Here is a 57671-nt window from a genome sequence, read left to right as displayed (position 1 = left end):
AAGTTTGCTTCGCCCTAACTTCATTATGAATGTGCGGGAAACCGATAAGCGTAAACAATCTGCACTTGCCAGTGTTGAATCTGTGCGCCTTTCCGTCAAAAAGGGGCAAGTACTGGTGCGGACCGGGGACGTAGTCACCGTAGAACAGCTTCAGGCGATGGAGGAGCTCGGCCTGTATGCAGGGCAGGTAAATCAGCTGCGTATATTTGGCTTAGCTATCTTTGTTATAACCGTTATGGCCTTGGCATTGGGATACCTATACAAATTTGTTCATCATGTTTATGAAAACGATTTGTACTTGGTGCTGCTTGGTTTTATTGTACTTATCACCCTTTTCCTGGGTAAAGCAGCGCATTACTATTCTGATTTTGCTGCTCCAATTGCTGCTGGTGCTTTATTAGTAGCTATTCTGATTGATCCAAGGGTAGGATTGTTGACAGGGGTAATCCTGGGACTGTTGTTTGGCGTTATTGTTGACCATGATTTAAGAGCGGTTGCTGTACCAGTGATTGGCAGCATGGTCGGAGTATACAGTGTTTCCAAATCCTCCCATGGTTATAGTCTTACTAGGGCTGGGGTATGGGTGGCAGCAGTTAATTTTCTGGTAATCGGGGCAACCGGGTTTATCCAGCAAATTAATAATACGCAGATACTGGTACAAGGTATGCTGGGGGTTTTCAGCGGCATTGCATCTGCAGTTATTACTACAGGATTTTTGCCGTACCTGGAGCATGCGTTCAATATCACGACACCGATTAAATTGCTAGACCTGGCACGCCCGAATCATCCTTTGCTGCAGCGTCTTCTTTTGGATGCTCCCGGTACTTATCATCATAGCGTACTGGTGGGGAATCTCGCTGAAACAGCTGCTGACGCTGTCGGAGCCGATCCTGTTGTTGTGCGGGTCGGTGCGTATTATCATGATATCGGTAAGATTAAACGCCCTTACTTTTTTGTGGAAAATCAGGCTGATGCCGAAAATCCGCATGATAAGATAGCACCTTCGCTTAGTACTTTGATCGTGACTTCTCATATCCGGGATGGGGCGGATCTTTGCCGGGATTATAAGCTGCCGCAGGTAATTGTTGATATCATTGAACAGCATCATGGAACAACGCTGGTGTCTTATTTCTATAAGCGGGCTACGGAAAATGAGCATAGTGATTGTATTATTGAAGCAGATTTCCGCTACGAAGGTCCACGTCCGCAATCAAAAGAAGCAGCCTTAATTATGTTGGCTGATGCCTGTGAGGCGGCTGTACGTTCTTTATCCAAGCGCAATGTAAACCGGATTGAAGCTACCGTCAGAAAAATTATCCGCGAACGACTGCACGATGGACAATTAGATGAATGCAATCTGACTCTGAAAGATTTAAATATCATTGGCGATGTATTTATCCGGGTATTGTCCAGTATGTTTCACACCCGCATTGAATATCCCGAAGCGTTGAAAGAGTTGGAGAGGAAGAAGGCTAAGAATGGAAATAATAATAAGCAATGTCCAGCAAAAGATGACAGCACCGGAACAATTGGAACAAACTGTGAGGGCAGTGTTAAGAAAAGCTGCTGATGTTTACGGTCTAACAGAGAATAATGAAGTCAGTCTTGTCTTTTGTGATGATGCTTATATCCAAGACTTAAACAAGCAGTACCGGGGCAAAGATCAATCTACGGATGTACTTTCCTTTGCACTCAATGAAGGCGAAGAACCGAAAATTGTTGATGGGCCGTCGCAGGTGCTATTGGGGGATATTATTATTTCGCTGGAAACAGCGGCACGGCAGGCTGAAGAATATAATCACAGCCTGGAGCGGGAAGTTGCTTATCTTACTGTTCATGGCATGCTGCATCTTTTGGGGTATGACCATATGACAGAGGAAGACAAGACAGAGATGAGAATAGAGGAAGAACATGTCTTATCTTTGCTGGGCATTACCCGTGATGCCGATAGCTGAAGTTTATGATTACTAAGTCATTGAGCAAATCTTTTTACTTTGCTTTTGCAGGCTTGGCATATGCAATGAGAACGCAGCGGAATATGAAAATACATCTGGCTGCAGCAGCCTGTACCATACTTTTTGGTCTGAAATACTCAGTGTCCCCTGTAGAATGGCTTATTCTGGTACTGGTCATAATGGCAGTGCTTGTGTCAGAGCTAATGAATACTGCACTGGAAGCTGTAGTAGATCTGGCATCTCCCGGCTTTCACCCTTTGGCCAAGATTGCTAAAGATGTGGCAGCTGGGGCTGTTTTGATAACGGCCCTATCAGCCGTTATTGTCGGCAGTATTATTTTTTACCCGAAAATTTTCATGTAGTTGGAGACAATTCATATGAAAGAATTGATTGATATGGCGACAAATGCCCGTGAAGAGGCTTATGCGCCTTACTCACGGTTTGCAGTTGGAGCCGCAGTTTTAACGTCAAATGGGAAGATTTATACAGGTTGCAATATTGAAAACTCTTCTTATGGCTTAACTAATTGTGCTGAACGCACAGCAATTTTTAAAGCTGTATCCGAAGGAGATCTCAGCTTAGAGACGATGGCAGTTGTAGCTGATACTCCAGGGCCAACGGCACCCTGCGGAGCCTGTCGACAGGTTATGGCTGAGTTTGGAATAAAAACTGTTATTATGTGCAATACCAGGGGCGATAAAAAAGTAATAACATTGGCTGAGTTATTGCCTTTTGCTTTTGGTGATCAAGATTTATCAGGAGATGGAAAATAATGAATGTTACTAATAAAGAATTTAAATCCGGGTTTGTTTCTGTAATTGGCAGGCCTAATGTTGGAAAATCAACACTAGTAAACAGTATGATCGGGCAGAAGGTGGCTATTATGTCGGACAAGCCACAGACCACAAGAAATAAAATCTTGTGTGTTCTGTCCCTGGATGATGCCCAAATCTTATTTATTGATACTCCCGGCATCCATAAACCCAAACATAAACTTGGGGAATATATGGTCCGGACGGCGGAAGCTACTCTGCGGGAAGTGGATGTTGTATTGTTTGTTGTAGATGCTACGATGAAGAAAGGTCCCGGAGAAGAGTATATTATGGAACGGCTGGCCCAAATCACGACACCGGTAATCTTGGTGGTAAATAAGATTGACTGTGTTCCTAAAGCAGCGGTGCTGCCGATTATTGAACAATATACGAAGATACGTGAATTTGCTGCGGTTGTGCCTATCTCTGCTCTGGAAAAAACCAATTTATCGGGATTACTGGACGAGCTTAAAAAGTACCTTGAGCCAGGACCGCAATATTATCCTTCTGATATGATTACGGATCAACCTGAGCGTCTGGTCATTGCAGAGATGATCCGTGAAAAAGTGCTTCATAATACCCGCGAGGAAATTCCGCATGCTATTGCTGTCGAAGTAGAGGAAATTACTAAGCGCAGCAATGAAGATCTATATGTGCGGGCAGTGATTTATGTTGAACGGGATTCGCAGAAGGGAATTGTTATCGGGGCCGGTGGGCAATTGCTCAAAGATGTAGGGCGCTTGGCACGGGAAGATATTCAGAACTTGCTCGGCTCTAAGATTTATCTGGATTTGTGGGTTAAGGTTAAAAAGGATTGGCGTAATCGCGAAGGGATCTTAAAATCCTTTGGCTATGAATGATTTAAAAACTGCCTGTTACAGGCAGTTTTTATTTTATATGCTTAATTTTCCAGCACTTTTGTGTGTATTCATTGACCTTATCGGTTTATCGATGGTATCATTTGTAGGAGGGGTGAATTATGAAGTGGATTTCTAAGTATTTTATCAATGGCTTAATTGTCATTGTTCCATTTGCTATTACTGTTTTTGTTGTTTTGCAAATATTCTCTTTTGCCGAGAGCATGCTTGGCAGGCATTTACCTATTCATTTCCCGGGAATTGGCCTCATTGCCGTTGTTTTATTGATTCTTTTAGTGGGGTGGTTGTCTTCCCACTGGGCTTTGAGACAGCTGCTTGTGTTAGGAGAACGTCTGTTAGGTACTATTCCAATTGTTAAGTTTATCTATAACAGTGTTAAACAGTTATCTACCGCTGTATTTGAATCACAGCAATTATTTAAACAGGCGGTTCTAGTGCCTTACCCGCATCCGGGTGTAAAAACACTGGGATTCATCATGCCCGAACTTTCGGAACCATTTACGACGAAGCTGGACGAAGAACACGTTTGTGTCTTTATTCCGATGAGTCTCAATATGACAGCCGGGTTTAATATTATGGTACCGAAGCGGGATATAATAATTTTGGATATAGCTGGTGAAAATGCCTTGCAATATGTGTTGACTGCAGGTGCTGTTATGCCTCGCAGTAATGATGTGCTCAAAGGTTAGGAGAGATGCGCTATCGACTCGCCCATATATAATGTGTTTATGTTAGTAACAGCTGTTTTTTTAGTCTTTGTTAATGGCTTTTTTGTAATTGCCGAATTCGCTCTGGTAAAAGTCCGCAAAACACGTCTGGAAGAATTGGTACAACAAGGAAATTCTCGTGCAAGACTGGCTTTAAAAGTAGTTACTTCATTTGACACCTACCTGGGTGCAACACAACTGGGAATTACACTGGCCTCATTGGCATTAGGCTGGATTGGTGAGCCTGCAGTAGCTGATTTGATTGAACCGGTAATTTTAGCGTATTTCCCAGGATCAGCCTGGCTTGTAACTACGCTTAGCATTGCTATTGGCTTCACTGTAATTACCTTTTTCCATATTGTGTTAGGAGAGCTTGTACCAAAATCCATGGCAATTCAACAAGCTGAAAAACTGGCATTATTTGCTGTAGTGCCGCTGTACATTTTTCATCGACTTGGGTATCCTATAATTGTACTGTTTAATAAGGCAGCAAAAGCAATTTTAAATGTTATGGGAATGAAGTCGGCGAATGAGACTGAACTGGCACATTCTGAAGATGAACTGCGGATGATCGTCAGCGCCAGCCATCGTGGTGGTGTTTTAGATCAGATGGAGAGTGAACTCATCGATAATGTTTTTGATTTTGCTGACAGACTTGCCCGGGAAGTTATGGTACCCAGGCAGGATATGTGCTGTTTGTTCACTGAAGACACCTTTGAAGAGAATATGCGTGTTGTTCGTGAAACCGGACACACACGTTATCCTTTGTGTACGGAAGATAAGGACCATGTTATTGGCATGGTGCATATACGGGATTTAATGGATTTAGATATGAATGATACGGAAAGTAAGAATCTAAATGCAGTCATGAGAGAAATTCTTGTAGTACCGGAGGGCATGTCAGTAGCTAAGCTGCTGCAGTTCATGCGCCGAAAGCGCACTCATTTGGCTGTTGTTGCGGATGAATACGGTGGTACTGCCGGATTAGTTGCCCTAGAGGATGTTCTAGAAGAAATTGTTGGCGATATACAAGATGAACATGATAATGATGAAGAGGCGGAAGTAAGAAGGTTCCCTGATGGCTGCTATGAATTTGATGGGAGAGTACTGCTTGATGATGTAGCAGAGCTTTTGAATATCAGGTTAGAAGAGCCGGAAGAAGACACAATTGGCGGCTATATTTTTGGCTCGCTAGGACGCCGCCCTGAAATCGGTGATAAAGTTAATATTGGTGACTATACCTTCGAAGTGCTGCAGGTAAATGGCTTCCGGGTTGTTCGGGTTAAAGCCATTCCCATAGATTCATCAGTGGTTATAGCAGAAGAATAACTGGTAGATGTTCTTAATTCTCTACGAAGGGATGATGACGAGTGTTGTTGAAGGACTTATTATGGGAACTTTTCCAGACTACCGGGCAAATTAGCGCCTATTTAGCGTATCGCGAATGTACCGAGTATGGCCCCAGTGATCCTGAAGCATCACCGGACTAATGATGAATATGGCTCGTCAATATGTTACTGAGGCCATCCTCTTGGCAGTGCGTGACTCAGCGCATGCCGATAGGATGGTCACCTTATTTTCCCGTGAGCATGGTAAATTCCAGGCTATAGCTCATGGGGCAAGACAACCTAAAAGCCGACTAGGCGGGTGTCTGCAGCCTTTTGCGTCAATACGGGCGGCAATTGCCGGCACAACCGGAGTAGAAACGATTACTCAATGCGAGATAATCAATTCTTTTCGTGAACTGCGAGACGATATTACTTTATTGTCATATGCGGCTTTTTTAAGTGAACTGGTAAGCGAGCTATGGCCAGAGCGGCAGCCTGATGAATTTGTGTATGATATGCTGTTAACAGCATATCATACACTTCCTCATCGTAATCCACGCATTACTGCGTTAGCTTCGGGTTGGCAATTGGTGGCGTTAGCTGGATTCCATCCGGAGTATTCAGTTTGTGTCAATTGCGGCAGAGCGCTTGATCAGTCTGCTGGTTTTAGCTGCGATCAGGGAGGCTGTATTTGCCACTATTGCCAGCAAGAACCGCTACCGGAATTTGGGCTTCCAGCCGGTGAATTAATGGATAAGTTATTGAAATTGGATTGGCAGCAGCCCGATTCATTTAGTGTTAATAGTAGAACCTTGCTGCAGCTGGAGAATATACTGTATAGTTACTTAGAATATCATCTGGGAAAGCCTTTAAAATCCCTTTCTTTTATCAAACAACTTGCCCGCAGCTCTGTAATGGATAAAGCTAGCCAGTCAGGGGATAATAAAGGATAAAATGCAGGGGGTTAATCGAATGGATGATATTACACTAGAGAAAATTGACATTATTCGTGACAGAACAGGAATCTCCTATCGCGAGGCAAAAGAGGCACTGGAACGCAATCAGGGCAATATTATCAGCACGTTAATTGATTTGGAAAACACCAAAGAGACATCCTGGACGGAAGAATTTACAGTTCGTTCCGGAGAAGTTATCGATAAGGTTAAAGAACTGATTCACGAAGGTAATGTAACAAAGGTGCGAGTGAAGCATGACGGCCGGAACTTAGTGGATATTCCCGTTACATTAGGAACAATTGGCGCAGTCGTACTCCCCCAACTGGCAGCTCTTGGCGTGTTGGTTGCAGTTTTCAAGCGGTGTACAATAGAAGTTGTGCGCAGTGAGGAACAGAATGAGCCGGAAGCAGAACAAAGCGAAATCAATGAAGATGAACCGATCAAAGACCGGAGAAACGATATCATATAGGAAAAAGCATACCTGCCTGGAGATAAAGGCAGGTATGCTTTTTTGCAAGTTGGCTGCAGCGGGCTCCTCCGCCGCCTTGCATTGCAAAAAAATCTACACTGTCTAATTCACAACTTTTCCAAGACACTAGCAAAGTTTCGGTAAGCTATTGCTTTCGGTTATCTCCTATGGTATCCTATATTTACCTCAGGCGTGTATGCCGGAGGCGATAATTGTACATATTGAATATGTACGGATTTAGGGCAATGCAGGAGAAGAGTAACTTGTATCGTCAGCGAGTCGGGAATAGTGTGAGCCTGACAAAATTACAAGTGAAGGCACTCCGAAGGCTGCGAGAGGAAATTTCTTTCGGGAAATAGTAAAGCTCGTAATAGAACCAAGGTGGGTCATTCGTGACCAATCAGGGTGGAACCGCGGGAAGTAAACCTCCCGTCCCTGTAACAAACAAGTTTGTTACGTGGGGCGGCAGGTTTTTTTGTATTTTCATTTCCTACAATAATGAGGAGGTTTTTGTATGACGTTTCAGGATATTATTTTGACCCTGCAAAATTTCTGGGCAAAACAGAACTGTATTATTCAACAGCCCTATGATGTGGAAAAGGGAGCAGGAACGATGAATCCGGCTACCTTTTTGCGGGCGCTGGGGCCTGAGCCATGGAATGTGGCTTATGTGGAGCCATCACGGCGGCCTGCTGACGGCCGTTATGGTGACAATCCAAACCGGTTGTTTCAGCATCATCAATATCAGGTGATTATGAAGCCGTCACCGGCCAATATTCAGGAGCTTTATCTGGAGAGTCTGAGCTTGCTCGGGATTGATCCGGCTAAGCATGATATCCGTTTTGTTGAAGATAACTGGGAATCACCGACTTTAGGTGCCTGGGGTTTGGGCTGGGAAGTTTGGCTTGATGGTATGGAAATTACCCAGTTTACTTATTTTCAGCAAGTAGGAAGCATTGATGTTAAACCTGTGTCGGTTGAGATTACCTATGGGCTAGAACGCCTGGCTATGTATATTCAGGGAAAAGAGAACGTATTTGACCTCGAATGGGTAAATGGTATTACTTATGGTGATGTCTTCCACAGCAACGAAGTGGAACAATCACACTATAATTTTGAGATAGCTGATACGGCGTTACTATTCCAACTGTTTGATATGTATGAAAAAGAAGCCATTCGGGTTATTGAGGCCGGTTATGTGCTTCCAGCTTATGATTACGTGTTGAAATGCTCTCATGCTTTTAACTTGTTAGGTGCTCGGGGCGCAATCAGCGTTAGTGAACGAACCTCATTTATCGGACGAGTTCGCAATATGGCCCGCCTATGTGCACAAGGCTACTTGGAGCAGCGGGAAAAACTTGGTTATCCACTCTTGAAAGGGGGTAAATAAGCATGGCAAAAGATATTCTGCTCGAGATTGGAACAGAAGAAATACCAGCTAAATTTATGCCGGGTGCTTTAAAACAATTGGCTGAAGCAGCAAAAGCCATGCTTGTGGCTGAACGGATCGGCTTCAGTGAAATTCGCACAGTAGGTACGCCGCGGCGGTTAGCGCTCATTGTTCGGCAGGCGGATGAGCAGCAGGCTGATAAGCGCAGTGAGAATAAAGGACCGGCTGTGAAGATTGCCTACAGTGATGATGGAACTCCTTCTAAAGCCGCGCAAGGCTTTGCCCGGGGACAGGGTGTAGACGTCTCTCAATTGGTAGTAAAAGATGGTTATGTGTATGCCATTGTGGAAGAAACAGGACGTTCGGTCCGTGAACTGCTGCCCCAACTGCTGCACTCACTTATTGATAATTTGAATTTTCCAAAGAACATGCGCTGGGGCAATATTGATATGCGCTTCGTTCGTCCTATCCGGTGGCTGGTTGCCTTGTTTGGCAGCGATATTATTCCTTTTACTGTTGCAGAAGTTGCATCAGGCAACATTACCAGAGGTCACCGGTTTATGAGTAAAGGGGAAATTGCTCTTTCTTCAGCTGATGACTATTTTAGTAAATTAGCTGAAAATCATGTAATGGTTGATCAAGATGTTAGAAGAACCGTCATTCGCGAACAAATTGAAAAGATGGCTGTCAGCCAGGGCGGGACGGCCAGTATTGACGAAGATCTGCTGGAAGAAGTCATATTCCTTGTTGAGTATCCCACTTCTCTATGTGGACGTTTTGAAGATAAATATCTCAGCCTGCCGCCGGAGGCAATTATTACTCCGATGCGGGAGCATCAACGGTATTTTCCCGTGTTTGGTAAAGATGGGAAGCTGCTGCCGGTTTTTATAACCATACGTAATGGCGGAGCCGATTATATTGATATTGTGCGTCACGGCAATGAGCGGGTACTTAGGGCAAGACTGGATGATGCCAGATTTTTCTTCGAAGAAGATCAGAAAATAAAACTTGTTGACCGGGTTGAAAAGTTAAAGACGATTGTTTTTCAGGACGGGCTTGGCACTATGTATGATAAAACCAAGCGTCTGGAAGAACTGGCTGCTTTTATCCTCAATCATTCCGGCAAAGGCGAGACTGGAGTAGTCAGCGCCAGACGGGCAGCGTATTTAGCTAAAGCAGACCTGGTAACAGGGATGGTTAATGAATTTACTGAACTTCAGGGCGTAATGGGCCGCGAATATGCTCTTCTCAGTGGTGAAGACCCTGCGGTTGCCACTGCAATCTATGAGCATTATCTGCCGCGGTTTGCCGGTGATGAGCTGCCCCAGTCAGCTATTGGCCAGGCGGTAAGCATTGCGGATAAATTAGATAACATTGTTGCTACCTTTAGCCGGGGGCTTATTCCTACCGGTTCGCAGGACCCCTTTGCGCTGCGCCGGCAGGCCTTGGGAATCGTAAATATTCTTCTTCAGGGGCAATACCAGGTGTCACTAGACCAACTATTTGCCCGGACAATGGATTTACTCAATATTACAACTGTCGAAAAAAGGACGAAAATAACCGCCGACTTACAGGAATTCTTCCGGCTGCGGCTTAAGAATATCCTGACTGATGAAAAAATCCGCTACGATATCATCGATGCAGTTATGGCCGTTGGAACTGATGACGTATATGATACCTGGCTGCGGGCTAAAGCTGTCAGTGTTGACGGAGGGTCAGCTGCGATGCAAAAAGCCGTTCAAGCTTTGACACGGGTAGCAAACTTAGCTAAGAATGCCGACAGCGAAAACGTAGAAGCAGACTTGCTGACGGACAAAGCAGAAGCGGCCTTATATGAAGCATACGAGCAGGCGCATAAGAAGATAAGTCAGCTGATTCAGACGCAGGATTACAAACATGTCCTAGAAGCATTAGCTAACCTAGCTGAGCCAATAGATGCATTTTTCAGCGCAGTTATGGTTATGGTGGAAGATCAGAAAGTGCGTAATAACCGTCTCGCTTTATTAAAATCGATTACGACGCTTGCGCAGCGCGTTGCCGATTTAAGCAAAATAGCAGCAAACTAAGTTATAAGAGGAGTTGCCCCGGACTTTCCGGAGCAACTCCTTTTTGTATAGATCTATATGATTCGGGAATGTTAATTTTATATTTTTATAAGAATCGGTATTGCAGGAAACCTCTTTTTGATATAGTATATACTATATAAGTCAAAAACGTTAAATAGTATAACATAAATACAGAAAGGGATGATTAGTGTTGAATAAAACAAATAGCTTGGTTTTATGGTTTGATGACATTAATAAAGAAGACGTGCCATTAGTGGGAGGCAAGTCTGCTTCGCTGGGTGAAATGACATCCCGTACCCAAGTTCCTGTTCCTTATGGTTTTGCTACAACTGCTCAAGCATATCGAAATTTTATAGAGAAAACGGGTCTTGGCGAGAAAATCGCAGCATTAATTGGTGAATTGGATGATGTAGAGGACAGCCGTAAGCTGAGAGATATTACAGCAGCCATCCGGCAAGAAATTATGGCTGCTCAGATGCCTGACGACTTGGCTGCAGAAATTGCTGCCGCCTATCGTGAATTAGCAAAACGGGCAGGAGAAGCTAACCCATACGTTGCTGTTCGCTCCAGTGCAACGGCTGAAGATTTGCCTGATGCAAGTTTCGCCGGTCAGCAGGATACGTATTTAAATGTTCAGGGAGAAGAAGAAGTAATCGCGCGGGTTAAAGAGTGCTATGCCTCTACTTTTACCGATCGCGCCGTGTATTACCGCGTGAAGAAAGAGTTTGACCATCTGGAAGTAGCACTTAGCGCTGTTGTACAAATGATGGTTTTTTCTCAGGCTGCCGGTGTAATGTTCACTGTTGACGTAGCGACGGGTAATGATACCAGTATCTTTATTGAAGGTTCCTGGGGGTTAGGCGAATATGTTGTTCAAGGCACTGTAACGCCTGACAGCTATCTGGTACGTAAAAGTGACCGTGCAATTGAACAGCGCAGCATTCATGAAAAGCCTGTCATGCTTGTACGTAAAGCTGGCGGCGGCTGTGAAGAACAAAAGGTTCCGGCCGATTTGGCCAAAGCATCTGTTTTAACCGATCAGCAGATTCAGGAGCTTGCCGGTTATGCTATTGATATTGAAAAGCATTACGGTTCGTATATGGATATTGAGTGGGGTATTGACGAGCGCAATGGTAAGCTGTGGATTTTGCAGGCTCGGCCTGAAACGGTATGGTCCCGGCGTAATAAAGGCAAAGGGGCAGCTGGTGACACCGCCGTAAAGGCACCTATTGCTGCAGATCGTAAAGTAATAGCCAAAGGATTGCCTGCCAGCCCGGGACGTGTCAGTGGCAAAGCCCATGTTATACTTGATCCGTCGATGATTGACACTTTCAAAGAGGGCGAAATTCTGGTTACGGAGATGACGGCTCCAGACTGGGTACCAGCTATGAAAAAAGCGAAAGCGATCATTACGGATGCAGGTGGAATGACCTGCCATGCATCTATCGTTAGTCGTGAACTGGGCATTCCCTGCATTGTGGGGACTAAAAGCCGTGGCACAGAGGGGACAGTTGCTATTGCTGACGGAGCAGAAATTACGGTAGATGCTACTAATGGTATTGTTTATGATGGTTTAATCAGTGATTTAGTAGCGAAACCGGCTGTTCAGGGAAGTAATGCCATTCCTGAATTTATAGAAACTTTCCCGGTAACCGGGACACGCGTATACATGAACCTTGGCGATCCGGAACTAGCTGAGAAATATGCCGGTCTTCCTTGCGATGGAATTGGACTTATGCGGGAAGAGTTTATCTGGACCACCTATATTCACGAGCATCCCTTATATCTGATTGAAACCGGACGTGCCGACAAGGTGGTAGAAGGTTTGGCTGAAGGTATCCGTCAGGTATGTCAGGCAATGGCTCCCAGACCGGTCGTACTGCGTTTCAGTGATTTTAAATCAAGTGAATACCGCGATTTAAAAGGCGGCGACAAATATGAGCCTTATGAACCAAGTGCGCTTCTTGGCTGGCGGGGGGCCTCACGGTATTATGATCCGAAATATATTGAGGCTTTTAAATTGGAACTTCAGGCTGTAAAAAAAGTGCGTGAAGAATACGGTTTTAAAAACTTGAATGTTATGATTCCCTTTTGCCGGACGGTGGAGGAAGCGGCTAAGGTGACGGCCTTGATGGCTGAGCAGGGACTCAGGCGTAATGCTGATTTCAAAGTATGGCTGATGGCCGAAATTCCCGCTAATATTATCCTGGCAGATCAGTTCAATCAATTTGTTGACGGTTATTCAATCGGCTCCAATGATCTTACCATGCTGGTGCTTGGTTGTGACCGTGATAATGAAACAGTATCTCACATCTTCAGTGAAAGGGATTTAGCTGTTAAGCGTGCGATCCGTCACTTAATTGAAGTCGCTCACCGCGATGGTAAAACAGTGTCTATTTGCGGTCAGGCTCCAAGCGTATATCCTGATTTTACAGAGTTCTTGATTAAGAGCGGCATCGATTCTATTTCAGTTAATCCTGATGCGGTGAAAGCAGCTAGACGGCAGGTGGCCCAGGTTGAACAGCGAATCATGCTGGATAAGCTTACCGGCCGCGGAATTGCCGATACGACCGACTATACCTGGTAGAAAAAAAACATCCGGCTTTTGCCGGATGTTTTATACTCATATAGAGGAATTACTCTAATTTTAGCGTATTGTTACAGATATCTGTCGAGGAAAGGAGTGTTAACTATCGCTTTAACGCCACGGCAGGAGAAAATGGCTGAGATTGTAAGAACAAATGGACCAATAACCGGCGAGCAGATTGCGGAGCGGTTAAATGTCACTAGAGCTGCCCTCCGGCCTGATTTAGCTATTCTCGTTATGGCTGGTGTAATTGATGCCCGTCCTAAAGTAGGGTATTTCTATGTTGGCAAAAACAGCTTATCTGTGCTGGCAGAAGAAATTGAACGTTTAACTGTACGGGATGTTCAATCCTTACCGGTAGTCGTAGCACCGGGTTCAAGTGCATATGATACGGTCGTTACCATGTTTCTGGAAGATGTGGGAACGGTATTTGTGGCTGAGCAAGGAATATTAGTAGGAGTCGTTTCCCGTAAGGATCTGCTCAAAGTTGCTATCGGCAATAGTGATTTGCAAAAAATGCCGGTAAAAGTTCTCATGACGCCAATGCCCAAATTAGTGGTGACCACCCCTGAAGAATCGGTGCTGGCGGCAGCAAAAAAATTGATTGATCATGAAGTAGACAGCCTGCCTGTTGTTCGTCCGCTTAATCTGCCTGATGCCAAAGAATATGAGGTAATCGGACGTCTGACAAAAACGAATATTACGCGGCTGTTTGTTGAGTTTGGAGAAGGAAAAAGGAGGTAAAAACCATTACTGCCTTGCCAATTATTTACGCTTTATCTGATTCGATCGGCGAAACAGCCGAAATGGTAGCACGTGCAACTGCCAGCCAGTTTGATGCGAGCCGGTTTGATATTATTCGCATTCCCTATATTAATTCGGTGCAGCAAATCGAAGAAACCATTCGCGAAGCTGCAAAACATCAAAGCCTTATCTGCCATACTATTGTTTCTCCCCATTTACGGGAGGCTTTACTTGATTATGCACAGCAGAACTCAATTCCCACCGTTGATATTATGGGACCAATGATGAATGCAGTGGAAAAACTGTCGAATTTGGAACCCAAAATGAAACCTGGTCTGATTCATAAACTGGATCAAGAGTATTTCAAACGAGTTGAGGCGGTGGAATTTGCAGTTAAATATGATGACGGTAAAAATCCGTGGGGTTTTTTGAAAGCGGATATTGTCATCGTTGGCGTATCAAGAACCTCAAAAACACCGTTAAGCATGTATCTGGCTCATAAAAAATTGAAAGTCGCCAATCTTCCGCTTGTACCGGAAGTACCCCCGCCGGAAGAACTGTTTCAAGTTCCTTCCCAGCGCATCGTAGGATTAGTCATTGACCCGTTCAAATTAAACTCGATCCGTTCGGAACGCCTGAAGGTTATGGGGTTAGGCGTTGATGCCAGCTATGCCAATCTGGAACGCATTTCAGAAGAGTTGGAATATGCCCGGGCAATTATGCGTAAAATACGTTGCCCGATTATTGATGTATCCAATAAGGCGATTGAAGAGACTGCTAATCGGATATTGGAAATTGCCCAAAAGAATGCGCAACAGCAAAAGTAAAAATTAAAGAGGCTGTAGGAACTTATGAATAAGTTGCCCACAGCCTCTTTGGCTTAAAAAAAGACATTGGTTTGCACATTGTAGTTTACACGATCAGCACTCCAGCAGTTATCGCCTTGCGTTACATTAACGTTGCCACTAAAGACAGCTACCTTTTGCTGCCAATTGTAATCAACGCTATCAGCGGTAATGGCAACTCCTGTCCGGGAAAAGTTGACTCCGCCGCTGATCTGCGCAAGCTTTTGACTTCCATACACATATACGCTGTCACCAGTAAAGTAAATGTCTCCCTGGGTGACAGATACACCGCCATTGGCCCAGACTTCCAGTGAAGCTAAATCAACCTTGGCCTGATTTGCTTTAATTATCCGGTTTCCGACTTCGATATAGACATTACCGTTTAATACGTAAAGACCTGTTGATACATCGAAATATGTACGGTCTGACTTAATTATCGGTTTAGCTGCTAAAGTAGTTCCTGTTAGTAAAATAATAATAAGTAATGTAGTAATCACTACCTTGTATCTCATTGAAGCACCTTCCTTTGTCATTATTATAGCAAAGATTGGTGATAATCGCCTATGTAAATAACTGGTTTTTGATATAATAAGGATAGGGGGTGCATAGAAAATGAATGTCCGCGAGCGTAGTGAAGAGCAGGAATACAAAATATTATCACCATTTTCTGCTAAAAGTCGAGAAGCTGTCAGGGATGAACCGGAAACTCCCTGTAATTTCCGTACCAATTATCAGCGTGATCGAGACCGGATTATTCATAGTAAAGCCTTCCGGCGCCTAAAACATAAGACGCAGGTTTATATAGCGCCAGGAGATCATTACCGCATGCGAATGACTCACAGCTTAGAAGTTGCACAGATTTCGAGAACGATTGCCCGCGGCCTCATGCTTAATGAAGATTTGACAGAAGCTATTGCGCTAGGGCATGATGTGGGGCATACCCCTTTTGGACATTGTGGCGAGTATGCTTTGCAGGAAATCATTGGCCATTACAACCACAATGAACAAAGTCTGCGGATTGTTGAGTATTTGGAGCGGAATGGGCAGGGATTAAATCTTACTATAGAGGTAAAGGATGGAATCGTTAATCACACTGGTCCTAACAAACCGTCAACTTTAGAAGGCAACATTGTTAGAATTGGGGATAGAATTGCCTACCTTTGCCATGATTATGATGATGGTATCCGGGCGAATATGCTGCTGCCAGATCAGCTGCCCCAGGGGGTTAGCAGTATTTTAGGCACGAAACCATCAGAAATGATCACAGTTATGGTTGCGGATATGATTCATTCTTCGGAAGGAAAAAACGAAATTCAAATGTCGTTACCCGTACAAAAGGCAATGGATGAATTTCGTCAATTTATGTTTGCGAACCTGTATCGTTCACCTGCACTGGAACCTGACCGCAAGAAAGCAAAATATGTAATCCAAAAACTATATGACTATTATATGTCTTTTCCCGGCGGTTTGCCTCAAGAGTTTATTGACCGTCAAAAGAGATGGGGACTACAGGCAACTGTGATTGATTATATAGCAGGCTTAACAGACCTGTATGCCATTAAACTCTTTCAAGATTTTTTTATCCCTTCTTTGTGGCGGGAACAAGTATAAACGAGCAGCTCTACTGATGTAGAGCTGCTTTTATTAGCAAAAATATTCCTGGTTGTCAAGAGGAAAAAAGGATATTTGCTATTTGTATTGAATATTATTAGTTAGAATAGAGAAAGACGATTTACATGTAAGTTTATTGGAAAGATTATGGAAGGATTATGGAAAAAGATGTAGAATTAAGTCTCAAACATTCATTTTATTTCATAGTCATATTATGGTAAGCCTGTTAGGATGGTTTAATTGAAGAACACTCTTTATGATGAGTTTGTCGACAGGGTGCGGACGGAGAGCGATATTATCAGCGTTATTTCCGAATATATTCCCCTTAAAAAAAAGGGGAAAAATTTTTGGGGTTGCTGTCCATTTCATAATGAGAAAACACCCTCTTTTTCCGTTGCTCCTGACAAAGGTTTTTTTTACTGCTTTGGCTGCCAGGCAGGGGGAAATGTTTTCAATTTTCTCATGAAAGTTGAAAACATTAGCTTTTTAGAAGCAGTAAAGAAGATGGCGCAAAAACTGAATATCCCTTTGCCCGAGCAAGAGAAAAGTGAGTTTGAAATTAACCGGGAAAGGGAAATGGCTCAGTTATACCGGGTAAATGAAATGGCGCGTGACTTTTTTTATAATTGTCTTACTAAGACCAGTTATGGAAAAGAGGCGCTTGTTTATCTGACATCCAGGGGGTTAACGAAAGCCGGAATTGAACAATTTAAAATTGGTTTTGCTCCTCCCGGTTGGGATAAACTATCATTAGCTTTTCAAGAACGTGGTTTTGATCAGGAACTTCTGCTGCGAGCGGGGCTAGTGAGCAGCCGTCCAACAGGGGAAGGAAGTTATGACCGTTTTCGCAATCGTATCATATTTCCAATCTGTGATGCACGGGGAAGAGTGATTGGCTTTGGCGGCAGAGTAATGGATGATAGCCAGCCTAAATATTTAAACTCACCTGAAACGGTATTGTTTAATAAAAGGCAAACTTTGTTCGCTTTTGATCAAGCCTGCAAATCCATACGTGATTTGGGGCAGGCTATTGTGGTAGAAGGATATATGGATGCCATAACAGCTCATGAAGCAGGGGCAAAAAATGTGGTGGCTTCATTAGGTACAGCATTTACGCCGGAACAAGGCCGGTTGCTTTTGCGGCAGGCAGCAGAGGTTGTCTTTGCATATGACAGTGATGCGGCTGGTCAAAATGCGACATTGCGGGCCTTGGAAGTCGTCAGGACTTTGGGCATCACGATCAGGATCGCCTCCGTTCCGGATAGCAAGGATCCTGATGAATTTATTCGTAAGAATGGTATTGAGCAATTTCAGAGTTTTATTCAGCGGGCTCCGGGACTACTGGATTATCAGATTCAACAGGCATTAAAAGATACGGACTATTCCCGCCTTGAAGGCAAAGTCGCTGTTGTGGCGAAAGTATTGCCGGCGTTAATTCAATCTAACAATGCCGTTGAAATTGACGGACACATTACACGGTTATCCCAGCTCCTCAGTATTGATGAAAGCGCTATTCGCAGCGAATTTAATAAATATGCAACAAATAATAAAAAGGATAAAATTGTAAAAACGGGGAAGAATGGATATAATACAACAAGTGTCTCGGTGTCAAGGCGTGCCGTACAAAAAAATTCTGCCGCCGAGCAGCACCTAATCCGCTTAATGTGTGAAGATCCTGCCCTTATCTCCTACGTACAAGTCCAGCTTTCAACCGATGATTTTCAGGATGAAAGCCGGCGGGAAATACTCACCTCCTTATTTCATGCGTACAGTTCAGGAAATCAACTAGCGCCGGCTGCTTTAGCCAATTCGCTAAGTGAGAAAGCCAATATCGAACTGTCACATATTATGCTTATAGATGAACAAACCAGTGATGTTACCCGAATGGTTGATGATTACATTAAAGCGATTCGGCTGACAAGTCTTAAAACCTTATTTGAACAACACCGGCTGCGAGCCGATGAATTAGAACGTTTGGGGGATAGTCGCTTTCAGGAGGAATTAGCTGAAAGCAAACGAATTAATGATGAAATTAAACTATTGCTTCAGTCATAAGACTATTAGTGCAGATAGCATGAGCTCAACTCATCAGACGTGCCAAAGGAGGGGGGAGTAACAATGACCGAAAAGAAAAGTGTTTCGAGTGAACATGTAAATGAGTTATTGCATAAAGGTAAAAAACGCGGCGGTATGCTGACATACGCAGAAATCATGGATACTCTCCAAGGTGAAGATTTGTCACCTGATGAAATTGATGACATGTATGAAGTTTTTACGACTAAAGGCATTGAAATTGTTGATGAAATTCCTGATGTAGAAGTATTTGAAGGTCCTGATCAGGCTGAGATTGAAACTGCTCCGGAAGAAGTAGATATTGATCTAAGCATTCCTGAGGGCATCAGCATTGACGATCCTGTTCGGATGTATCTGAAGGAAATTGGCCGCGTTCCACTGCTTACTGCTGATGAGGAAATTAATCTCGCCAAACGTATGGAACAAGGCGATGAAGAGGCAAAGCGCCGTCTGGCAGAAGCAAACTTACGGCTTGTTGTTAGTATTGCTAAACGCTATGTAGGAAGAGGCATGCTCTTTTTGGATCTTATTCAAGAAGGTAACCTTGGACTCATTAAGGCCGTTGAGAAGTTCGATTACAATAAAGGCTATAAATTCAGTACGTATGCTACCTGGTGGATTCGGCAGGCAATTACCAGAGCAATCGCCGATCAGGCGCGTACCATTCGTATACCGGTGCACATGGTGGAAACAATTAATAAATTGATTCGTGTTTCCCGTCAACTCTTGCAGGATAAAGGCAGAGAGCCTTTGCCGGAAGAAATCGCTAAAGAAATGGATATTAGCGTTGAACGGGTTCGTGAAATTATGAAGATAGCCCAGGAGCCTGTTTCACTTGAGACACCGATCGGTGAAGAAGAAGACTCTCATCTTGGTGATTTTATTGAAGATCAGGATGCACCGGCACCTGCGGAAGCGGCTTCTTTCATGCTATTAAAAGAGCAGCTCGAAGAAGTGCTGGAGACATTAACTCCAAGGGAAGAGAAAGTTCTTCGCTTACGGTTTGGTTTGGATGACGGCAGAGCACGTACTTTGGAAGAAGTCGGTCAGCATTTTGGTGTAACTCGTGAGCGAATTCGTCAGATTGAGGCAAAGGCACTTCGGAAGCTCCGCCATCCCAGTCGTAGTAAAAAGCTAAAAGATTTTCTTGAATAAATATTAAAAAAACCTTGACGGCTAGTTAACATTGTTGTACAATATGTTATGTCGATGCCGTTCCTCGATAGCTCAGTTGGTAGAGCAATCGGCTGTTAACCGATCGGTCGTAGGTTCGAGTCCTACTCGAGGAGCCATTTTTGTTTTGTATAAACAGGCTTTCGCTCGAAAACCTGTTTTTCAATGTCTTTTGGGCCTATAGCTCAGCGGTAGAGCAGCCGGCTCATAACCGGCTGGTCCCTGGTTCGATCCCAGGTGGGCCCACCATTACATATTCGGCCCGTTGGTCAAGCGGTTAAGACACCGCCCTTTCACGGCGGTATCAAGGGTTCGAATCCCCTACGGGTCACCAAAAGGTCACTAAGCCATCCATTATGGATGGCTTTATTTATTTGCAGGATTTATAGAAATATTGCAGAAGTTTTGTTTCATACTATAGGGAGCCTGTTAGCAATAGGCACTCTAACATTCTGGGAGGCAGTATATTGAATTTAGGAGAACGACTAACAGCGATTGCCGAAAGAGTTCCAAAGGGAGCTGTTGTGGCTGATATTGGTACTGACCATGCCTATTTACCAGTCTATTTGCTTCAGCAGGGGCTTATATCACATGCGATAGCCGGTGAAGTGAATGAAGGCCCTTATCGGGCAGCCTGTCAAATCATTGACCGTCTGAATTTGAGCAAACAAATTGATCTTCGCTTTGGAAGTGGTTTTGCCGTGTTGAAGGCGGGTGAAGCAGACACGGTTACAATTGCGGGTATGGGAGGAACAACCATTATTGATATACTGACTGCCCATCCGTCAGTCACAAGTGAATTAAGAAGGATGATTCTTCAGCCAATGATCGGAGCTTCTCTCGTGCGCCAGTGGCTGGTACAAAACGGCTGGTATATAACAGATGAAACCCTGGTAGAAGAAGAAGGCAAGCTCTATGAAATTATTGCTGCCGAGCAGGGGGATTCGCCTTTTCTTGAGTCGGTTCTGTATGAAATAGGTCCTGTGTTATGGGCACAGAAGCCGATACTCCTAGCGAAGCACATCTTTCAGTTGATTAAGCAAAAGCAGTATGTCTTAGCAGAAATGAATGTCAGCCCAAAGGCGAGGCAATCGGTTAAATTCCGGGAATACCAGGAGAGCTTGGCAAAGCTGGAGGAAAAAGCATGTCAGTTAGCTGCAAAACTTTAATTGAAATGATGGAGCGATTAGCTCCTGTCGGTTTGGCTGAACACTGGGATAATGTGGGACTGCTTGTCGGTTCTCCTGATCAAATGGTCAGCAAGGTGCTTGTGACGCTGGATGTTACGCTGCCTGTGGCCCGTTATGCAGCACAACATGGTTATGAGCTTATTATTAGCCATCATCCTGTTATATTTAAAGCGTTAACCAGTATTCGCACGGACACTCCGCAAGGAGAGATTATGGCTGCATTATTAAAACACTCAATTGCCGTTTATTCTGCTCATACGAATTTGGATATAGCTGCAGGCGGAGTGAATGATGCGTTGGCTGGCCGCCTGCAATTGCAGCAAATAGAGCCGCTCCAGATAACAAATGAGGATAAGCTTGTTAAGATTGTTGTATATACTCCTTCTTCACATGTAGAGCAAGTGCGGGAAGCACTTTGTGAGGCCGGAGCGGGGCATATTGGCAACTACAGCCACTGTACGTTTCAGACTGCTGGTACCGGCACGTTTTTACCGCTGGCAGGCACTAAGCCGTTTCTTGGAGAAATAGGTCAATTAGAATATGCTGCAGAAAGCAGGTTGGAAACTATTGTGCCTCAATCGCTTAGCAAACAGGTACTATCGGCGATGTTATTAGCACATCCATATGAAGAAGCCGCTTACGATGTATATCCCCTTGCCAACAGCGGGGTTAGGCAGGGCTTAGGCCGGGTAGGCAGGCTTAACCGGCCGCGGGAGTTTCAGGATTTTATTAATGACGTTAAATCAGCATTAGGCATAGCTCATGTGACTGTTGCAGGGAATGTGAATAAGGTTATTGAGAAAGTCGCTCTTTGCGGCGGCAGCGGCGGCAGTTTGATTGGCTATGCAGTGGCAGCAGGGGCAGATGTTTTGATAACCGGCGATATTAAGTATCATGAAGCTCAGGAAGCTGTGGCTAAGGGCTTAATTGTCGTTGATGCCGGGCACTTTGCTACTGAGCAGCCTGTAATCGCGGTACTAGTTGAGTACCTACAAAATTGTTCGCGTGAAGCAGGCTGGGAAATTGCTATTCACAGTGATGTTATCAATCAGGATGTTTTTGCTAGGTATTAGAATTGGGAGGGGGCTTTTATATGCAAATTAAAGCTGCGATGAACAATTTTTTGACAACCGATCTATATGGTATTACTTCTGAGGAACATTCATTAGGGCGAAGTAATATAGATGTTGTGAGAGAATTGGTGGAAGCTGGTATTAAAGTGGTACAATACCGGGAAAAAGACAAAAAATCCCGGCAGATGTATGAGGAGTGCCTTGCTATTCGCGAAATTACCCGTCAAGCCAATGTTACTTTTATTGTTAATGATCATATTGATTTGGCATTATTAGTTGAGGCTGATGGAATTCATATCGGTCAGGATGATTTGCCGGTGCAGGCAGTTCGTCAGTTAATCGGCAATGAGAGGATACTCGGTTTGTCCACACATAAACCGGCTGAGGCAGAGGCTGCCGTACAAAGTGGAATTGTCGATTATATCGGCGTCGGACCGATTTTTAATACTGCTACCAAAAAAGATGTTTGCGCTCCTGTAGGTTTCAATTACTTACAATATGTAGTCGAAAATATTTCATTGCCCTTTGTGGCTATAGGTGGTATTAAGGAGCACAATATTGCGGAACTCAAACGTATGGGTGTGGCCCAATTTGCCTTAGTAACCGAGCTAGTCGGTGCTGCTGATATTAAAAAAGCAGTGCAAATATTGCGGCAGAGGCTGAATCAGTTATAATCTCTTAGAAATGGTCCTGATTCCTTAACTATTCATGGAGAAAGGCAACCGGAATTCGGTTGCCTTTTTTTGTATATATTTATTTTATATTTCAGTCCAATTGTAGCATGAAACGCATAGAATATAGTGAGATACCAACGCATTTTTTAATATGTGTGGTTATGACAATACAACGGGATTGAAAAAACATGGAATATTGAGGTGGACGACTATGGCAAGCAGCAAAGGAGAGAGCAAAAAAGAAAAAAATATCTTTGATTTGTCCCCTAGTCTGGAAGATTATCTGGAAGAAATATATCGATTTTCACTGACTCAGCCTATTGTCAGAGTATCTGAAATCAGTCAGAAATTAAATGTTGCACAACCATCTGTTACCAAAGCCCTTAGACGGCTAAAATTAAAAGAATGTATTACTTATCAGCGTTATGGGTTGATTGGCCTTACGGACAGAGGGAAGAAAATAGGCAGTTTTTTAGTGAAGCGCAATCAAATTCTGCAGGAATTTCTATTAATATTGAGTGCCCAGTGTAATATCAGTGCAGAGGCTGAAGCAATGGAGCACTATTTGTCAGTATCCACCATTAATGTTATTCAGTCCTTTGTGTCGTTTATGCGGCAAAATCCGCTGATCCACAATGAGCTTACCGCTTTTATCATAAGCCAGCAGGAAGTGGCAAATGAGTAAAGCTGAGGCTGCGTATCGCAACCTCAGCGAAATAGTTACACTAATCCCAGCATACGGGCTGATTGGGCAACGATAAAGCAGACCAGGAAGCCAATAACCGTTGGCAGAAGAAAGGCTAAAAATGTCCATTTCTTGCTGCCCGACTCTTTGTATGTAGATAGCAGCACAGTCGCACAAGGCCAGTGAAGCAGGCAAAATAGTAGAGTATTTACAGCAGTAAGCCAGGTCCAGCCGTGAGCAATAAAAATCTGTGACAGCTCAGATAGTTCTTCTACTTCAATCATATAGCCTGTGGACAAGTAGCTCATAAGCAGAATGGGAATAACAATTTCATTAGCCGGCAGGCCCAGGATAAAGGCCAGCAGGATATAACCATCAAGTCCAATCGCATAGGCAAAGGGCTGCAGGAAAGAAGCCATGTGATTGAGAATGCTGGTGTCGCCAACCGTAATATTTGCTAGAATCCAAGTTATCGCACCAGCTGGAGCAGCCATGATGACAGCCCGCCTTAGGACGAAATAAGTTCGGTCAATCATGGAGCGATAAATGACTGCGCCAATTTGTGGTTTACGGTAAGGGGGGAGCTCCAATACCATTGCAGAAGCTTCGCCTTTTAATACGGTGTGGGATAAGAGCCAGGAAACACCAAACGTGATCAAGATACCCAGAAAAACCAATGCAGTTATGGTGAGAGCGGCAATTGGCGTTTCCAATTCGGGTGAGAAGTAGCCGGCTACAAAGATGGTTGCTATTGCAATCAGGGTGGGAAAACGGCCATTGCAGGGAACGAAGTTGTTGGTGATAATGGCGATGATCCGCTCCCGTGGAGAGTCAATAATCCTGGCAGAAACAACACCTGCCGCATTACAGCCAAATCCCATGCACATTGTTAATATTTGTTTGCCGCTGGCTTTGCACTTTTTAAAAGCATGATCGAGATTAAAGGCAACTCGCGGGAGATATCCGAGATCTTCAAGCAAGGTAAACAAGGGGAAGAAAATGGCCATTGGCGGCAGCATAACTGATACGACCCAGGCTAAACCACGATACATGCCAAGGACTAGTACCCCATGGAGCCAGTCAGGTGCTCCGGCAAGCTGAAACCATTCGGTAAGCTGGTCCTGAAAGCTAAATAACGCATCTGCAAGGATTCCTGAGGGGACATTGGCACCAACAATTGTGATCCAAAATATAAGCCCTAAAAGCGCTAGCATAATTGGATAGCCGAACATGCGGGAAGTCAGAATGTCATCAAGCTTAGTTTCCCAGCTTGCCCGTGTATTATCTGGAGTAATAACGACTTTGCGGGCAATTTCTTCGGCATTTGCATATATATCAGTGATTATGGTATCACCTAGCTCTGTTCCGGACTGGAGGCGGATTTTTTCTGCCTGCGTGCATACCTGAGCCAGTGTACTGATTGGTTTGACGATGGCAGTCATTGAAATGCCACCTCCGAAACTTCCTGGCCTGTTTCAATATTGATATGACGGCTTATGCTTTCAATGAAGGTACGATCACCATCGAGCAGCCGCAGTGCTACCCAGCGTGGATTCAACTGGTGGTCAATAATGCGGCTTATTTGCGGTACAAGCTTGGCGATAGCCTCTTCTACCTGGGGCGAATACATAATTTGCCTTGGGCGTGAGATATGTGCTCCACTTGCGACCTTATAAAGGGTTTCTTTTAAGTTATTCAGTCCCTCACCAGTTCTGGCGGCAGTCACAACAACAGGGACACCCAGTTCTTTTTCAAGTAAGCTGCTGTTAACGTAGATATTCTTTTTGCGGGCTTCGTCTATCAGATTTACACAGACGATGACATTCGGTGTTATTTCCATTACCTGCAGAGCCAAATTTAAATTGCGCTCCAGACAGGTTGCATCGACTACCACTAATGCTGCATCAGGCCGGCCAAAGCAAATGAAATCACGTGCAATCTGTTCTTCTACGGTGTGGGCTAAAAGAGAGTAGGTACCCGGCAGGTCAACCATAAGGAAAGACTGATTATCATGAGAAAAAGTCCCTTGAGCGTTATCAACTGTTTTGCCCGGCCAGTTGCCTGTATGCTGATGCAGGCCGGTAAGCGCATTGAATACGGTACTTTTTCCTACGTTGGGGTTACCTGCCAGCGCGACAATGTATTGCTTGAAGCCGGCAGATATTCCAAAGTGTTCCCGCAAAATGCGGGAGTGGTATTCGAGCTCGTTTTTCATTTCCAAACTAACCTCCAAAATGGTTTTTTATTCGGGCTGCCAAGGATTAACTTTAATCAGCCTCGCGTCTTCGTTACGAAGTGCAATCATACTGCCTCTCACATAAAAAGCAATTGGGTCACCTGCAGGACTTTTTCGTACACATTGAACCGGTGTGCCAGGAATCATGCCAAGGTCAAAAATTCTCCTGCGAATCAGGCCCTCTAATTCAACTGCCGCTACCTGGCAGTATGATCCAACAGCAAGATCCGATAAAGTGTGCATTTGATTTTGTGCTAACATGTGTTAGCCTCCTTTAAGTTTTATAACTTCAGCTAAGTTTTTGTGTTGAAAAAATGTTAGCTGACTGTATCACAAGATGCGCTTGTGCTTAGCCTTAGCTAACTAAAGTGTCTATCTTCTTCATGCTATGAAGATCACTAGCATTTGGTTACTTGATGTAGTGCTGTAAATAGAATTTTTTTTTGAAAAATGCACATGCTATATGACTTAGAGGAATAAGCTGTAAGGATGTGCAGATTCAGGTGAACGCAGAAGAAGTAGCGATTGCGTCGCTTATACTAACTAATGAAGAAATAGTTGTAGTTGGTCATACCGTCGATATACAGCGGTTATATGAGACCGGAGCTGCGCAGCGGGTCTGGGAAATAGTGCTTGATAACGGGCATCGGCCTTACGCTAATCAAAAAAAAAGACTTACTTATGATATCGATCAAGAAGAGCGGGGTGAAAACAAGAATGTCCTGACAACACAAGTGGCAAGACATTTTGGTTTGGGGTTTACACATAATTTGCATGCTCTTGAGCATACCTACCTTCTTCGGGCAAATCCCGCTTTTTGGAGCGCATTGCAGGTGGTTTTTGCTAATGAAGACGGGCAATTGCTGGAAGCCGGCAGATATGACTGTTATGCTGCATTTCGTGGTGCCGCATCAGCCAGTGGGGCTATTCGCTTTATTAGAATGGAGCTGGATACGCTTCTATAAAGAAGTCTGCCGGAGCTGGATTAGAACGGACAAGGTACGAGTAGTTTTTCTTGACTAATTAGTTAAAATTTTCTAAAATGAAGGTAACCTAACAATAGGATTTACTAAAAAGGGGCTGAGCCGATGGGTGTAGTGACGATTGGAACGCAGCAAGATTTTGAAGAAAAGGTATTAAAATCCGAGCAGCCAGTTCTAGTTGATTTTTGGGCTCCTTGGTGTGGACCTTGTAAAATGGTCGGTCCGGAGCTGGACGCTGTTGCCGAAACCTATGTCGGTAAGGCTATGGTTGCTAAAATTAATGTGGATGATCATCAGCAGCTAGCAGGTAAATACAATGTGATGGGTGTACCGACCCTGCTGATTATAAAAAATGGACATGAAGTAGAACGTATTGTGGGCTATCGCCCCCGTAAAGATATTAGTGCTGCATTAGACGCAATTCTGTAGAGCATGAAACTCCTGGAGTTATCCGGGAGTTCTCTTTATATAAGGCTGTAATACCTCAAAGAATGTAAAGGAGGTAAAATGTGAAAATAATTCTACGGTTTTTTGTCATACTGGGCTTATTGGTAATACTACCTGCTTGTCATTCTATTTCTTCTGCACGCACTGAAAGTGGTGAATTTGTTACGTTTACTATTTTAACAGTGAATGACTTTCATGGTGCTCTCGTGCAAGAAAGTAAAAATCCGGGGGCAATCAGGCTGGCACATTATTTAAAAGATGAGTATGTTCTAAACCCGGAAGGGACACTGATTGTAGGTGCAGGAGATATGTTTCAAGGCACAATTGACTCAGATTTGCTGAAAGGTGAACCGGTTGTATCGATAATGAATAATGTTGGCTTTGCTGCGATGGCCGTAGGCAACCATGAATTTGACTGGGGAAGAGAAATACTGCGTGAGCGGGCTCAGCAGGCGGACTTTCCTTTTTTGGCTGCTAATATGATTGAAAAGGGCACTAATAAAGTACCGTCATATATTAAGCCTTATCTCATCGTTGAGAAGAAGGGCGTTAAAATAGCGATTATTGGCATTGCTACACCGGAGACTGCTTATAAAGCACATCCTCAATTCGTTTCTGCCTATCGCTTTATCGATCCGGCTAAAACGGTGCATTCCCTGTTGCCTGAATTAAAACGACAAGGGGCTGAAGTTGTTGTCGTGCTTTCTCACCTAGGGTGTGAGCTTGATAAACAGACCAATACGATTCGGGGGGAAGCCGCCCTATTGGCTAATCGGATCAGCGGGGCTGCTGTAATCATCGCCGGACATAGCCACACCAAATTAGCCGGGACGGTAAATGGGATACCCATCATTCAGGCGGGCTATAATGGCCGTGCAGTTGGGAAAGTAAATTTAGTATACTCGAGGGCAAACAGAAAAGTAATATCTGTGGTGACTAATGTAGCGGAAATTCCTCTTGAGGGGCTGGCGGGAGATTTGGCAGTCAGCAGGATTATTCAAGAGGCTCAGTCGCAAACTGCAGCGCTTAAACAGCAGGTGATAGGCGAGGCAAAATCGCGGCTTTCACATGGTCGGTATGAATTATCACCGCTCGGTCAATGGACAACAGACAGTATGCGAGAAGCCAGTAAAGCCGATATTGCGTTTCAAAACGGTGGTGGCATACGTACAGGTGAGTTCTTTGGTTTCATTACGAAAGCCAGTCTTTATCAATTATTCCCCTTTGATAATCAAGTAGCTGTAGTTGAAATGACGGGGGCAGAGATCATAAAGACGTTGGAATATGGAATTGCTAATAAGCAGATTGGCATGTTGCAGTTTTCCGGTCTTAAAGTCACCTATGATTATTCGCGGCCTTTGAACAAGCGTGTTACTCAGGTGTTGTTAAACAATGGTAAGAAATTGGAGAAAAATCAATATTATAAAGTTGCTGTAAACGATTTTATGGCTGCCGGGGGTGATGGTTTTAGCATGTTCTCAGCGGCACGCAAGACTACGAATACGCATTTGTCTATACGACAAATTGTTGAGCAGGCAATCAACAAAAATCATCACCTATCAGTAGAGACAGACAACCGTTTGGAAATGCGAAATATGCAGCAGTCGGTCCCGGCAGCATAGCGGCTAGGAGGAGCATAGATGGCTGAAACCATAACTATTGACCAAGCGTTATGCTTAAACGGGCGCTACAAAGAGATGCATTGTCAAAGATGCCGTGACCACTGCCCTGCTAACTGTATTGATGAAAATTGGCAAATTCAATCCAAGCTCTGTAATCACTGTGGAGTATGCGTTGCTGTATGTCCTGCGGAAGCAATAGCGGCTCTATCCTATTCTAACCGGGAATTGGAACACAGAGCGGCCGAAAACCCCTCGCTTTTTGCCTGTAAGAAACAAAGCAGGGAAAGCTCTTGGCCCTGTCTGGGATTTTTGGAAAGCAGACTCTTATTTGCTCTTGTATATAAAGGCAGTACGCTGATCGTTGATGACCGGGCATGCGGGCAGTGCAACCCGGCAGTTCACATGCAGCTTACAAATGCAATTGCAAATGCTAACCGGATGCTGACCTTTTGTAATAAAAATGTAATTCAGTCAGGAGATAAGGCTGCTTATATAAAGGTTAGGGGTAAAGCAATTTCCCGGAGAGGCTTTTTTAGTGAAATGTTTGGTGCAGCACTTGAAACGATCAGAGAAGTGACTTTTCCTACCGGTGCTACAATAGAACGATTAGAGCGTCAGAAATGGATTGCCACATATTTGTCAGCAATGCCTGCTATTAGGTTGCCGGAAAATAGTAAGGTGTTTTTTAACATGAGCATTAGCGATGCCTGCCAAGCGTGTGGATTATGTGCAAAGCTTTGCAGTAGTAAAGCAATTACGGTTATTGACCTGACCAGCGAATTGGAAATTTATCACCAGCCTGTGCAATGCACAGGTTGTCATGTTTGTGTTACTCACTGTCCGGTTCAGGCAATCGCAATAGGAGCTGCCAATCAACTAGGCAAGCACAGGGTCATACAAGCAAAATTGCCACGATGCTCATCTTGTGATCAGTTGTTTCAGCCAGTTGATAATCAACGGATTTGTTTGGAATGTATGTTGAAAAACAGGCTCCAGACAGGATGCTGTTGAGATGACATTACGCGTACGACGCGGTATAATTTAGATGTCTCTTTTTGTGGGGGACATAACTATGCAGGCCCGGTGTGGCAAAACCGGGTCTTTTTTATTGGTTTAATTGCAGGAATTTTCTGGTTATAACCGGAATGTAATTAGTAAATCTGCAATTGTTGCATTCGTGGAGTTTTCTTATGAAGCTTAGAAATAGTTTGAGCCTGCGCTTTATGTTGAGCATGGCGATTATTATTGTTGTGATGATGACGATTAATTTATTGTGGAACGTGAATATGAGCCAGCGTCAGGCGGAGTCGGAAATGCGTGAAAAGGCTACCGTTATTGCACAGCAGCTTATTGCAGCCCGTTCGTTCATTGCAGTCCAGCAAGATACGATTAACTCTGACTCGAATGGACATTATGAGTTCAAGCATTTAAATCCTGCTGCGGTGGGAAAAGGAATAGGCGATATTTTTAACAAAGCTTCTGGCTATAAATTCAAGCAGACAAGACCACAGGTTCGAGATGAGGAGAATAAGCCGGACAATTTCGAAGTTCAGTTTATGAAAGAGTTAGCTGCTAACAGGCAAATGACTGAGATTTACGGCTATGATGTGATTGATGGGATTAAGGTATTCCGTTATTTAGTTCCGATCTATTTTGACGAATCTTGTATGCCTTGTCACGGATCCCCGGCCGGTGCCCGGGATGTGGCAGGCCATTTAAAGGAAGGTTATCTGCCAGGTGATTTTTCAGGGGCTATCAGCATTGTGTTTCCTATGACGGTTTTTGAAAAAAATATGCACGATACTGTTGTAACGCAATTGCTCTTTATTATCTTTATTGTTCTGGTTACCATTGGTGTTATCTACATGTTGATGGAACATATCGTTATTCAGCCAATACAGGCACTGACCGCGAAAGTAGTTAAAATTGGTCATGGTGAATTGTCGGCGCAGATGAATGAAATTCATACCTATGATGAAATGCAAAGCTTAGCTACTGAATTTAATACTATGGCCGATAAACTGCAGCAGTTATATACCGGCTTGGAGGAAAAGGTAGCCGAGCGTACGCGGATGCTGATTAGAGCAAATTTGCAATTGGCGACACAAGGAAGAGAGTTAATGGCTATGAATGAGAAGCTCAGTGAAGCTGATCGGCTTAAGTCTGAGTTTTTGGCTGTCATGAGCCATGAATTGCGAACTCCCCTTACTGCCATTATCGCTTTTACTGAAATCTTATTAGCTGAAGGTGAGACGTTAAGTTCGCTGCAGCGTGAGTTCCTGGCCGATATCTTAGACAGCGGGCATCAATTATTAAACCAGATTAATGATATTTTGGATATGTCGAAGATTGAAGCTGGGTTAGTGCGTATGAATGATCAGGTAGTAGATTTTCATAATATTGTAGGTGAAGTTTCCCGTACGATTTTACCCTTACTGACCCGAAAGCAAATTCAGTATTCCGTACATATTGACGAGAATGTCCCCTATGTTATGGCTGATGCAGATAAAATAAAGCATATACTTAGCAACCTTCTTAGCAATGCAATAAAATTTACTCCTGAGGGCAAAAAAATTTGCGTAACTGTTTCTGTCAATAAGCCGGTAGAAGCGCTGCCAGCCGTACAAGTCGCTGTCGCTGATGACGGCATTGGCATCAGTCAGGAAGATCAACAATACATATTTGATAAATTCCGGCAAGTTGATCATGCAAAAGACCGGGAATACTCGGGAAGCGGCTTAGGGCTGGCTCTTGCGCGCAACCTTGTTGAACTTCATGGAGGTACGATCAGTGTTGCGAGTGCTGTCGGACAAGGCAGTATATTTACCTTTACTATTCCAATTCGTACAGGGAGGGCGTACTAGTGGCGGGAGAAAAGATTCTGGTAGTAGATGATGATGCCAAAATTCTTAAGATTGTTTGTCACTGTCTGGAGAAGGAAGGCTTTCATACTATGGTAGCCATAGATGGTGAACAGGCTTTACAAAGCGCAAAACTCAACCAGCCGGACCTGGTAATACTTGACTTGATGCTGCCTAAACTGAATGGTCTGGATGTAGGAAAAATTCTAATCAATGAGTATCAAATTCCTGTATTGATACTATCGGCAAAGGGAGATGAGCTGGATCGTATTATCGGACTCAGAATGGGAGTTGACGACTACCTTACCAAGCCCTTCAGCCCTACCGAGATGGTATTGCGGGTACAAGCTGTGCTTAGGCGTGTTCAAGGGCGTCGCCAAATGCAAAACAGCTCTACAATCACTTGCGGGTGTATATCGATAGATTTGAATACCCGGACAGTGACAGTTGCTGCAAAGTTAGTCAGCCTAACTGGCAAAGAGTTCGAACTGCTATGGCTGCTCGTCAGTAATCCGCAGCAGGTTTTTACCAGGATGCAATTACTTAATAAAGTCTGGCACAGTGATTATCAGGGCGATGAGAATACGGTAACTGTTCATGTCAGGCGGCTGCGGGAGAAGATTGAAGCTGATCCGTCACAACCACAATTTATCAAAACTGTTTGGGGTGTAGGTTACAAATTTGTTTGTGAAATAATTGCTTGAAAAAGTAAGGGCGTCCGAAAGGGCGCTCTTTTGTTGGTAAAAGTAGAGAAATATGCAAGTCCTGTAAAAATAGTTAATAGAATTTTTAAATAATTAATGATTTTGTAATCAATTTGTAAGTGCCGTGTAAGTAGTTTTCTGTATGATAAATTTATACAAAGTACCGGCAGACAGGAGGCGGTCATGAAAAGGAGGGCGACAATTACTTTGCTGTTCGGCACATTAGCTTCTCTACTGTTCGGTGGATTCGGCGATAAGCGAAAGGCAGCTGCAGGCCTGCTCCGACCGCCAGGAGCACTGGAAGCAGAAGAATTTTTAGCAACTTGCCTGCGATGCGGAAAATGTGCGCAAAAATGCCCTCAGGAAGCAATTATTCTGGGGCAGGGAGAGCAAGGACTGTCTATTGGCACACCCTATATTAAACCTCGCCAGGCAGCCTGCAATTTGTGCATGGATTGCATTAGCGTTTGCCCCAGCGGCGCTCTGCGAGCTATTGAAAAAGAAAAAATTAGGATGGGAACCGCTCAAATTAATACCGATACCTGTTTGGCCTGGCAGGGAGATGAGTGTAAGATCTGCTATACGAGCTGTCCATTTTACAATCGTGCTATTCAACTGGAGGATTACAAAAGACCGGTAGTCAATGATGCAGTATGTGTGGGCTGTGGTTTATGCGAGCAGGTGTGTATTACGGAAGTACCGTCGATAACGGTGAAAGCTGGGCGTAGATGAAAAAATGGTTTTTTTTGAGGAAAGTTACTCAATTTATAGCCATAGGAGCGCTATGTATACAAATCTGGTATAGTAACCCTATTTGGTTTGGCACTTATCTTTCGGCTCAATTTTTTATGGTCTCATTAACTGATCCTCTGGCTGCATTGGAAGTCATCTTAGCCAGTAAAGAGCTGTGGCTTCCCCTGTTATGGTCGGCTTTACCTTTGGTTGCCATTGCACTGGCAATGGGGCGGATATTTTGCAGCTGGGTTTGTCCTCTCCATACACTGCTGGAAGCGGCTGCGTTGATTAAAACACCAAAGGTAAATCGATCAGCCAACACGTATCTTCCTTATTTTATTATGGCGGGATGTTTACTGTTGGCATTTGTGTTCAGTTTACCATTTTATACGATGTTATCGCCTATAGGTATGATTAGCAGGCTGATTGTTTTTGGGGCCGGATTTGAAGTGGTATTGCTTATCTTTATCGTGCTTGCCGAATGGCTTAGCGGACAAAAAACATGGTGCCGGAATTTTTGTCCTCTTGGTGCGTTATATGGATTATTAGGGAGATGGAAGGTGATTGGCATAACTATTGATCACGCCGATTGTGTGCAGTGTGGTCGCTGCCGGGCCGCTTGTACAATGAATATACAAATTGGCAGTAATGAATTACTGGATGTACTGAATTGTACCAGCTGTGGCGCTTGTATGGATGTATGCCATAAAAAGTCAGTCTATTTTTCATGGAGAAACCAAAAAGGAGGCAGAAAACATTGTGAGTTTGTGGAAAGCTCTGCGAGGTGAAGAAAAACTTACAGGAAGGCATTTACTAATGCTCGCAAGTATCGTCATTTTCTTTTTTGTTGGTACGGCCTGGACTGTAGGACACACCTCAAAATCGGAATTTTGTGCTGCTTGTCATGAGATGGGGACAATGCATCAAACTTGGCTTACTTCATCGCATAAAAATGTTGCGTGTATTGACTGTCATTCTGAACCAGGTGTAAAAGGAATGGTAAAAGCGAAAATCAAAGGAGTCAAAGAGTTGTATGTACATGTAAGCGGTGCCTCGATAGCTCCTCAGGCACAAGCCAGGGATATTAACTGTTTGAGCTGCCATCAGGAGAAAGTCACTACAAATGTAGAAAAAGCGGCAGCAGCAAAAAATCCTCATACAATTAAGCACTTTAGCAACGGGATGACCTGTATTAGCTGTCATGGAGGCTTGGTTCACAATGACAAAATGAATACGAGCTCGCCCAGCCGCGAAGCTTGTATAAGCTGTCATCTAAACCAAATGGATAAAGATCCTACCGCTTACTCGCAGGAGGGAATATCATGGAATGTTCACGCCGGGAGTTTCTAAAAGCATTTGCCGTTGCTTCGGCATTAGCCAGTTCTGGATGTGCGTTTACAAGTGGCAGCAACTCAATGCAGGGGCCCACTTCTCAGCAGGATGCTGAGAAGTGGGTAAAAGGCGTTTGTCGTTACTGCGGAACTGGCTGTGGAGTTTTGTCTGGAGTAAATAATGGGAAAATAGTAGCTGTTAAGGGCGATCCTGACTGCGCTGTAAATAAAGGAAGATTGTGTGTTAAAGGCATTTTATTACCTAAAATTATGAATACCCAGGACCGGTTGCTTCATCCGCTGATTAAGAAGAATGGAGAATTTGTCAAAGCCTCTTGGGAGGAGGCGCTTGGTCTGATTGCTGATAAGTTCAAAGAATCAATTGCACAATACGGCAAAGACTCTGTTGCTTTTTACGGTTCGGGACAAAATATTGCAGAAGAATCTTATTTGGCTAATAAGCTGTTTAAAGGCGCAATCGGTACTAATAATATTGATGGTAATCCACGAACCTGTATGGCCAGCGCGGTTGCCGGCTATGTCAGTACCTTCGGAAAGGATGAGCCCATGGGGACTTATGCCGACATTGAGGAAGCGGACGTTTTTTTCATTATCGGATCCAACATGGCGGAGGCCCACCCCATTATTTATTCCCGCATAATTGACAGGAAGAAGAGTAAGTCTGATGTTAAAGTGATCGTGGCTGATCCCCGTAAAACAAGAACTGCCGATATTGCCGATCAGTTGCTGCTTTTTGTGCCGGGGAGTGATCTGGCATTATTGAATAGTCTGGCCTACGTAATTCTTGAAGAAGGACTAACGGATGAGACTTTTATTGCAAAACACACCAACTTCATGCAAGGTGATACTAAATTATCACTTGAGCAATTTAAAGAATTTATTGCTGCGTACAGCCCGGAGCAGGTGGCTGTCACTACAGGACTTACGGCTGAGCAAATTAGAGAAACGGCACGACTTTTTGCTGCCAAAGGGAAAAATACCATGTCACTTTGGTGCATGGGGCTTAATCAGCGGATACATGGTACGTGGGTAAACAACTTAATACATAATCTACATTTGCTTACCGGAAAGATCTGCAAGCCCGGCAATACACCGTTTTCGCTTACCGGCCAGCCTAGTGCTTGCGGCAGCGTCAGAGAAGTGGGAGCTTTATCACATTTGCTGCCGGCTCATCGCGTTGTGGCAAATGCCAAGCATCGTGAAGAAATCGCCGCGATTTGGGGAATTGATCCTTCGCGAATGAGCGCTAAACCGGGGTACCATACGGTAGAAATGTTCAGGGCTGCTGTCAAAGGCGATTTAAAACTGCTGTGGGTCATGTGCACTAATCCAGGCCAATCGATTCCCAATCTTAATTTGTACCGGGCTGGTATGGAAAAGACGTTCCTTGTTGTCTCCGAAGCATATCATCCCACTCGCACCAGCGAGCTAGCAGATGTTGTGCTTCCGGCAGCCTTGTGGATGGAAAAGGAAGGGATCTACGGCAATGGTGAGCGGCGTACGCAACACATTGCCAAAGCTGTTGAACCACCGGGAGAAGCTAAACCTGATGTTTGGGCGCTGATTGAGATAGCCAAGCGACTTGGTTATAGTGAACTGTTTTCCTATAAGAGCAATGAAGAGATTTGGGAAGAATATCGCAAATGTACGGTTGGGACCAAAATGGATTTACCTAGTTATGCCCGCTTACGCCGGGAACATGGGCTGACTTGGCCGGTTCCTAAAGAAAATGGACCGGAAACATCTATCCGTTATGCCGCCCCCTGGGATCCTTTTGTTGCAGAGGGCATTAAATTCTACGGAAAACCGGATGGTCGGGCGGCTATTTTTGCTCGCCCCCAGGCAGCTCCTGCCGAATTACCGGACAATGAATATCCATATTTCTTATCGACGGGGCGTATTTTGGAGCACTGGCATACAAGTACGATGACGGGGAATGTTCCTGAACTCAAACGGGCGGTATCTCAGATGTACCTTGAAATTCATCCTGAAGATGCTGATAGGCTGGGAGTGAAGGAGGGTGAACTGGTGAAAATCATTTCCCGCCGGGGCGAATGCTGTCTGAAGACCAAATTAAATGGCCGCGGACAACCGCGGCCAGGACTGGTATGGGCACCTTTTCATGATACGGAAATGACTAGAATGATTAACTTTGTGACCATTGATGCATTTGACGATACATCCAAACAGCCGGAATATAAACTATGTGCAGTACGCCTGGAAAAGGCATAACTTGCAGTTAAGAGAGCGGCTCATCGGCAGTGCTGATATATGCAGGAAAAACGCCCAATACATGTGACAGTTGTTCCACTTGGCTGGCAATCTGAGTAACTTCAGCTAGTGAGTCTGTTTCAACAACGATAATGATTTCTTCTTTTGCGGTGACCGAGTGTACGGTAATACCGCAAATGTCTTCCAGGGCAGCTATAACCGTATGTGTATGCTCACCAGCCGGTTGTACGATCATGCTTGCAATCGCCATAGCCGAAATCTCCTTCACTATTTATATCTGTATATTTAGTATAAGTCTGTTTCAGTGGCAGAGCAATGAAGGTAATTATTACGAATAGCTTAAATCTGGAAATACTAACAGGTATAAATACAAAAGTAACGAAATATAGGACGTATTAAGGTATGAAAGGGATCTGGTGAATGACAAGGATGACTGTAGAACTGGCTGGCATCGGCAAGTGCTATAGCGGCCGGTATTTGTTCAGACAATTAAATGCTGCCGTACAGCCGGGAGAATGTTTGGCAATTACCGGCTGTAACGGCTCTGGAAAGTCTACGCTTCTCAAAATAATCGCAGGACTGATAAGGCCAACAAATGGGAGGATAAGTCTGTTTGCCAATGGCAGTCTCATAAAGAAAGACCAGCAAGCAGCTGTCCTTGGCATGATATCACCGGAAGTGTTTTTTTATCAGGCCATGACAGCAATGGAAAATATTCGCTTCCTGCTTAATATTCGCAACAGAGAAGCAACTGAGCAGGAAATACTCGGCTGGCTATACCAGGCAGGTCTGAAAGAGCAAGGCAATAAGCGGGTACATTCTTATTCAACCGGTATGTGTCAACGATTAAAAATTGCTGCAGTTTTGGCTATAGATCCACCGCTGATTTTGCTGGATGAGCCGGCAAGCAACTTAGATACGGAGGGCAAGGCAATAGCCGCCCAATTAATAACTAAGGCGCTTGCTTCTCATAAAACGCTGGTAATTGCGTCAAATGAATCATGGGAGACAGAATATGCCACTCATAAAATCAACCTTTCCTAGAGCCTTGTGGGCGATTCTCTATAAGGAGGGTCTCTGTGAATTCCGCATTCGCTATGCGGTAAGTGCATTATCCATGTTTGCCTTGGTAACATTGTCCAGTGTCAGTATGACGATTGCCGGTACAACACTAGCGCCGGAGCTTGCGGCAGTTCTTTTATGGATAATTTTGTTTTTTTGTGCTATGGCGGGTCTATCACGAGTCTTTGTGCAAGAGTATGAGACTGGAACTATCTTTCTCTTGCGTTTGTATGCAAGTGCACAGGCTATTGTTTTTGGGAAATTGTTATTTAATATCATAATGCTTGCAGCACTTACAATATTTATTATTCCTTTGTTTATTATTTTTTTGAATATAGAAATTCCCTTTGTTTTTACTTTTTCCATTCTCCTGCTTTTAGGAGATATCGGAATTGCTGCTGCTGCCACCATAACAGCAGCAATAGTAGCTAAAACACAAGGAAAAAGTGCCCTTTTTACAGTTTTAACTTTTCCCATTCTCTTACCGCAGTTTCTGGCAGTAATCAGTGCAACAGCTAAAGTGCTTAACCACACTGTGCCGCAAGTAACGGAATTGATTTTTATTGCTGGCTATGACTTGGTATTGTGTATTGCAGTATCCATATTATTTGACTATCTTTGGTATGAATAACAGGAGGGTGTTATGCTGAATGGAGCTATAGCGCTGTTAATGGCGGCGGTTCTCTATGCTGTTTTTTATATCGTACCGCCCGCAGAAGGCTTGGGGTATCTGGTTCGTATCGCTTTCTTCCATATTCCAGTGGCGTGGGTGTCCGTCATTGCTTTCTTCCTTTCAGCAGGGTGCGCCGTTCAGTATTTGCGTACCAGCAACATCATATATGATTGGTGGGGAGCTGCTTCTGCATGTTTAGGATTGCTCTTTTGCCTGTCAGCCACCGTCAGTGGCGCGGTTTTTGCCAAACTTACCTGGGGAGCTTATTGGAATTGGGATCCCAGGCAAACCACTGTTTTTATATTACTCTTAATTTATGGAGCTTACTTGGCCTTACGAGCGTCTATTGAAGAGCAAGAGCAGCGGGCTAAGCTTGCAGCTGTGTATGCATTGCTTTCCAGTATAACCGTACCCTTTTTAGTATTTATTGTACCCCGGTTTTATTTTTCACTGCATCCCGAACCGGTTTTAAATGCAGCAGGTAAAATTGAGATGGATAACAGCATGCTGTATGTTCTGATTGCCGCATTAGCAGCTTGCACGGCATTATTTGCCAGATTGCTGACATGGATGGTACAGCGCAAAAAGCAAGAGCAGGAACAGTGTGCAGCCCAATACAAAAAGGAGTTGAGGCAGTTGTGAAACACCGCCATGTAATTGGCATTGCAGTGATTGTTACATTTGTGGTTTTTAGCGCCTTTACTTTTCAGAATTCACTTACACCTTACGTTAATTTTGCACAGGCTCAATCAATCGCCGGTACTGTTCAGGTACGTGGTATATTGGCAACAGAACAGATAATGACTGCCGAAGGCGGCCGGCTGCTGCAGTTTGTATTGCGTGATGAAACGGGTATAGAGGCTTTGGTTGCTTATCGAGGCAGTAAGCCTGACGGACTGGAAGATGCTGCGAGTATAGTGGCGATTGGCAAATACCGGGATGGTCTGTTTATGGCGGAAAAACTGCTTGTAAAATGTCCGTCTAAATACCAAAGCACACAAGGGAGTGTGAAAAGATAATGATCGGATTTGGCGCTGTCTTTTTAGCACTTATTGCAACAGGAATTACTGCCTTTTATTACTGTAATCATTATCTGGCAACCGTTACGCGGCAGGGCAGGACAGCCGGTCAGCACAATGGCCGCATCTGGTACATCATTTCCACCGGATTTATCGGCACAGCTGCAGCGTACTTGCTTTTTATTATCCTCAGCGATCAATTTCAGTTTGCTTATGTATATAGTTATTCGTCCATGGAGTTAGCTCTCCCTTATAAGGTATCTGCTTTCTGGGCGGGTCAGGAAGGATCTTTCATGCTGTGGCTGCTGTTTCATGCTGGCTTTGGATTGCTGCTGCTCCGCCACAGTAACAAATCGCCGGCATGTATGGCAGTTTATAGTGTCTTGCAGGGGTTGCTGCTTATTATTCTTTTAGCAAAAAGTCCTTTTATGATGCTGAGTGAGCCGCAAATGGATGGGAATGGACTCAACCCTCTCTTGCAAGATCCATGGATGGTTATTCATCCGCCTATTGTTTTTTTAGGTTACGCCGGTTTGGCTGTTCCTTTTGCATATGCAATGGACGGATTAATCACGGGAGGGAATGAATATTGGGTAAAGCCTGCACTTGCTTGGGCCTTGTTTTCCTGGTCTTCCCTTGGAGCTGGTATTTTTATAGGCGGTTTTTGGGCTTATAAAGTGCTGGGCTGGGGTGGATACTGGGCTTGGGATCCGGTTGAAAATTCATCGCTTGTTCCATGGCTGGCGGCAGGAGCCCTGGTGCATTTGTTATTGTTGGCCCGCATACGGCCAGCAGGCGTCAAATCTGCATATGTCGCTAGTCTGGCCAGTTTTATACTCGTGCTGTATGGAACGTTTTTAACACGCAGCGGCATGTTAAGCGATTTTTCTACCCACTCCTTTGCCGACGAAGGGATAGGTGGTTTATTAGCAGGTTTTGTGCTAGTAAGTGCACTGACAGCAACCGTTGTTCTTGTTCTTAAATGGCAGGAGCTGCCGCAGGGAGAACTATATCCCACAATAAAAAGCAGGGAATTTATACTGGCTTGTACAGGTCTCGTCCTCGCAGTCTTAGCGATCCTGGTATTTATTGGCATGTCAACGCCGATATTCACAGCATTAGTGGGCAATCCGCAAAATGTGAATACCAGCTTCTATAATGCCACTACACTGCCGCTGGCAGCAGCGATGGCATTGTTGCTGACAATTGGCCCAGTGCTAAAAAAGACAAATCAGAAAACAAACTGGTTTGTCTATGGAGGGGGAATTGCCGCAGCAGTTGCCGGTCTCGTTTTTGCTACCAGCTATGGCATTTGGAATCCGCTCATCGCGTTGGTAATTGCTTTTTGCTTTTCAAGCCTAGTTAGCAATATAACCGCTGCAGTAAAAAGCTATATTACCTGGCCAGCAGGAATTACCCATGTTGGAGTAGCCCTTGCATTAATTGGAATTATGGTATCTTCGGCAGCTAGTCATTCTCAGCTGGTGAGTTTTGAACCGGGGCAGAGTCAGCGCTTATTCGGGCAGAAAGTTACTTATCTTGGCAAAGCGGCAGCGATTGGGGAAGATGGCTTTTATCAAAAATTTTCTATTGAAGATGATGCTGTTCTGAATGCGATAACAAAATTAAATAAAGAGGGTAATCCTGCTGCTCGTGAACCGGCTATTTACCGGACTATTGCAGCTGACCTCTATATTGCACCAGTACTGAAAAGAGAAGGGAATGGCGGTAAAGAAGCTATTATCCGTAAAGGCGAGCAGACCGTTCAGGACGGACTTCAGCTCAAACTATTACAAATTTCCATGCTTGGCGGTAAAGTAAGCAATGAAGAAATCCGTATACAGGCGGCACTGGAAGCAGCGAAGGATGGAAAAATGGAAGCGGTCAATGCAGAAATGCTGTTCAAAAATGGTCGTGGAATGGGTATACCAGTCCAGATTCTGGATCATTATGAAGTCACTCTCAACGGAGTGAACCCCAATGAAGGCGCCATTAGCATAAGAGTGCGAAACACAACAACAACTGTGCAGAACGAGCAAATCGATGTTGAAGTAAGTGATAAACCGCTGGTTAATCTGCTTTGGCTGGGAACAGCTCTCATTACCTTCAGTACATTATGGGCAGGCTGGAAACGTCTTCATATACCTGAATCTACTGTAGCTGGACCTATAAAACATTCAAGCAAGCGTGCTGCTATACGCAAATAAAGCTAGAAGGAGTATGAACTTATGATTATATCCTGGAATACGACACAAGCATGTAACATTAATTGCATTCACTGCTATCGCGACGCAGGCACAAAACGCTCGGACGAATTAAATACCCAAGAGGGCAAAAATCTTTTGACTCAAATAGCCCGGGCAGGATTTAAAATTATGATTCTTAGCGGCGGTGAGCCGCTGCTTCGCCCTGATATTTATGAATTGATCAGCCATGCCAAAAGCTGCGGTATGCGGCCTGTAATCGGAACTAACGGTACCTTAATTACAAAAGAGGCGGCGGTCAATCTCAAAGCGGCAGGTCTGGCTGTGGCCGGTATCAGTATTGACAGTTTGGATCAGTCGACACATGACCATTTCCGGGGCTGTTCCGGTGCCTGGGAACAGACTCTTAGCGGTATTGAGTCTTGCCGTGAAGCGGGGCTGCCCTTTCAAATTCATACTACGGTAACCAGTTATAATGAGCAAGAAATAACGGAAATTACCGACAGGGCTGTAAAACTGGGAGCAATTGCTCATCATATCTTTTTTCTTGTTCCTACCGGCAGAGGTAAGGATATTGAAGATACCAGCCTAAAAACAGCACAATATGAAGCCTTGTTGGAACATATTTTAGATAAACAGTCACAAGTACCTATCGAGTTGAAACCGACTTGTGCACCTCAATTTATGCGTATAGCTACGCAACGGGGCATGAAAACGCGTTTTACCAAAGGCTGCCTTGCCGGCACCTCTTACTGTGTCATCTTGCCGAATGGGGACGTACAACCTTGTCCTTATTTACCTATTGCTGTGGGCAATGTGCGCAAAATGGATTTTGATGATATTTGGCAGCAAAGTACGCTGTTTAACGAGTTGCGCAACCAACCTTTAAAAGGCGGCTGTGCAAACTGCGGGTATGATCAAGTTTGCGGTGGCTGTCGGGCCAGGGCTTATTATTATGCGGATGGCGACTATATGGCAGAGGAGCCTTGGTGCGCGTATGGACGTTAAATCTCAGCCTGCCGGTGGAAGTCTGAGAAATCTGTATAACCTGTCTTCCATGAATGCCGGACTTGCTTTGATGGTACTCATTGCGTGTATTGCGCTGATTGCAACATTGGTGTTTCCTCAGGCTGAGGTATTTTACTCCGCTTGGTTCCGTGTTTTACTTGCCCTATTTTGTCTAAATATTGCCTTCTGCAGTTTTCGGCAAATCAAAGTACTTTGGACAATAAGCCGGCGAGCGCCTACATGCAGTCCAGCGGCTAACTGGCAATACGGTAAATGGCAATACCACATAACGCCGGCAGAGGTTGAACAGCTTTTTGTCAAGCAGCGTTATCGCATTAAAACAGTTCAGGACGGTGACCAGACTATCATTCATGCAGATAAGGGCTTAACCGGCCGGTGGGGGGCAGCAGGAGTACATCTGGCTATCGTAATCATTGCCGCAGGAGCTGTGATTGGCAGCGTATTCGGGTTTACCCAGTCTATTGTGGTGGGCAAAGCAGAAACTGTGCTGGTGCCGTTAGAAAAAAACGGTGAAAGGCAAGCTGAGCTTACACTCCATGATTTTACTATCGACTATTACCCGGATGGAAATGTATCCGAATATCTCAGTGAGGTAAGTGTTTCAGCAGGAAGTGAACAGCTGAAGCAATCGATTCGAATTAATCACCCTCTCCAATTTCAGGGGATTACTATGTATCAAATGGATTATGGCTATCAGGTACTTGCCAGAATTCACAAGCCCGACGGCACGGTAGCTGTCGCCAGTTGGCTGAATGATGACGGTAAGCTTGTAGTCGATGCCGAAAAAGAAATTACACTGCAAATGATAAAATATATTCCTGATTTTAATCCCCATCAACCGGCAGTTTCTTTAAGTCTGCAGCCTAATAATCCAAAAGTTTTGTATGCCTTTTACCAGCAGAATGAAGCGATTGACTGGGGGGTGGCAGATTTTGGACAGAAGATGCGCCTTAATGGCTCTGATACGTGGATGGAGTTTGCGCAAATAAGACCATTTTCTACATTGGATGTGAAGCGTGATCCGGGCGTTCCACTTGTTCTTGCTGGATTTTTACTATTGTCGATTGCTTTTTTTCTAAGTATGTCTATCCGGTATCGGCAAGTGCTGATACGCATTTCTATGACGCCTAAAGGCAGTGTCATTCATGCTGCCGTATCGAGGTTAAACGGCGGTAAAAGTGAAGCGTTTTTAATTGAATTAGAAGAACGCCTGATGAAGGGGGCGAGCTCTAAATGTTAGCGGAACGCACCTTGTTTTTTAGTGCCTTTTGTTTTTATTTTTTTGCTGCGGTATTTTTTATCGTAAAGTTGGTCTGGTATCATCGCGGTTTAGCAGTTGCCGGTAAATTGCTTGCCGGTATTGGGCTTATTGCCAACACTATGGCACTCATCGCCCGGACGATCTCTGCCGGCCATCTTCCCTTTGCTTCTATGTACGAATTTGGCATAGCGATGGTTTGGCTGCTTGTTGTATTTTGGTTTTTCATTGATTGGCGGCAGCAGATACCAGCTTTGGGGGCCGCTATGCTTTCGCTGGCTTTCGTACTGGCAGGTGCGTTTCTAGCTTTCTATCAAGAGGCTAAACCTTTAATTCCTGCCCTAAAAAGCAATTGGCTAATGGCTCATGTGATTACAGCGGTAATTGCTTATGGTGCTCTGGCCTTATCCTTTGGCATGGCACTGTTATATTTTTGGTACAGTAAATTTGGTGAAATAGCCAATCAGGAAAGGATAAGGCTTAAAATTGCTTTATGGGTTGATAAGATCATTCTTTTTGCTATGCCATTTCTAACATTGCTTATTGTTACAGGCGCTGTTTGGGCGGAATATGCCTGGGGTTCCTATTGGCGTTGGGATCCGAAAGAAACCTGGTCACTTATTACCTGGATTATTTATAGCATTTATTTGCATGGCCGGATGATAAAAAACTGGACGGTCCACCGTTCCATGGGGCTGGCTGTGGTTGGCTTTTTAGCCGTATTGTTTACCTTTATTGGAGTAAATGTCTTTTTGCCGGGGCTGCATAGTTACGCCCAATAAATGACGGGGTCAAGTCCTCCTGCCGGGACTGCATAGTTATGCCCAATAAAGAGAGAGAGGAGGAGATTAGTTGGATACTGGTCAACTATTCAATCGCCATGCCTTAAAACTGGTTTTACTAGGTTTAGTCATTGCGGTGGCAGGAATGATGGCGATGGGAGCCGGTTACGCTTATGCTGAAAGCCCTGAATTCTGTGGAACTTGCCACTCTATGGATCAGGCTTTTAGTACCTGGAAGGATTCTAACCACAAACAAATAGCGTGTACCGAATGCCATTTGCCTAATAAGAATTTGGCGGTAAAATTAGTCGCCAAAGCCCAGACCGGTATTAATGACGTTTATCACGAAGTGCTGAGAGATTATCCGGCAACAATCAAGGTAACAACCCAAGGAAAGACTTATCTTGCACAAAATTGCGCCCGCTGTCATGAATCAAGCTTAGAGAAAACACAAATGGCAGCAGCGGGGCAGGATTGTGCCAAGTGTCATCGTGGTTTGGTCCACGGGCGCAACATGAGCAAAGGAGGGATAAAGTTTGAGTAAGACACAGAAATCTTTACTGGCTTTGCTGAGTGTGCTGTTAGTCTTTTTTGGGTTTATTGTTGTCCGAATCGGTGTTGTCAAGCCCGTATCTACCGCCAAAGTTGCGATGATTCCGGCAGGAGAATATGACTCGGCGGTATGGGGCCAGTATTATCCGCTTCAGTATCAAAGTTTTCTAAAAAATGCTGAAATGGCACCTTCGCCTACGGGTTACGGCGGCAGCATTAAGGTTCAAAAATCAGAAATGCAGCCTGAAATTCTGGTTAACTTTAAAGGAATGCCTTTTAGTAAGGACTATACCGAAGATCGCGGGCATGTGTATACCATGGCAGATTTGATGGAAACCAAGCGAATTGGCCCTGCCAGTAAAGGGGCCTGCATCACTTGCAAAACTCCTTATCTGGAAAAAATGGTGAAAGAGTACGGCTGGGGATATGCCAGTAAGCCTTTGAGCGAAATCATTGATTATGCCAAAAAAGAACATGGCTCGATTTCCTGTGCACAGTGTCATGATCCTGCGACAATGAATTTACGGGTGATTAACCCTGCATTTAATGAAGCAATGGAGCGTCGTGGCATTGATGTCAGTAAGGCTAGCCGGGAGGATATGCGTAATTATGTATGCGCTCAATGTCATGTTGAGTATTATTTCGTACCAGGCTCCTTCCAGGTCGTTTTTCCCTGGGATAAAGGCTTTAAGCCTGCTGAAATGTATGCTTACTATGCGGATAAACCGAACAATTTCCAGGGAGATTGGGAACACCCTGATTCAAAAGTACAAATGCTTAAGGCCCAACATCCCGACTATGAGACCTACATTACAGGAACCCATGGGAAATCTGGTGTAAGCTGCGCAGATTGCCATATGCCATATATGCGGAAAGATGGACAGAAATATAGTTCACACTGGATGACAAGTCCTCAAAAGCACTTGGAAGAGTCCTGCGGTCAGTGCCATAACCAAGGTAAAGCTTGGATGAGTGAGCGCATTAAGACGATTCAGGACCAGGCCTTTGAAATGCAGCATATGGCAGGGTTAAATGTTGCCAAAGCGCATGAAGCAATTAAGAAAGCCAATGAAGCGGCAGAGGTTGATCAGATGAAGCTGGCTGAAGCTCGCGAATTGGTGCGCAAGGCTCAATGGTATTGGGATATTGTTGCTGCTGAAAGCAGTATGGGCTTCCATAATCCCGACCAAGTTATTACTACTTGCGGGCAGGCTAATGAATTTGCTCATAAAGCAATTGAGGCTGCTAATAAAGCTGCCGCGATTGATACATTGTAAAGAGTCTGCTGGCTTGTTGCGAGCAGGCTGCAGAAGCGGATGAAGATCTCAGGCATTTTGCCTGAGATCTTTTTTACAAACTATCTTAATTTTGTCATGTAAAATGCAAGATATTTGTAACTTGTCTGTAAGCTTTTTGCAATATTTTTAATGTACGCTAAAGTAAGGGCAGTCGGGAATGTATTATAGGAGGAATAACAATTAAGTGGCATAAAAAAGAGGTAATTCAAAATATTTATATTAAAAAATATAATAGGTAAAATATTCTGTTATATCTAAATATTGTAGCATTTTAGGCGGCTGTTAGTTTATAATGTAGCTCATAACACCTGAAATCTCAGTCATGTTTCAAAGGAGGACGAAATGATAACGGGACCTGATAAAGGGAAATCAATAGGTAGAAGAAACTTCCTGAAACTGCTGGGAGGCAGCAGTGTAGTAGGTGTTGCTGCCAGTATAGCAGGCTGCAGCAGTGATCCGGCTGGTGGTAAAGGCTGGATGCCAAAACAGTATCAGGTTGCCGGCAGCTGGCCGGTGCAAGTAAAAGGTCGTATACCGATCGATCCGGATAGTCCTTCCATCATGAGGGACGACCGCAAATGCATCCTTTGCGGCCAGTGTCTGGAAGCCTGTGAAAAGGTACAGTCCGTCTACGGATACTATGAATTGCCAATAAAAAAAGACATTACCTGCGTTGACTGCGGACAATGCAGCCTGTGGTGTCCTACCGCTGCTATTACTGAGCGGGATGATATCGATAAAGTCGTAAAAGCCTTGGAAAACAAAAATTTGCATGTTGTAGTCCAAACTGCTCCGGCAACCCGCGTTGCTTTAGGTGAAGAATTCGGCCTGGCACCGGGCAGTCTAGTTGAAGGCAAACAAGTAGCTGCGCTAAAAAAGCTCGGCTTTGATACCGTTTTTGACACGAACTACAGTGCCGATCTTACCATTATGGAAGAAGGGACCGAGCTCATAAAACGAATAGAGGGAATGGCCGGCCATCCGCTGCCGCAATTTACCTCCTGCAGTCCGGGCTGGGTCAAATTCTGTGAATACTACTATCCAGATCTTATTGGCAACCTGTCAACCGCTAAATCTCCGCAGCAAATGTTAGGCGCCCTGGTAAAAACCTACTATGCCAGAGAAAAAGGAATTGATCCGGCTAAAATCATTTCTGTTGCCATCATGCCTTGTACAGCTAAAAAATTTGAATGTGCGAGGCCCGAAATGAATGCAGCAGGTGTGCTGCACGGGAAGCCTGAAATCAGAGATGTAGATATTGTTCTGACAACCCGGGAACTGGCACGACTCATGAAGAAGCGAGGCATTGATTTAAACACCCTTACCGATGCTCCTTATGACCGGCTGATGGGAGAAAGTACAGGAGCGGGAGTTATCTTCGGTGTAACGGGAGGCGTGATGGAGGCGGCTGTTCGCAGTGCCTATTACCTTGTTACTAAACAAGATCCGCCCGAAACTCTTCTAACCCTGACTCCTGTCCGGGGGCTTGCCGGTGTTAAGGAAGCCTCAGTCACTATACCCGGGGTGGGCGAGCTCCAAGTTGCTGTTTGTCATGGTTTAAAAAATGCCCGTCTGATCCTTGATGAAATCAGGGCAGGGAAAACGCGCTGGCAGTTTATCGAATTCATGTCCTGTCCCGGTGGCTGTATCGGTGGAGGCGGACAGCCGCGTACATCCCTTCCGCCCTCTGATGAAATCCGGCAGGCTCGCATTGCCAGCCTTTACAAGTTAGACAGCAGTGTCTACAAAAAACGTCTTAGCTATAAAAACGAAGAAATCCGGCAAGTTTACCAAAGCTACCTGGAGCATCCCATGAGTGAAAAAGCCGAGCAATTGCTGCACACCCATTATACTGACCGGAGCGGAAATCTTACCGCCAAAAAGAGACTGGTGAAACGGCCGGCAGGAGGCGAAAGAAATGGCTAAAGGGGTTCTAATCGACCTGACAAAATGCATCGGCTGTGGCAGCTGTACAGTTGCCTGTAAATTATGGAATGAAACTAAGTTTGATGAAAAGCGGCCTGCCACTGGGGACCAGCCTAAACTCACCAGTGAAAATTGGACTACTGTCAAACGTTGTGAAGTGGTCGCTGGCTCTCAGAGCGCCTGGCGGTTTGTTAAAGAACAATGTCTGCACTGTGAGCATCCGGCATGTGCATCGGCTTGCTTTTCTAAAGCCCTCCAGAAAACACCGGACGGGCCGGTCATCTATTACCCGCATCTCTGCGTCGGGTGCCGGTACTGCATGGTAGCCTGCCCCTTCAACATTCCCAAATACCAGTGGGAGAAAGCCTTACCTCTTGTCACAAAATGCCAGATGTGCTCCGGCAAAATTGATCAGGGAGAAGCTCCCGCGTGCGTTTCTGTCTGTCCTACCGGCGTCATGAAATTCGGTGACAGGCAAACTCTTCTCGAAGAAGCAAAAACTACAATAGCAGCGAACCGCAGCTACATACAAAGCATATACGGTGAAAAAGAAGTGGGAGGCACCTCCTGGCTTTATATATCGGATGTACCCTTTGCTGAGCTGGGCTTTAAAACGGGACTTACTACTAAAGCGCTGCCTGAATATACACATGGAGGCTTTCTGAAATATACCCCCTACATCGCCATTGGGTGGGGAGCGATCCTCTCCGGCCTCTACCTGTACACAAAACGCAGAAAAGAAAATAGCGGTACGAAATCAGAGAACACAGCAAAACAAAGCACCGACACCGATAAACATAACCAAACGCTGGGGAAATAGGGGGAATGAGCATGAAAACATACCGATTATTAGGATTCCAATTTACACTCACCCCGGTCCGTCTAGTCATGATGCTCCTCGCGGCGCTTGGCCTCGGTGTTATCCTGGTGCGCTTTATTACCGGATTTGGCATCGTCACCAATCTAAACGATGATTGGCCCTGGGGTCTGTGGATTACCTTTGATGTCCTCATTGGAGTCGCTCTGGCAGGCGGTGGTTATTTCACCGCGCTTATCGTCCATGTATTGCACAAAGACCAGTATCTTGCCATATCCAGAAGTGCGATGCTCACTTCATTAATCGGCTACTTGCTTGTGTTAGCCGGTCTTTTAGTGGATATCGGACAATGGTTCAACTTCTGGAGGCCCTACGTATCATGGGGCTATTCATCGGTTCTTTTTGAAGTTTTTATTTGTATATCTTGTTACACCACGATCCAGCTGCTGGAATTCGGTGAAGTCGTCACAGAGCGGATCGGAATCAAATGGCATACCTTCTTTGTCAAAATCATGCCTGTACTAATGGTAACGGGAATTATCTTTCCGACGCTGCACCAATCTTCCCTTGGCGGCCTATATCTGATTGCCGTAAACAAATTGTATCCACTGTGGTGGTCGCCGCTATTGCCGGCTTTTTTCTTCCTGTCGTCCTTCTTTGTAGGTCCGGCGATGATCTGCGTCGAATCAGTCTTTGCCGGGAGAGCCTTTCAGCATACCGTACCTGTACCGGTTTTGCGGGGACTGGGGCAAATTGGTGGAGCAATGATGGCTGTGTACTTTGTACTCAAAATGTGGGACCTGGCGAATCGTGATATGCTTGGTTTACTAATGGCAGGGAACCTCGAAGGGAATCTATTCCTATTGGAAATGATCGTAGGAATTATCATTCCGTTCCTCCTGATCTTCTCGAAATATACCAAAACACACAAAGGACTGTTTATTTACGGGCTTTTGGTGAGTTTGGGCGTAATTTTAAATCGGGTTGATGTATCTTTGGTTGGACTTGCCGGTCAGGCAGCAACTTCTTATTTCCCGAGCATATGGGAGTTTATTACCAGTATTGGTTTTACCTCTATTGGATGTCTCTTGTATTGTTTAATTGCGGAGAATTTCCGCATTCTCGGACATGAGGGAGAGCATAGTGATGTTTCACAGAGCTCTTGAATAAAAGGCAAATGTTAAGCTGGCATGGGAGTACGAAATGCAAAACGCAAAAATAACCGTATTAGGGATCGGCAATATTTTATTGCAAGATGAGGGCTTTGGCGTCAGGGTAATTGAAAGACTAGGTCAGCGCTTTACCTTCAGCAGTGATGTACAACTCCTGGATGGCGGTACGCTTGGAATGGAATTAATGCGTTTTCTAGCGGGAACAGAGAAATTGATTCTAGTTGACGCTATTTCCGGTAATCAAGTACCGGGTACGCAGTATGATTTTAGAAATGATCAGGTAAAAGCCTACTTTAAAGATAAGGTTTCTATGCACGAACTGGGAATACAGGATGTACTAGCGGTTCTGGACGTTCTCGAAAAGCCAATAGAGAATATTGTTGTTTTAGGGGTACAGCCTCAATCGTTAGAATTAGGTTTAGAGCTGACACCTCTGATAGCAGAGCAGCTTGCAACGATTGAAAATAAAATTATTGCCCAACTGGCCGAGTGGCAAGTAGCGGCAGTACAAAAGGAAGAAGCTTAAAAAAACAAATCACTGCTTAGCAGTGATTTGTTTTTTCATAAATTTCCAGTTGCACTCATAGCTTTTAACGGAGGTGGGGATGATGAATATACGGAATTTATATACCAGAATTTCGTTTGCGAAACAAGTTGAACAGTTTCCTGTAGAGCAATGCCGCTTCAATGAAAAGACACGGCATAATGAGCTTTTAATTACTGTTTTTGGACAACAACTATGGATTGATGCTCAGTCGGTTACTCTATATAAAGCACATGGCAGCGTCTTTTGCTGGAAAGACCTTGAAGAAGGAAAATACGTAGAACTAAATGAAAAAAATAAAGTTTGCCCTGTTTGTGGCTGGTGGAAGTGCCATACCTGCGATTCCTGCCGCTGTAATAAACTATAGTGCATAGTCTGGTAGGATTTATTTTACTGAGCGGCGAATACTAACATATTCCAATAAGAGAAGGTGTTAACTTGCTGCGAGGAATACGGGGAGCTACTACGGTTGAAAATAATGAACGTTCCAGCATTGTAAAGAGAACCTCTGAGCTATTAACTAAGTTGGTGGAAGAAAATAATATACAGCTAGAAGATATTGGTGCTGCTATATTTAGTGCCACTCCTGATATTACGGCTGCTTTCCCGGCTGCTGCAGCCAGGGAAATTGGCTGGAGTGAGGTTCCGTTATTCGGTGCTCAGGAGATGGACGCCGATAATGGCCCGGTAATGTGCATACGTGTCTTGATTTTGTTAAATACGAATAAGCCCCAAACGGATATTCATCATATTTATCTTCATGGTGCTCAGGTATTGCGTCCCGATCTGGTAAAATAGGCAGAAAAACCGGCTGGAGTGTGGGCATAGGCTTACGCTTGAGCCGTTTTTTATGAGGCATTTGCTGCCTGTTTTTCCATATAATATAAATGTCATATTCATGCTTATTGCTAGTGAACTATGGCTGAACCATGCAATGCGAATAAGCATGAAAGGAGCTGTAAGTAATGTTGATTTCAATTGTTGTGCCGGTTTTTAATGAAGAAGACAATATTGACAACTTTTATAGAGAAGTTGTTAAGAATATGCAAGATTTAGCTTATACCTTTGAAATCATATTTGTTGATGACGGGTCGAGAGATGCAACCCCGTTGATTCTTGATCGTTTGGCCAATTGTGATAACCGGGTAAGGGCTTTAGTGCTAGCCCGCAATTTTGGACACCAAATTGCCCTTACCTGTGGCTTAGACCATGCAGATGGTGATGCTGTAATCACAATGGATGGCGATATGCAGCATCCGCCATCTATGCTGCCCTTACTGATTAAGCAATGGGAAGAAGGGTATGAGGTTGTACAGACTATCCGGACAAGTACGGAGGGTGTCTCCTGGTTTAAAAAGCTCACCTCCCGCCTATACTATAAATTAATTAATAGTGTGTCTAATGTGCATATCAATGAAGGCGGTTCGGATTTTAGACTGTTAGATAAAACTGTAGTTACAAGCTTTCGTCGCTTTCGTGAACGGGCGCGTTTTATACGCGGCATGATCAGCGCTATAGGCTATAAGCAAATATTGATTGAATTTACTGCTCCTCCTCGTTATGCAGGAACAACAAAATTTTCGCTAAAGGGAATGCTGCATTTTGCGTTGGATGGGATTACCGCTTATTCGAAGCTGCCCTTGCGCATTGCTTTTTACATTGGCGTGTTATGCGCACTGGGAAGCTTTATTCTTGCTTTACATGTGCTGTATATTAAGGTGTTTACGCAGCAGGCTGCACCAGGCTGGGCAACGATTACAGCCAGCATTTTAATGCTTGGTGGATTACAACTGGCCGGATTGGGTGTTATTGGTGAATATGTGGGCCGCATTTTTGAAGAAGTTAAACAGCGGCCGCTGTACTGGCTGCGCGTTGATGAGGCGCAACCGGGAAGGTCGAAAAAAAAGGAGGATCTCTCCTAGTTTCTGTCAGAATCCTTGTCTTAAGTGGCAGGAATTTGCAACTTGATGACGAATGGATAAAAGATGAGCAGAGAAAAGCCGAATCCAGCTCAGGTACGGGGGAACCAATCAAAGGGGTGAAACTTGCTTTCGTGCAGGTAGGGGGCCTACAACCCTAACCCGTCAGCTAACCTCGGAGGCTGTCGAGAGGAGCACAGACAGTTGCATAAGTTTCTCAGAACAACGCTTTGCTTTTTGATGCTCTTTAGTGTAGCATCGCTTGCCTCAGCTTCTGCTTTTATGCAGGGTGATGAAGGACAAGACATCTCCATGATACAGTCGAAATTGAGCTCGCTTGGTTATCAAGTAGGCGTTGATGGCGACTTTGGAGAACAGACGACTATTGCCGTTCAAGCCTTTCAGAGAGATCATGGCTTGACTGATGACGGTGTAGTCGGAGCTCAAACTTTTCGGTTGCTTATGGGCCGCGAAATCCCAGTAAGCCGCGACTCTTCGACAACCACAGTCAGGCGCCTTATTCAAACCGCTAATCGGTATGTGGGCGTCCCGTATGTTTTTGGCGGTACTACGCCGAATGGATTCGATTGCTCCGGGTTTACGCGCTTTGTATTTGCGAATTATGGAATACAATTGCCACGTGCAGCCGATGAGCAGTATGATGTCGGACAGTCGGTATCGTATAACCGCTTGCAGCCGGGGGATTTAGTATTCTTCTCTACATATGCGCCGGGTGCTTCGCACAGCGGAATTTATCTCGGCAACGGGCAATTTATCAGTGCTACATCCAGCCGCGGTATTGCTATTGACCGCATGGAAAGCAGTTACTGGGGTGCCCGGTATATCGGAGCCCGCCGGGTGTTATAGCAAATTTAGGGAAGGCGTAACCGGCCTTCCCATTTTTTATTGCCTATTTTACTTAGTTTTACCGGAGGCCATCATGCTCAAACTATATTGGAACAGCTTTATATGTCCTTATTGGCCAATGGTGACAACTGCAATTTGCTGCTTTATCATTGCGAGTTTGGCTGGCCTGGCTGCGCCTGTTGTCATTAAATATCTCATTGATGGTGCCCTAGTCGCTCAAGACCTGGCCTCGCTGCATCTAATCATTGGAGCCATTGTGGGTCTTTATCTTGTAAGGGGCGCTTTTACTTACATATATGGTTATACTATTGCCAAGGCCGGAAATCAAATGGTTGCCAGACTGAGACAAGATATGTTTGCCAAGCTGCAACATCAGGATTTTGCCTTTTTTGTTAATACCTCTACCGGTGAGACGATTTCCTTATTTACGAACGACTTATGGTTATTACAGCAGGCTTTTTCTTTTGGTGTACCCGATATGCTGGTAGAGTCGTTAAATTTAACTGCTATTATGGCTATTATGATTTATTTTGACTGGGAATTGGCGCTGGTTACCTTTGCTACGGTACCATTCATTATTGGGGCAATCGGCTTTTTTAATAAGAAGATTGCATCACTTGGTGAACTTGTGGAAGAAGCCCTGGCAAGAGTAACAGAGAGCTTAGAAGAATATCTTACATCTGTTACGGTTATTCAAAGCTATACCAGAGAAAATTACGAATACCAAAAATTCAGGGCTAATATTAAACGTGCGGCAGAGGATTTACTGCAAGTACAGCGTCTTAATGCATTTTTAATACCTTTGGTGGAATTCCTTGCTGCCATTGGCTTGACTTTAATTATCTGGTATGGTGGCCGCGAAGTCATTACCGGTGATTTAACAATTGGTGGCATGTTTGCTTTTCTTGTTTACATTATCAATTTGCCAACTCCGGTGCGCAAAATTAGTGAGGCGGCTGCAAAACTAAAAATGGGAACTGTAGCCTGGCAGCGGATTGAGAGACTTAGCTGTTATCCGCATCATGTGACGGAAGGCTCACAGGAGCTGAAACAGGTTGCCGGCAGAGTTGAATTCAAAGAAGTTTCTTTCAGTTACATTCCGGAAACAGGAATTTTAAAAGATATATCCTTCAGCGCCCAGCCTGGAGAAGTAATTGCGATTGTCGGTCCCAGCGGTGCAGGAAAATCTTCATTTGCTAATTTGCTGCTTCGTTTTTATGATCCTGATAAAGGGACGATCTATCTGGATGGTGTTGATATAAAAAAACTGAAGACAGCAAACTTACGTAAGCAAATTGGTTTTATCCAGCAAGATCCGATACTTTTTAATATACCTATTTTGGATAATATCCGGTATGGCAGGCCGGAAGCAACACAAAATGAGGTGGAAGCTGCAGCTCGTCTTGCAGGCGCACATGAATTTATTATGGCATTACCTCAGCAATATTCAACGTCGGTTGGTGAATTGGGGCACCTGTTGTCTGGCGGACAGAGGCAGCGCATTGCAATTGCCCGGGCGGTGTTGTCCAATCCAGCCTTACTTTTGCTGGATGAGCCTACAGCATCATTAGATAATCAGTCTGAAAAATCGGTGCTCACTGCCATACGGCGGGCAAGTGCTGGCCGGACAACCTTTATGATTACTCACAGGCTGTCAACACTTGTTGCTTCGGATAAGGTGATTTTTCTAACTGACGGACGTATTGTGGAATGCGGTACACATGAAGAGTTAGTTTTGCAAGGCGGACGGTATGCCCAAATGGTTCACGAAGGGCAGTAAAGAATATGCATGAAGCGTGTAGAAGATAATTTTCAGGACAAAATGAAGAGCAAGGGGGAATCAGGAATGAATAACGTTCTTAGGCAGGATGTATGGCAAATACTGCGTCAGCACGTGACGAGTGAGGTATTATTAAAGCATTGTCTGGCGGTAGAAATCGCGATGAGAGCATATGCTGTAAAATTCGAAGGTGATGCAGCATATTGGGGAACAGTCGGCTTACTTCATGACATTGATTTTGAAAAGTACCCCGAGGATCACCCGGAGCACGCTCGCGAAATACTAAGCTCTCATGGTTATGATGAGAATTTTATTACCGATGTTCAGTCTCATGCCCGTGATTGGCCCATGGAAAGGACCATACTGCAAAAAGTATTGCTTGCCGTTGATGAGATGACAGGTTTTGTTATTGCCTGTGCATTAGTACGGCCGGACAAAAGCTTGGATAATTTAGAAGTAAAATCAGTTGTAAAGAAGATGAAAGATAAAGCCTTTGCCCGAGCAGTAAACCGGGAAACGCTAATTACCAGTGCGGAAGATATGGGGATTGACATCAAAGAACATATTGAATTTGTTATTAAGGCTCTTGCCGAAGCGACAAAAAAACCTGAATACCAGGAGCTGCCCTTAATTGGCTGAGCTATTGGTAGCAAATAAAACAGTCTGCGTAATTACGCAGACTGTTTTATTTTGCTTATAGTGGCTATCTAAGGTTACGGAGGGCTTGGAAGAGCTATTTATGCAAATATTTATTTACCTGCCTGCATAGATTTAATAAGACCATTGCAGAGGAGAGGTATAATGGGGAAAATAACAGGCAGTAAACTGACAACCAGCCTCAATGATACTAACGCTTGTGACAAGGTGCAAAACTATCTCTTAACACTGCTGGAGAGTCAGGAAGGCTACCGGATGCGCCCTCTGGTGGTGCTATGTATCGGTTCTGACCGATACACCGGAGATGCATTAGGTCCACTCATCGGCTCTCATTTACTGGAAACTACCGATTGTCTGGTTTACGGCAGTCTGGATCACCCTATCCACGCCGGCAACCTGGTTGAAACCATTCATATTATTACCCGCCAATATCATCATCCATTGATTATTGCAGTAGATGCCTGCCTTGGAAAAACAAATGAGATTGGAAATATCGAAGTATGGGAAGGCGGGTTGGAAGCAGGTATTGCCGTGGGAAACCGTCTGCCTTGCGTCGGGCATATTTCCATTATTGGAGTTGTAAATGCAGGAGGGAAAATTGGTTATCTCGATTTGCAAAGCACGCCCCTGGCTACTGTTATGAAGCTAAGCAAGGTAATCGGCAGTGCGCTGCAAGGTGCACTTGAAGTCGTTAACCAGCCTGTGACGGCTATTCGCTAATGGATTCGCCTTATCGTTGGTAGTTTCACTTCCTATTCTAAGCTGATATATACAATACAAAAAAAATTCCCCCGCTGTAACGGCAGGGGATTTTATCTATTTCAAGAGTTATAGATGGTTTAATAACAGCGGTGAGCGTGTGTATAACGAATCCGCAGCTAGGAGTTAGTGGTTCTTTGCTTGTATAAGGGCAATAACGTTTCGTAGACAAACCTTTCATAAGATGTAGGAGTAGAGTTATCTGCCGAACGCGGTTCCAACATTTGTATATGGCTCGCATTCATTGCGTCTGCCACTTCAAGAATGAGTTGAATGATATGCTCAGAAAAGTTGAGGTTAAGGAGATCTCGCCTTGTTTGTTCTTGTGAATCCTGTATATACGTTAGAGCGGGATGTTGAATAGCCTTGCCGATAATGGCAGCAACTTCGAGCATTGTAAGATTCTGGCTTCCGTGTAATTCGCGGACTTGCTTACCCAGAAAATCCAGACCTGCTGTTTTCCTTATCCTTATTATCCCTTAGGTATAGAGTTAGATAAGATTGCAGAAAAGCAGATGGAACTGATTCGACTAATTAAACAGTATGCCATGACCGATGGAAGTCATACAACGGAGATTACCTCGTTGCATTTTACTCGCACCTCCTATCTCGAAGGCCCTGTCTATGCCGTTCAGGGGCCCGCCTTGTGTATTATTGTTCAGGGAGCAAAAAAAATCATGGTAGCGGAAAGCAACTATTATTACGATCCGTTCCATTACCTGGTAGTATCACTGGATTTACCTTATATTGGGCAAATTATACAGGCTGATCCCGAATATCCCCTACTATGTATGAGCTTGCATTTTGAACCGGCGCTAATTTTTGACATTATCCAAAATATTGGTCTCTCTATATGCGAAGGCGATTCGCACCAAGGCATGTTTGTAGGTGAAATCAATCTTCCTCTATTGGACGCCTGCTGCAGACTGGTCAGACTCTTAGAGACTCCACAGGATATTCCTGCA

General features: G+C 44.4%; 59 protein-coding genes, 3 tRNA genes and 1 riboswitch (2 of these 63 cut by a window edge). Of the genes, 57 read left to right on the top strand and 5 right to left on the bottom strand.

Features of this window, described 5'->3' with window-relative positions; genetic code table 11:
• From RTR76_RS11175 to RTR76_RS11105, 15 genes are all read left to right on the top strand, one after another.
• On the top strand, positions 1–1570 hold the 3' portion of the coding sequence (locus RTR76_RS11175) for an HDIG domain-containing metalloprotein (protein WP_312520650.1). Its footprint begins 620 nt before the window's first position; 1570 of the gene's 2190 nt are visible here — the last part of the coding sequence; its start codon lies off the left edge, out of view; it ends in the stop codon at positions 1568–1570.
• On the top strand, positions 1479–1955 hold the full coding sequence (gene ybeY, locus RTR76_RS11170) for an rRNA maturation RNase YbeY (protein ID WP_312520648.1): 477 nt from the start codon (positions 1479–1481) through the stop codon (positions 1953–1955). The genes RTR76_RS11175 and ybeY overlap by 92 nt, the downstream gene beginning before the upstream one ends.
• Before the next feature lie 5 nt (positions 1956–1960).
• Complete coding sequence (locus RTR76_RS11165; protein ID WP_312520647.1) at positions 1961–2317, top strand: diacylglycerol kinase family protein; 357 nt, start codon at positions 1961–1963, stop codon at positions 2315–2317.
• A 9-nt stretch (positions 2318–2326) separates the two neighbouring features.
• Positions 2327–2728, top strand: coding sequence for a cytidine deaminase (locus RTR76_RS11160; RefSeq protein WP_396144845.1), 402 nt, complete (start codon positions 2327–2329; stop codon positions 2726–2728).
• A complete protein-coding gene (gene era / locus RTR76_RS11155) occupies positions 2728–3627 on the top strand; it encodes a GTPase Era (RefSeq protein WP_312520643.1) in 900 nt (299 codons plus the stop codon). The genes RTR76_RS11160 and era overlap by 1 nt, the downstream gene beginning before the upstream one ends.
• 119 nt (positions 3628–3746) lie before the next feature.
• A complete protein-coding gene (locus RTR76_RS11150) occupies positions 3747–4334 on the top strand; it encodes a DUF502 domain-containing protein (protein WP_312520641.1) in 588 nt (195 codons plus the stop codon).
• A 39-nt stretch (positions 4335–4373) separates the two neighbouring features.
• Positions 4374–5681 carry a hemolysin family protein gene (locus RTR76_RS11145; RefSeq protein WP_312520639.1) on the top strand — a complete coding sequence of 436 codons (1308 nt, stop codon included), beginning with the start codon at positions 4374–4376 and terminating at the stop codon, positions 5679–5681.
• Between the two features lie 41 nt (positions 5682–5722).
• Positions 5723–5842, top strand: coding sequence for a YqzL family protein (locus tag RTR76_RS11140; protein ID WP_132082717.1), 120 nt, complete (start codon positions 5723–5725; stop codon positions 5840–5842).
• Positions 5842–6633, top strand: a complete 792-nt coding sequence (gene recO, locus RTR76_RS11135; RefSeq protein WP_312520636.1) for a DNA repair protein RecO — start codon at positions 5842–5844, stop codon at positions 6631–6633. Before RTR76_RS11140 ends, recO begins: the two co-directional genes overlap by 1 nt.
• Before the next feature lie 19 nt (positions 6634–6652).
• Entirely contained in the window at positions 6653–7105 is a 453-nt protein-coding gene (locus tag RTR76_RS11130) for a DUF4342 domain-containing protein (protein WP_312520633.1), read from the top strand.
• 514 nt (positions 7106–7619) lie between these two features.
• Positions 7620–8495 (top strand): glycine--tRNA ligase subunit alpha, encoded by an 876-nt coding sequence (gene glyQ, locus RTR76_RS11125; RefSeq protein WP_312520630.1) that lies wholly within the window; start codon positions 7620–7622, stop codon positions 8493–8495.
• Between the two features lie 2 nt (positions 8496–8497).
• On the top strand, positions 8498–10561 hold the full coding sequence (gene glyS / locus RTR76_RS11120; protein WP_312520627.1) for a glycine--tRNA ligase subunit beta: 2064 nt from the start codon (positions 8498–8500) through the stop codon (positions 10559–10561).
• A gap of 190 nt (positions 10562–10751) precedes the next feature.
• Entirely contained in the window at positions 10752–13148 is a 2397-nt protein-coding gene (ppsA, locus tag RTR76_RS11115; RefSeq protein WP_396144833.1) for a phosphoenolpyruvate synthase, read from the top strand.
• 96 nt (positions 13149–13244) lie between these two features.
• A complete protein-coding gene (locus tag RTR76_RS11110; RefSeq protein ID WP_312520621.1) occupies positions 13245–13892 on the top strand; it encodes a helix-turn-helix transcriptional regulator in 648 nt (215 codons plus the stop codon).
• Between the two features lie 14 nt (positions 13893–13906).
• Positions 13907–14719, top strand: coding sequence for a pyruvate, water dikinase regulatory protein (locus tag RTR76_RS11105; protein ID WP_312520618.1), 813 nt, complete (start codon positions 13907–13909; stop codon positions 14717–14719).
• Between the two features lie 53 nt (positions 14720–14772).
• Here the strand turns inward: RTR76_RS11105 and RTR76_RS11100 are convergent, their stop codons facing one another.
• Entirely contained in the window at positions 14773–15249 is a 477-nt protein-coding gene (locus tag RTR76_RS11100; protein WP_312520615.1) for an LptA/OstA family protein, read from the bottom strand.
• A gap of 100 nt (positions 15250–15349) precedes the next feature.
• Here RTR76_RS11100 and RTR76_RS11095 point away from each other — a divergent pair, with 100 nt between their 5' ends.
• From RTR76_RS11095 to RTR76_RS11050, 10 genes are all read left to right on the top strand, one after another.
• The gene (locus RTR76_RS11095; protein ID WP_312520610.1) at positions 15350–16348 is read left to right on the top strand and encodes a deoxyguanosinetriphosphate triphosphohydrolase; all 999 of its coding nucleotides are present in this window, start codon (positions 15350–15352) and stop codon (positions 16346–16348) included.
• A gap of 240 nt (positions 16349–16588) precedes the next feature.
• A complete protein-coding gene (dnaG, locus tag RTR76_RS11090) occupies positions 16589–18403 on the top strand; it encodes a DNA primase (protein ID WP_312520607.1) in 1815 nt (604 codons plus the stop codon).
• 63 nt (positions 18404–18466) lie between these two features.
• Positions 18467–19576: an RNA polymerase sigma factor RpoD gene (gene rpoD / locus RTR76_RS11085; protein WP_312520604.1), complete on the top strand. Its 1110-nt coding sequence runs from the start codon at positions 18467–18469 to the stop codon at positions 19574–19576.
• Between the two features lie 61 nt (positions 19577–19637).
• Positions 19638–19713 (top strand) — tRNA-Asn (locus RTR76_RS11080).
• 55 nt (positions 19714–19768) lie between these two features.
• A tRNA-Ile gene (locus RTR76_RS11075) sits at positions 19769–19843 on the top strand.
• Positions 19844–19853: 10 nt separating this feature from the next.
• Positions 19854–19928, top strand: a tRNA-Glu gene (locus RTR76_RS11070).
• 133 nt (positions 19929–20061) lie between these two features.
• Positions 20062–20763, top strand: a complete 702-nt coding sequence (locus RTR76_RS11065; protein ID WP_312520602.1) for a class I SAM-dependent methyltransferase — start codon at positions 20062–20064, stop codon at positions 20761–20763.
• On the top strand, positions 20739–21857 hold the full coding sequence (locus tag RTR76_RS11060) for a Nif3-like dinuclear metal center hexameric protein (protein WP_312520599.1): 1119 nt from the start codon (positions 20739–20741) through the stop codon (positions 21855–21857). Before RTR76_RS11065 ends, RTR76_RS11060 begins: the two co-directional genes overlap by 25 nt.
• Positions 21858–21877: 20 nt before the next feature.
• Complete coding sequence (gene thiE, locus RTR76_RS11055) at positions 21878–22531, top strand: thiamine phosphate synthase (RefSeq protein ID WP_312520596.1); 654 nt, start codon at positions 21878–21880, stop codon at positions 22529–22531.
• 211 nt (positions 22532–22742) lie between these two features.
• Positions 22743–23216 (top strand): iron dependent repressor, metal binding and dimerization domain protein, encoded by a 474-nt coding sequence (locus RTR76_RS11050; protein ID WP_312520592.1) that lies wholly within the window; start codon positions 22743–22745, stop codon positions 23214–23216.
• 35 nt (positions 23217–23251) lie between these two features.
• Here RTR76_RS11050 and RTR76_RS11045 read toward each other — a convergent pair whose 3' ends face one another.
• From RTR76_RS11045 to RTR76_RS11035, 3 genes are read right to left on the bottom strand one after another with little or no spacing between them, the layout of a single operon-like run.
• A complete protein-coding gene (locus RTR76_RS11045; protein ID WP_312520589.1) occupies positions 23252–24658 on the bottom strand; it encodes a nucleoside recognition domain-containing protein in 1407 nt (468 codons plus the stop codon).
• The gene (locus RTR76_RS11040) at positions 24655–25431 is read right to left on the bottom strand and encodes a FeoB small GTPase domain-containing protein (protein WP_312520586.1); all 777 of its coding nucleotides are present in this window, start codon (positions 25429–25431) and stop codon (positions 24655–24657) included. Before RTR76_RS11040 ends, RTR76_RS11045 begins: the two co-directional genes overlap by 4 nt.
• Positions 25432–25458: 27 nt before the next feature.
• Positions 25459–25713: a FeoA family protein gene (locus RTR76_RS11035; protein WP_312520584.1), complete on the bottom strand. Its 255-nt coding sequence runs from the start codon at positions 25711–25713 to the stop codon at positions 25459–25461.
• 242 nt (positions 25714–25955) lie between these two features.
• Here RTR76_RS11035 and RTR76_RS11030 point away from each other — a divergent pair, with 242 nt between their 5' ends.
• The 10 genes from RTR76_RS11030 (at position 25956) to RTR76_RS10985 (ending at position 36388) form a co-directional block, all read left to right on the top strand.
• On the top strand, positions 25956–26417 hold the full coding sequence (locus tag RTR76_RS11030) for a hypothetical protein (RefSeq protein ID WP_312520581.1): 462 nt from the start codon (positions 25956–25958) through the stop codon (positions 26415–26417).
• A gap of 123 nt (positions 26418–26540) precedes the next feature.
• A complete protein-coding gene (gene trxA / locus RTR76_RS11025) occupies positions 26541–26864 on the top strand; it encodes a thioredoxin (protein WP_312520578.1) in 324 nt (107 codons plus the stop codon).
• A gap of 80 nt (positions 26865–26944) precedes the next feature.
• Positions 26945–28504 (top strand): 5'-nucleotidase C-terminal domain-containing protein, encoded by a 1560-nt coding sequence (locus RTR76_RS11020; protein ID WP_312520575.1) that lies wholly within the window; start codon positions 26945–26947, stop codon positions 28502–28504.
• A gap of 18 nt (positions 28505–28522) precedes the next feature.
• Positions 28523–29515 carry a 4Fe-4S binding protein gene (locus RTR76_RS11015; RefSeq protein WP_312520572.1) on the top strand — a complete coding sequence of 331 codons (993 nt, stop codon included), beginning with the start codon at positions 28523–28525 and terminating at the stop codon, positions 29513–29515.
• Between the two features lie 179 nt (positions 29516–29694).
• A complete protein-coding gene (locus RTR76_RS11010; RefSeq protein ID WP_312520569.1) occupies positions 29695–31368 on the top strand; it encodes an ATP-binding protein in 1674 nt (557 codons plus the stop codon).
• Positions 31368–32069 (top strand): response regulator transcription factor, encoded by a 702-nt coding sequence (locus RTR76_RS11005; protein ID WP_312520566.1) that lies wholly within the window; start codon positions 31368–31370, stop codon positions 32067–32069. The genes RTR76_RS11010 and RTR76_RS11005 overlap by 1 nt, the downstream gene beginning before the upstream one ends.
• A 183-nt stretch (positions 32070–32252) precedes the next feature.
• Complete coding sequence (locus RTR76_RS11000; RefSeq protein ID WP_312520564.1) at positions 32253–32801, top strand: 4Fe-4S dicluster domain-containing protein; 549 nt, start codon at positions 32253–32255, stop codon at positions 32799–32801.
• The gene (locus tag RTR76_RS10995) at positions 32798–33592 is read left to right on the top strand and encodes a 4Fe-4S binding protein (protein WP_312520561.1); all 795 of its coding nucleotides are present in this window, start codon (positions 32798–32800) and stop codon (positions 33590–33592) included. Before RTR76_RS11000 ends, RTR76_RS10995 begins: the two co-directional genes overlap by 4 nt.
• On the top strand, positions 33564–34154 hold the full coding sequence (locus RTR76_RS10990; protein ID WP_312520558.1) for a NapC/NirT family cytochrome c: 591 nt from the start codon (positions 33564–33566) through the stop codon (positions 34152–34154). The genes RTR76_RS10995 and RTR76_RS10990 overlap by 29 nt, the downstream gene beginning before the upstream one ends.
• Positions 34127–36388, top strand: coding sequence for a molybdopterin-dependent oxidoreductase (locus RTR76_RS10985; RefSeq protein WP_312520553.1), 2262 nt, complete (start codon positions 34127–34129; stop codon positions 36386–36388). The genes RTR76_RS10990 and RTR76_RS10985 overlap by 28 nt, the downstream gene beginning before the upstream one ends.
• Before the next feature lie 7 nt (positions 36389–36395).
• Here the strand turns inward: RTR76_RS10985 and RTR76_RS10980 are convergent, their stop codons facing one another.
• A complete protein-coding gene (locus tag RTR76_RS10980) occupies positions 36396–36638 on the bottom strand; it encodes a chaperone NapD (protein WP_312520550.1) in 243 nt (80 codons plus the stop codon).
• A gap of 170 nt (positions 36639–36808) precedes the next feature.
• Between RTR76_RS10980 and RTR76_RS10975 the strand changes: the two genes are divergently transcribed.
• From RTR76_RS10975 to RTR76_RS10870, 22 genes are all read left to right on the top strand, one after another.
• On the top strand, positions 36809–37432 hold the full coding sequence (locus RTR76_RS10975) for an ABC transporter ATP-binding protein (RefSeq protein WP_312520547.1): 624 nt from the start codon (positions 36809–36811) through the stop codon (positions 37430–37432).
• Entirely contained in the window at positions 37404–38081 is a 678-nt protein-coding gene (locus tag RTR76_RS10970; RefSeq protein WP_312520544.1) for a heme exporter protein CcmB, read from the top strand. The genes RTR76_RS10975 and RTR76_RS10970 overlap by 29 nt, the downstream gene beginning before the upstream one ends.
• Positions 38082–38093: 12 nt before the next feature.
• Entirely contained in the window at positions 38094–38765 is a 672-nt protein-coding gene (locus RTR76_RS10965) for a cytochrome c biogenesis protein (RefSeq protein ID WP_312520540.1), read from the top strand.
• On the top strand, positions 38762–39142 hold the full coding sequence (locus tag RTR76_RS10960; RefSeq protein WP_312520537.1) for a cytochrome c maturation protein CcmE: 381 nt from the start codon (positions 38762–38764) through the stop codon (positions 39140–39142). The genes RTR76_RS10965 and RTR76_RS10960 overlap by 4 nt, the downstream gene beginning before the upstream one ends.
• Positions 39142–41349: a cytochrome c biogenesis protein CcsA gene (gene ccsA / locus RTR76_RS10955; protein ID WP_312520535.1), complete on the top strand. Its 2208-nt coding sequence runs from the start codon at positions 39142–39144 to the stop codon at positions 41347–41349. The genes RTR76_RS10960 and ccsA overlap by 1 nt, the downstream gene beginning before the upstream one ends.
• A 21-nt stretch (positions 41350–41370) precedes the next feature.
• Positions 41371–42354, top strand: coding sequence for a putative heme d1 biosynthesis radical SAM protein NirJ2 (gene nirJ2, locus RTR76_RS10950; RefSeq protein ID WP_312520533.1), 984 nt, complete (start codon positions 41371–41373; stop codon positions 42352–42354).
• Complete coding sequence (locus RTR76_RS10945) at positions 42344–43615, top strand: cytochrome c biogenesis protein ResB (RefSeq protein WP_312520530.1); 1272 nt, start codon at positions 42344–42346, stop codon at positions 43613–43615. The genes nirJ2 and RTR76_RS10945 overlap by 11 nt, the downstream gene beginning before the upstream one ends.
• Complete coding sequence (ccsB, locus tag RTR76_RS10940; RefSeq protein ID WP_312520527.1) at positions 43609–44415, top strand: c-type cytochrome biogenesis protein CcsB; 807 nt, start codon at positions 43609–43611, stop codon at positions 44413–44415. Before RTR76_RS10945 ends, ccsB begins: the two co-directional genes overlap by 7 nt.
• 70 nt (positions 44416–44485) lie before the next feature.
• Positions 44486–44959, top strand: coding sequence for a NapC/NirT family cytochrome c (locus RTR76_RS10935; protein WP_312520524.1), 474 nt, complete (start codon positions 44486–44488; stop codon positions 44957–44959).
• A complete protein-coding gene (locus RTR76_RS10930; RefSeq protein WP_312520521.1) occupies positions 44952–46244 on the top strand; it encodes an ammonia-forming cytochrome c nitrite reductase subunit c552 in 1293 nt (430 codons plus the stop codon). Before RTR76_RS10935 ends, RTR76_RS10930 begins: the two co-directional genes overlap by 8 nt.
• A 363-nt stretch (positions 46245–46607) precedes the next feature.
• A complete protein-coding gene (locus RTR76_RS10925; RefSeq protein WP_312520518.1) occupies positions 46608–48191 on the top strand; it encodes a [FeFe] hydrogenase, group A in 1584 nt (527 codons plus the stop codon).
• Positions 48184–49011: a 4Fe-4S dicluster domain-containing protein gene (locus RTR76_RS10920; protein WP_312520515.1), complete on the top strand. Its 828-nt coding sequence runs from the start codon at positions 48184–48186 to the stop codon at positions 49009–49011. Before RTR76_RS10925 ends, RTR76_RS10920 begins: the two co-directional genes overlap by 8 nt.
• 11 nt (positions 49012–49022) lie before the next feature.
• The gene (nrfD, locus tag RTR76_RS10915; protein ID WP_312520512.1) at positions 49023–50174 is read left to right on the top strand and encodes an NrfD/PsrC family molybdoenzyme membrane anchor subunit; all 1152 of its coding nucleotides are present in this window, start codon (positions 49023–49025) and stop codon (positions 50172–50174) included.
• Positions 50175–50211: 37 nt separating this feature from the next.
• On the top strand, positions 50212–50706 hold the full coding sequence (locus RTR76_RS10910) for a HyaD/HybD family hydrogenase maturation endopeptidase (protein ID WP_312520510.1): 495 nt from the start codon (positions 50212–50214) through the stop codon (positions 50704–50706).
• A gap of 79 nt (positions 50707–50785) precedes the next feature.
• Positions 50786–51091 (top strand): hypothetical protein, encoded by a 306-nt coding sequence (locus RTR76_RS10905; protein ID WP_312520507.1) that lies wholly within the window; start codon positions 50786–50788, stop codon positions 51089–51091.
• Positions 51092–51162: 71 nt separating this feature from the next.
• Positions 51163–51522 carry a chorismate mutase gene (gene aroH, locus RTR76_RS10900; RefSeq protein WP_312520505.1) on the top strand — a complete coding sequence of 120 codons (360 nt, stop codon included), beginning with the start codon at positions 51163–51165 and terminating at the stop codon, positions 51520–51522.
• A 167-nt stretch (positions 51523–51689) separates the two neighbouring features.
• Entirely contained in the window at positions 51690–52646 is a 957-nt protein-coding gene (locus RTR76_RS10895) for a glycosyltransferase family 2 protein (protein WP_312520503.1), read from the top strand.
• 66 nt (positions 52647–52712) lie between these two features.
• Positions 52713–52842: riboswitch (cyclic di-AMP (ydaO/yuaA leader) on the top strand.
• Positions 52843–52847: 5 nt separating this feature from the next.
• A complete protein-coding gene (locus RTR76_RS10890) occupies positions 52848–53510 on the top strand; it encodes an NlpC/P60 family protein (protein ID WP_396144811.1) in 663 nt (220 codons plus the stop codon).
• Between the two features lie 73 nt (positions 53511–53583).
• Positions 53584–55290, top strand: a complete 1707-nt coding sequence (locus RTR76_RS10885) for an ABC transporter ATP-binding protein (RefSeq protein ID WP_312520500.1) — start codon at positions 53584–53586, stop codon at positions 55288–55290.
• Between the two features lie 66 nt (positions 55291–55356).
• Positions 55357–55929 (top strand): HDIG domain-containing metalloprotein, encoded by a 573-nt coding sequence (locus RTR76_RS10880; protein WP_312520497.1) that lies wholly within the window; start codon positions 55357–55359, stop codon positions 55927–55929.
• Positions 55930–56091: 162 nt separating this feature from the next.
• Positions 56092–56667, top strand: coding sequence for a spore protease YyaC (yyaC, locus tag RTR76_RS10875; protein WP_312520494.1), 576 nt, complete (start codon positions 56092–56094; stop codon positions 56665–56667).
• Between the two features lie 554 nt (positions 56668–57221).
• On the top strand, positions 57222–57671 hold the 5' portion of the coding sequence (locus tag RTR76_RS10870; protein ID WP_312520491.1) for an AraC family transcriptional regulator. 435 nt of this gene lie beyond the right edge of the window; the window shows 450 of its 885 coding nt (coding positions 1–450); its start codon is at positions 57222–57224; its stop codon lies off the right edge, out of view.

The organism is Anaerospora sp. (assembly GCF_032013335.1).
Taxonomy (GTDB): Bacteria; Bacillota; Negativicutes; order Sporomusales; family DSM-15969; genus Anaerospora.
The sequence above is the reverse complement of the archived record's forward strand: the minus strand, read 5'-3'. Positions and strand labels throughout refer to the sequence as shown.

What these genes read in the sequence shown, in the direction of transcription:
- ybeY (WP_312520648.1), top strand. Translation starts at nt 1,479, where the DNA reads ATGGAAATAATAATAAGCAATGTCCAGCAAAAGATGACAGCACCGGAA.
- RTR76_RS11165 (WP_312520647.1), top strand. Translation starts at nt 1,961, where the DNA reads ATGATTACTAAGTCATTGAGCAAATCTTTTTACTTTGCTTTTGCAGGC.
- era (WP_312520643.1), top strand. Translation starts at nt 2,728, where the DNA reads ATGAATGTTACTAATAAAGAATTTAAATCCGGGTTTGTTTCTGTAATT.
- RTR76_RS11150 (WP_312520641.1), top strand. Translation starts at nt 3,747, where the DNA reads ATGAAGTGGATTTCTAAGTATTTTATCAATGGCTTAATTGTCATTGTT.
- RTR76_RS11145 (WP_312520639.1), top strand. Translation starts at nt 4,374, where the DNA reads ATGTTAGTAACAGCTGTTTTTTTAGTCTTTGTTAATGGCTTTTTTGTA.
- recO (WP_312520636.1), top strand. Translation starts at nt 5,842, where the DNA reads ATGATGAATATGGCTCGTCAATATGTTACTGAGGCCATCCTCTTGGCA.
- RTR76_RS11130 (WP_312520633.1), top strand. Translation starts at nt 6,653, where the DNA reads ATGGATGATATTACACTAGAGAAAATTGACATTATTCGTGACAGAACA.
- glyQ (WP_312520630.1), top strand. Translation starts at nt 7,620, where the DNA reads ATGACGTTTCAGGATATTATTTTGACCCTGCAAAATTTCTGGGCAAAA.
- glyS (WP_312520627.1), top strand. Translation starts at nt 8,498, where the DNA reads ATGGCAAAAGATATTCTGCTCGAGATTGGAACAGAAGAAATACCAGCT.
- RTR76_RS11100 (WP_312520615.1), bottom strand. Translation starts at nt 15,249, where the DNA reads ATGAGATACAAGGTAGTGATTACTACATTACTTATTATTATTTTACTA.
- RTR76_RS11095 (WP_312520610.1), top strand. Translation starts at nt 15,350, where the DNA reads ATGAATGTCCGCGAGCGTAGTGAAGAGCAGGAATACAAAATATTATCA.
- rpoD (WP_312520604.1), top strand. Translation starts at nt 18,467, where the DNA reads ATGACCGAAAAGAAAAGTGTTTCGAGTGAACATGTAAATGAGTTATTG.
- RTR76_RS11060 (WP_312520599.1), top strand. Translation starts at nt 20,739, where the DNA reads ATGTCAGTTAGCTGCAAAACTTTAATTGAAATGATGGAGCGATTAGCT.
- thiE (WP_312520596.1), top strand. Translation starts at nt 21,878, where the DNA reads ATGCAAATTAAAGCTGCGATGAACAATTTTTTGACAACCGATCTATAT.
- RTR76_RS11050 (WP_312520592.1), top strand. Translation starts at nt 22,743, where the DNA reads ATGGCAAGCAGCAAAGGAGAGAGCAAAAAAGAAAAAAATATCTTTGAT.
- RTR76_RS11045 (WP_312520589.1), bottom strand. Translation starts at nt 24,658, where the DNA reads ATGACTGCCATCGTCAAACCAATCAGTACACTGGCTCAGGTATGCACG.
- RTR76_RS11040 (WP_312520586.1), bottom strand. Translation starts at nt 25,431, where the DNA reads ATGAAAAACGAGCTCGAATACCACTCCCGCATTTTGCGGGAACACTTT.
- RTR76_RS11035 (WP_312520584.1), bottom strand. Translation starts at nt 25,713, where the DNA reads ATGTTAGCACAAAATCAAATGCACACTTTATCGGATCTTGCTGTTGGA.
- trxA (WP_312520578.1), top strand. Translation starts at nt 26,541, where the DNA reads ATGGGTGTAGTGACGATTGGAACGCAGCAAGATTTTGAAGAAAAGGTA.
- RTR76_RS11015 (WP_312520572.1), top strand. Translation starts at nt 28,523, where the DNA reads ATGGCTGAAACCATAACTATTGACCAAGCGTTATGCTTAAACGGGCGC.
- RTR76_RS11010 (WP_312520569.1), top strand. Translation starts at nt 29,695, where the DNA reads ATGAAGCTTAGAAATAGTTTGAGCCTGCGCTTTATGTTGAGCATGGCG.
- RTR76_RS11000 (WP_312520564.1), top strand. Translation starts at nt 32,253, where the DNA reads ATGAAAAGGAGGGCGACAATTACTTTGCTGTTCGGCACATTAGCTTCT.
- RTR76_RS10995 (WP_312520561.1), top strand. Translation starts at nt 32,798, where the DNA reads ATGAAAAAATGGTTTTTTTTGAGGAAAGTTACTCAATTTATAGCCATA.
- RTR76_RS10985 (WP_312520553.1), top strand. Translation starts at nt 34,127, where the DNA reads ATGGAATGTTCACGCCGGGAGTTTCTAAAAGCATTTGCCGTTGCTTCG.
- RTR76_RS10980 (WP_312520550.1), bottom strand. Translation starts at nt 36,638, where the DNA reads ATGGCGATTGCAAGCATGATCGTACAACCGGCTGGTGAGCATACACAT.
- RTR76_RS10975 (WP_312520547.1), top strand. Translation starts at nt 36,809, where the DNA reads ATGACAAGGATGACTGTAGAACTGGCTGGCATCGGCAAGTGCTATAGC.
- RTR76_RS10970 (WP_312520544.1), top strand. Translation starts at nt 37,404, where the DNA reads ATGCCACTCATAAAATCAACCTTTCCTAGAGCCTTGTGGGCGATTCTC.
- RTR76_RS10965 (WP_312520540.1), top strand. Translation starts at nt 38,094, where the DNA reads ATGCTGAATGGAGCTATAGCGCTGTTAATGGCGGCGGTTCTCTATGCT.
- ccsA (WP_312520535.1), top strand. Translation starts at nt 39,142, where the DNA reads ATGATCGGATTTGGCGCTGTCTTTTTAGCACTTATTGCAACAGGAATT.
- nirJ2 (WP_312520533.1), top strand. Translation starts at nt 41,371, where the DNA reads ATGATTATATCCTGGAATACGACACAAGCATGTAACATTAATTGCATT.
- RTR76_RS10945 (WP_312520530.1), top strand. Translation starts at nt 42,344, where the DNA reads ATGGACGTTAAATCTCAGCCTGCCGGTGGAAGTCTGAGAAATCTGTAT.
- ccsB (WP_312520527.1), top strand. Translation starts at nt 43,609, where the DNA reads ATGTTAGCGGAACGCACCTTGTTTTTTAGTGCCTTTTGTTTTTATTTT.
- RTR76_RS10925 (WP_312520518.1), top strand. Translation starts at nt 46,608, where the DNA reads ATGATAACGGGACCTGATAAAGGGAAATCAATAGGTAGAAGAAACTTC.
- RTR76_RS10920 (WP_312520515.1), top strand. Translation starts at nt 48,184, where the DNA reads ATGGCTAAAGGGGTTCTAATCGACCTGACAAAATGCATCGGCTGTGGC.
- nrfD (WP_312520512.1), top strand. Translation starts at nt 49,023, where the DNA reads ATGAAAACATACCGATTATTAGGATTCCAATTTACACTCACCCCGGTC.
- RTR76_RS10910 (WP_312520510.1), top strand. Translation starts at nt 50,212, where the DNA reads ATGCAAAACGCAAAAATAACCGTATTAGGGATCGGCAATATTTTATTG.
- RTR76_RS10905 (WP_312520507.1), top strand. Translation starts at nt 50,786, where the DNA reads ATGATGAATATACGGAATTTATATACCAGAATTTCGTTTGCGAAACAA.
- RTR76_RS10895 (WP_312520503.1), top strand. Translation starts at nt 51,690, where the DNA reads ATGTTGATTTCAATTGTTGTGCCGGTTTTTAATGAAGAAGACAATATT.
- RTR76_RS10885 (WP_312520500.1), top strand. Translation starts at nt 53,584, where the DNA reads ATGCTCAAACTATATTGGAACAGCTTTATATGTCCTTATTGGCCAATG.
- RTR76_RS10880 (WP_312520497.1), top strand. Translation starts at nt 55,357, where the DNA reads ATGAATAACGTTCTTAGGCAGGATGTATGGCAAATACTGCGTCAGCAC.
- yyaC (WP_312520494.1), top strand. Translation starts at nt 56,092, where the DNA reads ATGGGGAAAATAACAGGCAGTAAACTGACAACCAGCCTCAATGATACT.